Source organism: Lysobacter sp. P5_C4, from assembly GCF_054049695.1.
In genome coordinates this window covers 1-57,671 of sequence record NZ_JBFULX010000001.1, presented here as the reverse complement: position 1 = coordinate 57,671, position 57,671 = coordinate 1, and the positions used below count along the sequence as shown (strand labels likewise).

Below are 57,671 nucleotides of genomic sequence, written 5' to 3'. Positions count from 1 at the left end.
GAATGACCTGGTGCTTCTCGTCGTACAGCGTGCGCGTCGGGCGCTCGGACATGTCTTCGATCCACGCGCGCGCCTGCTGCGCCGTGATCGACGCGGGCAGCGCGGACAGGTCATGGATCGTCGGATCCTGCGCACGCATCGCGGCGTTGGCCGCGTCGATCGCGCCCTTGTCGAGCAATACACGGTCGGCATCGGCGCCGAGCTTGCCGATCCAGAAGTTCGGATCCAACTGTGCGTCTTCCACGCCGACGACGCCGCTGGCGGGGCGCACGAGCTGCGTGGGCTCGCGTGCGAAGGCCGGCGCGAGCGCGAGCAGCAACGCGGCAGCCATCAGGGAATGAGCGGGACGAATGCGCATCTTCGATCTCCTAGGGCTGCAATTGCGCCAGCACTTGCGCCATGACCAGGCCGAACCCCGTACCGAGGATGTAGCCGAGCAACGCAAGCAGGATGCCCACGGGAACCAGGGCAGGGGAATACGACGCTGCGAGGACGGGCGTGGCCGCCACGCCCCCCACGTGGGCGAGCGAGGAAATGCCGCACAGGTACAGGTCGAAACGGAAGAGCTTGGCCAGCAAAGCCAACAATACGGCGTGGATGAGCAGGATCGACAGGCCGCAGGCGAGATACCACGGGGCCGAGGCGATGCCCTCGAAATTGCTTTGCGAGGCGAGGATCGCAACGATGAAGATGAGCATCGCGCTGGCGATCTTCGACGAACCCGGGAAGCGTGCGAGCGGTGTATGCGCGACGATCAACCCGAGTACGGTGGCGATCATGATGGTGTACGAAGTCGCGCTGACGTAGGCCGATTCCGGCAACACCCCGGTGAGGGCGCGCGAGATCACGCCCGCGCCGAGGGCCAGGCCCAGCCACAGCAGCACGGCGTCCGGCGTGATCGGGCCCGAGGCATCCGGCACCGCTGCAACGATGTCGGTGCTCGGCTTGGCGCGCGTCCAGCGGTCGAAGGCCGGCGCCAGGCGGCCGACCGAAAACAGCACCGCGACCCACACCGAATAGCACAGCGCATCGGTGAGCAGCGCCAGTCCCTTGGATTGCTCCGACAGCCCTGCGCCTTGCGCGACGGCGACAAGATTCGCCGAGCCACCGACCCAGCTCCCGCTGAGTGCCGCGAGCGGTTGCCACGCGGTATTGGACGGCAGCGCGTAACGAAACAGGAAATACGTCGAGACGAAGGCGACGAACAGGCACAACGTCGTGCTGAAGAACACGGCGAGCACGCGCGGTCCCAGCCGGAAGATGTTGCGAAGGTCGCAGTGAATCATGAGCAGGAACAGCATCGCCGGCAGGATCTGCGCGATCAGCGTCTTCTGCGCGGCCTGGATGTCACCTGCGATCTTCCACGCACCGGCCACCGACAGCCCGGTGACGAGCAGGTACACCATGACGATGGGCGGCATCACCGAGAACACGCGCCATTGCGTGCGGCGTTCGAGCATCGGGAACAGCCCCGCGATCAGGAGCATGAGCGCGAGGTAGGGCCACACCGTCTGGATCATCGGGTCCCCCGTCGCCCGCGGGTGGGGCGCCGGCTGGAATATATATTCATCGATTGTCGGAAAGGAAGAATAATTTATTGACCGACTGTCATATTGGTGCTACACAACGCTCCGCAGCTCCCACATGCAGGGGTTCAGTGCGCTTGGACACGAACGGTCGCCACCGGATGTCCGCTTCCCGTTCCGCGCGATGGCGCAGGGGAACGCCGCTGCTGTCCCTCGCATTGTCCGCCGCGCTCGTGGCCGGCGCCGCCTTCGCCTTCGATCCCCCGCCTGCGCCACCCGACATCGTCGCGATGATCGACCGCGGCGACTTCAAGGCCGCCAACGCCGCCATCGACGCCGCGCTCGCGCAGAAGAACGTTTCCGCCGACACCGCCCGCGCACTCTCCTTCGAACGCGAGCGCATGCGCCGCATGCGCCTGGACTTCCCGCACGACGAAGCCAAGGTGCGCGCGGACATCAGGAAGCAGGTCCCCGATCTGCGCGACGACGAGTTCGCGCGATGGGAAGCCGACAACACCCTCGAACACATGACGATCGACGGGCAGAAGCGCTACTTCCAGCGCTCGGTCGGCAATCTCTGGCGCCTGAATCCCGAAGCGCTCGCGCGCCGGACCGAACCGCCGAAATACACGTCGAGCCCGCTGGAAAGCCTCAATCCGCATCACCAGCAAGCGCGTCTTGCGGCGATCGCCAGCGGCAAGGCAAGCGTGTTGCCGCAGCGCTTCCGCATCACGCAGACGCTCACCGTCAACGCCGATGCGGTCCCGGCGGGCGAAACGATCGATGCGTGGATTCCGTTCCCGCGCCACATCGTCGGCCAGCAGGACGACATCAAGTTGGTCGGCAGCATGCCTTCGAAGGGCGATCTTGCGCCCGAATCGGCGCTGATGCGCACGATGCACCTGCAGGGCAAGGCGGAAAAGGGCAAGCCGACCAAGTTCGACGTCACGTATGAAGTGACGATCTCCGCGCAATCGCACCAGATCGACGCGTCGAAGATCGTGCCGCTGAGCGAGAAGGAAAAGCGCGAGCTTGCGCCGTACCTCGGGCAGGAATTGCCGCACGTGCAATTCACCGACGCGATGCGCGCGCTTTCGAAGCAGACCGTCGGGGACGAAAAGAACCCCTACGAAATCACGCGCAAGCTCTTCGCCCTGGTCGACGACAAGTACCCCTGGGCCGGCGCGCGCGAGTATTCGACGATCCCGAACATCAGCGACTACGCCTTGCACGCGCACCACGGCGACTGCGGCCAGCAGACGCTGCTGATGATCACGCTGCTGCGCTTGAACGGCATTCCCGCGCGCTGGCAGTCCGGAATGATGTTCTCGCCGACCGATTACTGGAACCTGCACGACTGGGGCCAGGTGTATCTCGCACCGTATGGATGGGTGCCGATGGACGTGACCTTCGGGCGCCTGGGAGGCGACCCGGCCACGCAATGGTTCTATCTCGGCGGGCTCGACGGCTATCGCATCGCATTCAACGATGCATGGGGCGTCGACTTCGTGCCGCGCAAGACGCACTTCCGTTCCGACAATGTCGATTCCCAGCGCGGGGAAGCGGAATGGAAGGGCGGCAACCTGTATTTCGACCAGTTCGATTACGACTTCGAATGGAACCTGGTTCCAACCACACCGCCGGAGGGGGCATGAGTGGCATGAAGAACAAGAAGAACAACTCGCTGCATCGCACGTCGCTCTGGCTCGCCCTGGGGATGGCGCTGTCCGCGCCGATCGCCATGCCGGCCTTCGCGGCGAATACCGATGGCTCGCTGGTCGGCCATTCGGCCGCCGGCGCGACGATCACGGTGAAGAACCCGGCGACGGGCTTCGAACGCACGGTGACCGCGGATTCGGAAGGCAACTATCGCTTCCCCTACCTGCCGGTCGGCGCGTACACCGTCGAAGTCACGCAGAACGGCCAGGCCATCGGCAGCCCCGTCACCGTCACCATCAGCCTCGGCAATGCGACGACGCAGAACCTTGCGGGCGCCTCGACGGAACTGGAAACCGTGCAGGTGCAGGGCAGCTCGATCTCGCCGATCGACGTGACCTCGACCGAGACCGCGACGAACGTCACCGCCGAGCAATTGCAGCGCCTGCCGATCGAGCGCGATGCGCTGTCGGTCGCCCAGTTGGCGCCGGGCGTGGTCCGGGGTGAATTCGGCGGGATCTCGTTCGGCGGTTCGTCCGTCGCCGAGAACGCGGTCTACATCAACGGCCTGAACGTCACCGACTTCTACAACCGCGTCGGCAACTCCAGCGTGCCCTACCTGTTCTACCAGGAATTCCAGGTCAAGACGGGCGGTTACTCGGTCGAATTCGGCCGCACCACCGGCGGCGTGATCAATGCGGTCACCAAGTCGGGTACCAACGAGTTCAAGTACGGCGCCGAGCTGGTGTGGGAACCCGACTGGTTGCAGTACACCCAGAAGAACCATGAAGGTCGCGTCTCGCAGTACGACGAATACGACCGCGCAAGCCTGAATCTCTACGCGTCCGGCCCCTTGATCAAGGACCGCCTGTTCTTCTTCGGCATGTACGAAGGTCGCGACTACGAGCCGCGCAACTCCGACGACTCGTACGACACGTATTTCGACGGGAAATCCAACAGCGGCTTCTGGGGCGCGAAGCTCGATTGGCAGATCACCGACAACCATACGTTGTCGTTCCTGGCCTTCTCGGACAACGACTCGCTCACCACCGACGAGTTCGACATCGAGCCGGACAATGACCTGGCGGGAGCGCGGGTTTACCAGAACACCACGTTCAACGAGAGCGGCGGCGACAACTGGGCGCTGACTTATACCGGCTATCTCACCGACACGTTCTCCGTGCGTGCGATGTACGGCGAGAACCAACGCTCGACCGACATCCACAGCCTTGCCGACGACACGCGCCAGCTCGTGCAGGATCGCCGCAACAGCAGCGCCTTCATCGGCGGCACGAGCAACACCTCCGTCATCGCGCGCGAGGACGATCGCGAGCAATCGCGCATCGACTTCGAATGGCAGCTCGGCGACCATCTGCTGCGCTTCGGCTACGATCACGAGAGCAATACGAGCGATTACAACAGTCGCTATCCGGGCGACGGCCGCCGTTTCGAAATCTTCGAAACCGAAGACCCGACCGTCAACGATGCGCCGGTTCCCCCGGGCACGACCTCGTATGTCCGCACGCGCGAAGTCCGTAACCAGGGGACGTTCGAAACGACGAACACGGCCTGGTACATCGAGGACAACTGGAGCATCACCGACCGGTTCCTGCTCAACGTCGGCGTCCGCATGGAAGAGTTCGACAACAAGAACGGGCAGGGCGAAAGCTACATCAAGATGTCGGACATGTTCGCTCCGCGCCTGGGCTTCTCCTGGGACCTCAAGGGCGACTCGAGCATGAAGTTGTACGGCAACGTCGGCCGTTACTTCCTGCCGGTGGCGAACGTCATCAACATCAAGCAGGCCGGTCCCTTCCTCGATCGCCGCACGTTCTACCTCTGGGACGGGCAGTTCGACGCGAACAGCGTGCCGATCCTCGGCCAGCAGTTGGGCGAGGTCGATGTCTCGCAGGGCGACGGCACCGTGCCCGACGTGCGCGGCGAAGTGGATGCCAACATGGATCCGGTGTACCAGGACGAGTTCATCCTGGGCTTCCAGCAGCAGCTGGACCCCTCGTGGTCGTGGGGCGTGCGCGGCATCTACCGCAAGCTGCACAACGCCATCGACGACATGGGCGTGACCTTCAATGGTTACTGCGACACCGACTTCTTCATGATGGCCAACCCGGGCGAAGTGGCGACCGTGTTCGGCGACACCGATTGCGATGGCGTCAATGATGCCTGGATCAACATCGACACCGCGGTGACCGGCTGGGCGCTCGACAACCCCGGTCCGCTGCAGACGCGGGGCTGGAACAAGCCGCGTCGCGATTACAAGGCCCTGGAGTTCGTCCTCGACCGCTCGTGGGACAACAAGTGGTCGTTGAACGCCTCGTACACGCTGGCCTTCAGCGAAGGCAACGCCGAGGGCCCGGTCAACTCCGACACGGACTTCTCCGATACCGGCCGCACCGAGGCGTTCGACGATCCGTGGGTGAACCTCGACGCCGAAGGCTACCTGCCCAACGACCGCCGCCACCAGATCAAGTTGAACGGCGCCTATGCGATCAACGATGCGTGGGAAGTCGGCGCATCGCTCGACGCACGTTCGGGTCGCCCGATCAGCGCGTTCGGCGTGGCCAACCCCTACGACGATACCCAGTTCCACTCGCTGTTCATCTGCGTAGCCAACTGCGACGCCGACGACAGTCGCGATCGCACGTACGTGAACTACGGACGTGGCGGGATCGGCCGACTGCCGTGGACCGCCGACCTCGGTGCGAACATCACCTACAAGCACTCCTTCGGTACCGCCGACCTGCGGGTGAAGTTCGCCATGTACAACATCTTCAACATGCAGCGTGTCACCGAGGTCAACGAAGACCTGCAGTTGGCGAATAATCTGAGTGGCACCAACGACCTCTATGGCCAGGGCACGACGTACCAGTCGCGCGCCTACAGCCAGCTCACCGTTTCGCTTGACTTCTGAAGTCGGCACCCCCGGCGGCCCGCCCTCCGGGCCGCCGTTTTTTTTCGGGGAATGCATGAAGCGATCATTTGCATCGGTCCTGTGCCTGCTCGCCTTCGGCGCGCAGGCACAGTCGTCTTCGTACGACCGCATCGTCGACGATACGGTGGCACGTTACCGGCTGCCCGGCATCGCCGTGGGCGTGGTCGAGGACGGCAAGATCGCCTACGCCACCACGCGCGGCGAAACACTCGCGGGCAGTGGCCACGAGCTCACGTCGAAGTCGCTGTTCAAGATCGCATCGAACTCCAAGGCGATGACCGCGAGCGTGCTCGCGCGCCTGGTCGACCAGGGTAAGCTGCACTGGGACGATCCGGTCACGAAATACCTTCCGCAATTCGCGATGTTCGACCCGTGGGTCACGCGCAACATGCAGGTGCGCGACCTGCTCGTGCACAACAGCGGCCTGCCCGAAGGCGGCGGCGACCTGATGCTGTGGCCCGAGCCGAACCAGTTCACGCGCGGCGACATCATCGGCGGGCTGAAATACATCAGGCCCGCCTACGGCTTCCGGTCCGGTTACGCGTACGACAACCTGCTGTACGTCGTCGCCGGCGAAGTCGCCGCGGCTGCGGGCGGGGCGTCGTACGAAACGCTCGTGCAGCGGGAGGTCTTCGATCCGCTCGGCATGCAGCGTTGCAAGGTCGGCGCATTCGACCGCGATGCCCTCGGCGATGTCGCGCAACCGCACGTGCGCACGGAGGGCATGCATTACAAGCCCGGCGACAACGTCGATGGTGCGCAGGTGCCCGCAATCACGTCGGCCGCCGCCGGCGGCATCCGCTGCAGCCTCGACGACATGCTGCGCTGGATGCAGGCCTGGCTCGCGCCGGATGCGCAAGCCAGGGCCTGGCTGTCCGACGCGCAGCGCAAGGAGATGTGGAAGGCGCGCACGCCGATGCCGATCTCGGCGCGGCGCGTGAAGTGGGACAAGACGCATTCGCTCGCCTATGCCTACGGTTTCCGCTTGGCGGACGTCGATGGACAATGGACGGTCTCGCATACCGGTACGTTGTCCGGCATGTATTCGGCGATGGTGTTGTTGCCCGACATGCGCAGCGGTTTCGTCTTCATGATCAACGCCGATGCCGACGACACGCGGACGGTGCTTTCCGAAGTGTTGACCAAACATTTCACGAAGCCCGCAGCCAACGCGACGATCGCGCCGTACGCCGACGAAATCGAAGCCGAATGGAAGCAGGCCGAGGCCGCCGCGAAACCAAAGACCAAAGCCGACGGCAAGCGCGTGGTGCTCGCCGCGCCGTTCGATCCGCAGCGCACGGGCACGTGGCGCGATCCGTGGTTCGGCACCGTGCGCCTGTGCCCCGTCGATGGCCGCTTGCAGTGGGCCTCGGCGAAGTCGCCGCTGATGACGGGCCACATCGTCACCGTCGATGGGCACTGGCGCATCGATTGGGACGCCGACCGCATGGACCTGGAAGCCTGGGTCGACTTCGACAAGGGCCACATGCGCATGCGCAAGGTGGATCCGGAGGGGGATTTCAGCTCCGATTTCGAGGATCTGGATTTCACGCGCACGGGCGATTGCGCGCCGTAAGGCGTTACATTGGGGTCCCGCGGCCCCGGCAACGGAGTGCCCCATGCGATCGCAGACCCTCCAGCGCTTCCTTGCTTCGGTCTTCCTCGTCCTCGGCACGTGGTGCATGTTGCTGCCGCGGATGGTGGAACAACTGACGATCCGCCCCGAGCACCAGGTGCTCACCGCGACCTCGGCGGTGTTCATCGCGTGCTTCGGCGCACAGGCGGTGTTGTGCGGGGCGATCATCTGGTTCGCGAAGTTCACGCCCAAGACGTTCCTGGCCTTCGGGCTGCTCGGGTCGATCCCGTTCTTCGCATTCAATTGGTACTTCTACTTCGTGCAGCCGATTTTCACGAAGTGGATGCTGCTGGACTTCGCCGGCAACGTGGCGATCCTGGCCTGCGGGCTGATCGGTTATCGCATTTCGCATCGCGAGCATCCGCTCGGCTGAGCGGGTGTACGCATGACGTTGCGACCTCACATCTGACGTAGCGGGAGCGCCTTTTGCCTCTTCGCGAGCGTCGATTTCACGTGAAGCCAACGTTCGAACATGCGCTTGATTCGCGCGTTTCACGTTCGACATCTCGGTTTAAGGTTTTCTTAACATCACGAAAAACGTGCCTTAATCGCCTATTTTTCGTATTCAGCAATGCCAAGCTGAACCATACATGCGGCGCAATCCGCAGTTTTTGCATTTCACGCTAGCCAAAATTCACGCGGTCTCTACATTTGCCCTCGCCGAGCGGGAAACCGCTTTCTTCTCCAAGTCCCGAGGGTTTCCAAATGCTGCAGTCCAACATCGCGCGCCGCGCCTTCCTCAAGAACTCCGCCCTGTGCGCGGTCCCGCTGCTGATCGGTGGCGTCTCGCTCCCCGCCTTCGCGCTGACGACCCCGCCGACGCGTGCCCGCGGCACGGCCCTGTTGAACGTCAAGAACTACGGTGCCCTCGGCAACGGCGTGAAGGACGACACCGCCGCCATCCAGGCCGCCATCAACGCGCTGCCGACCACCGGCGGCACGGTGCAGGTCCCGGCCGGCACGTACATGATCGACACGTCGAAGAAGATCAACCTCCGGAGCAAGATGCACTTCCAGCTCCTGCCGGGTGCGATCCTCAAGGCCAAGACCTCGTCGCTGTCGCGCCACTACATCCTCTACATCAACGACAAGTCCGACGTCGAAATCTCCGGCGGCCAGCTCGTCGGCGACCGCGCTACGCACGTTTACGCCGGCGGCGGCACGCATGAGTGGGGCCACGGCATCCAGTGCCTCGGCGGCGTGCGCGTCACCATCCGCGACGTGCGCGTGGCCGACTGCACCGGCGACGGCGTCTGCATCGGCGGCTCGGCCAACGACGTGGTCATTGCGAACATCATCTCGACGAACAACCGCCGCCAGGGCCTGTCGATCACCAACTGCTCCAACATCAAGGTGTACGACTCGGAGTTCAGCTTCACCAACGGCACCGCGCCGGAGTGCGGCATCGACCTCGAGCCGGACAACAGCTGGACCACGAGCAACGTGCTCATCCAGAACTGCCGCATGAACGACAACAAGAAGTACGGCGTCAACATCTGGAACCGCGTTTCCAACGTCACGTTCGACGGCTGCACCTTCGAGCGCAACGGCAGCCTCGGCATGGGCACGGTCGGCATCACCGGCCTGACGGTCAAGAACAGCACGTTCCGCCTGAACTCGGCGACGGGCGTGGTGTACAACACCGACTCCAAGTCGGTCACGCACACCAACAACCTGTCGTACCAGAACTACACGCGCCTCGGCGCCAAGGTCCGCACGCCGTTCACGCAGACCGGCTGGACGAGCAAGATCGAGCGCGACGTGCTGATCCGCGGCGGCGCCCTGGTCACCGTCGGTACGAACAACTTCCAGTAAGGAAGTCGCGAACGCTGTCGCACTCGTCGGCGACAACGCAGGAAGGCCCCCGAGCCATCGATCGGGGGCCTTTTTTTTGCGCGCTCAATGCACCGGGATCATCAGGTGCTGGTAGGGCGTGCCGGACCACATCACGTAGGGAACGGCGGTGTCGGGATCGGCGCCGTGCGGGTACATCGCATAGAACTCGGGGGCTGCGCCGACCACCATCACGTGCGGGCCCGTCTGCACCCAGTGGTTTTCCTTCGACGGCGCGGTGGCGTAGGGGTCGGTGTTGCTCGCATCCGTGCCGCCTTCGAGCATGTACATCAGCCCGACCTTGCCGACGGTCGGCGTCTTCTTGCCCATCCACGCGTTCGCCCAATCCATCGCGGCCGCGTCCATGCACATCGGATCCGGGCCGGGCGTGGTGGGGTTGTCGGGCATGCAGGTGAAACCGTTGCTGCCTTCGCGCAGCGTGCGCGCGACGCCCTTGGCGTCCACGGCGATGACCTTCGCGCCCTCGGCGACCTTCGCCGGCGCCGCTTTCGTGGCGCTCTGGATGAGTTGGTCGTCGGAGAAGGGCGCGGTCGGTTTGTCCTGTTCGCTCGCGGCGGTCGCGCAGGCGGCCGCGCACATAGCGAGCACCAGGAGGGATCTGGACATGGGGACCTCCACGATTGGAAAGCCGGATGCATCTCCGGCGGTTCCAACAACGGCAAGCGGGCTGGGGGGCGGTCGGGTTAACCCGTCTTGTTCGCGCCCAGTTGCGACGCGCGACGCTTCGGGTATTGCGCGAGCGCGCGCATGTACGCCGCATGCGCGTTCGCGCGCTGGCCCAGTTCGACGTACAGATCGCCGAGCAGTTCCTGCGCGGGCAGGGTGGGCCCCGGGGTCACGGCGTGTTTCGGCGTGGATGCTTCGAGCACCGCGGCCGCCTGGAGTTTTTCGATTGCTTCTTTCGGGTGCCCGTTCGCTTTCGCGATGGCGCTTTCCAGTTCCAGGCGCAGCATGTGGATGTTGCGTTCGAACAGGGGTTCGCCGGCGGTTTGCATCCTGGCCTGCAACACGCCGAGCCGATCCATCGCGGCGAGCGCATCGGCCTTTGCGCCGGTCTTCGCCGACCCCAGGCCATGGGCGAACTGTGCGATCGCCTGGGGCCACGCGTACTTGTCCCATTCGACCCAGGCCGGTGTGCGCGGTTGCAGCTTCGCGGCCGCGGCCCAGTCGCGCGTCTCCAGCACAATGCGCGCCTGCACCGACGCCAGGTGGAAGGCGGTCTTGAACGAAGGCTGCAGGTGTTGCGTGGCGAGCAAGCGATCGCGCTGTTTCCTGGCGTTGGCCACATCGCCCTGCTGCAGGTAGCCGTAGACGAGATATTCGATCGCGTGCGGGAACTCGTCCCACACGAACTCGCCTTTCTCGCCGGCCGGGTAGCGCAGCGCCGCATCGGCCGCGCGCAGGTTGCCGCGGACCACGCCGGCCCAATCGCCCTGGCGTGTGTAGACGTGCGTGGGCATGTGCAGCGCATGCGGATTGTCCGGCGCGATTGCTTCGTAGCGATGCACGACGTCGGGGAATTCGCGTTCGCGGCCGGGCACGTCGTCGGCGTGTACGAGGTAGTGCATGGCGCCGGGGTGATCGGGGTCTTCGCGCAGCACGCTTTCCAGCAGGGCGGCGGCCGCGTCGGCATTCGCGCGCGTCGCGCGATCCTGCGGCGTGGTCGCGAGCAGGCCCAGCGCCGCGAAGGCAGTCGCGTCGTGGTCGTCCGGGAAGGCCGCGTGCAACTTCTGCGCGGCCTCCGACCAGCGGCGGATGCGCGCCCAGTAATCCCCGGCATCGGGGTGTTCGAAAAAGGCCGCACCCGTTTCGATGAACCCGCGCTCGCGCGCATCCTGCGCCCCCAGGGCGCGCGCCCTGCCGATTTCGTCCCAGCCGAGCTTGCGTTCCGCCAGATCCGGCCGCGTCGGCCACAGGGGCTGGAAGAGCGTCATCGCGACGCCCCAGTGGGCCATGGCGCACTTCGGGTCCTTCGTCGCGACCGCGCGGAAGCCCGCGCGCGCCTGCGGATAGGTCATGTGGTGGAGCAGCGTGAGCGCGCGGTCGAAGTCTGCGCGCACGCCCGGCGCGCAATGCACGCCGAAGTCGGCCGAGCCGCCATGGCCGGCATGCGGGTCGCCCGCGCCGGCCTGGCCGATGAAAACGCATGAAAACGCGAGCGCAGCGATGCGCAGGGTCTGTTTCATGATCCGTCTCCTGGGCGGCCTCCGATCGTAGCAAGGTCGGTCGCAGTGCCTTTGCATACGTAATCACCGCCGCCGTCACCGCAGGCAAGGCCGTTGCGGTTTACGCTTCGGCCTTGTCCCTTCCCCATTCAGGTCGCATGCCCGGCAACTGCGCTTGTCTCCTCGTGATCTTCGGCGCCTCCGGCGACCTGGCGCAGCGGATGTTGCTGCCGTCGCTCTACGGCCTCCAGCACGCCGGGTTGCTGATGCCCGAGCTGCGCATCCTCGGTACCGCGCGCAGCGCGATGGACGACGCAACATTCCGCACCGAGGTGGCCGATGCGGTGCGCCGCAACGTGCCCGACACCGACCTGGACGAATCATCCCTCGATGCGCTGCTGGCGCGCATCACGTATCACGCCGCCGACAGCGGCGATCCCGAATCGATGCAGCGCCTGGGGCAACGCATCACCGCGCTGCGCACGGGCGAAATCCTCTATCACCTCAGTACCGCGCCGCGCTTCTACGTGCCCATCTGCGTCGCGCTCGGTGCGCTGGGCCTCGCAGGCCCCGGCACGCGCGTGATGCTCGAGAAGCCGATCGGCACCGACCTCGCCAGTGCGTTGAACATCAACGACGGCGTGGCGCGCGTGTTCGACGAAGACCGCGTGTTCCGCGTCGACCATTACCTCGGCAAGGAAGGCGTGCAGAACCTGATCGCGTTGCGATTCGGCAATGCGATGTTCGAGCCGCTGTGGAACGCCCGCCACATCCAGCACGTGCAGATCACGGTGGCCGAAACCGTCGGCGTGGAAGGCCGCGGCGATTACTACGACACCAGCGGCGCCATGCGCGACATGATGCAGAACCACCTGCTGCAACTGGTGTGCCTGACCGCGATGGAGCCGCCGGCGCGCTTCGAGCCCACCGCGGTGCGCAACGAGAAGATCAAGGTGCTGCGTTCGCTGCGTCGCATCGGGCCCGGCGAGGTGCAGACCGAAACGGTGACGGGGCAGTACACCTCGGGCGCCGTCGGCGGCAGGGTCGTGCCGGGCTATGGCGAGGAACTCGGCCGCCCGAGCCGCACCGAAACCTTCGTCGCGATGCGCGCGCACATCGACAACTGGCGCTGGTCCGGCGTGCCGTTCTACCTGCGCACCGGCAAGCGCATGCCGCGCCGCGCCACCGAGATCCACCTGCAGTTCCGCGCCGTGCCGCATTCGATCTTCGATCCGCGCGCGAAAATCGCGCCGAACTCGCTCACGATCCGCCTGCAACCGGAAGAACGCATCGAATTGCGCCTGATGAGCAAGACGCCGGGGCTGGATCGGGCGGGCCTGCAGTTGTCACAGGTGGCGCTGGACCTGGACATGCACGAGGAATTCGCGGCGGCGTCGCGACGTCCCGCGTACGAGCGCCTGTACCTGGATGCGCTCGAAGGCGTCGGCACGCTCTTCGTGCGCCGCGATGAAACCGAAGCGGCGTGGGAATGGGTCGATGCGGTCATCGACGGCTGGCGCGCGAACGACATCGCGCCGAAACCCTATCCCGCCGGGACCTGGGGCCCGGCCAGCGCCGTGGCGATGACCGAACGCCACGGACACACGTGGCGCGAGTGATGGGCTGGGTCGAACACGACTATCGCGATCCGGAGGCGCTGGCCACGGCGCTCGCGCAAGCGCTGCACGCCGCGTGCCGCGACGCCATCGATGCACGTGGCCGCGCGGTGCTCGCCCTCGCCGGTGGACGCACGCCGCTCCCCGCCTATCGCGCGCTCGCGGCGATGCGCCTGGATTGGTCGCGGGTGGCGCTGATGCCCAGCGATGAACGCTGCGTGCCGCACGATCATCCCGCGTGCAATGTCGCGGAGTTGCGCGCCGCCTTCGCCGATGCGCGCGGCGTGGCGATCGAATCGCTGACCACCGACGACGGTGACCCCACGCGCTCCGAAGCGCACGCGCGCAGCCGCCTGGCGATGTATTCCGAAGCCTTCGACGCGATCGTGCTCGGCATGGGGCAGGACGCGCATACCGCATCGCTGTTCCCCGGCGCGCCGCAGTTGCACGCCGCGCTCGACCTGGACAACGCGCTCGATGCCACGCGCATCGATCCGCACCCCTTGCCGCCCGAAGCGCCATTCCCCCGCATCACCCTGACACTGTCGCGCCTGCTGCGCACCCGCGCATTGCACCTGGCGCTCACCGGCCAGGCCAAGCGCGACGTCCTGCAGGCCGCGCGCGCCTCCGGCAACATGACCCGTCATCCCGTCGCCGCGCTGGCCGAAGGCGAAGCGACCGTGCAAACGCACTGGAGTCCCTGATGCTGCATCCCGTCGTCGCCCGCGTGACCGAACGCATCGTCGAACGCAGCCGCGCAACGCGCGCCGATTACCTGGTGCGCATGGCGCGTGCCGCGGAAGATCATGAAGGCGGGCCCTCCCGCCAACGCCTGAGCTGCGGCAACCTCGCGCACGGCTTCGCCGCCGCCGGCGACGATAAGCCGCGCCTGCGCGGCGGCAGCGCCGGCAACATCGGCATCGTCACTGCCTACAACGATGTGATCTCTTCGCACCAGCCGATGGAGCACTACCCGACGCTCATCCGCATGGCCGCGCGCAACGCGGGTGGCAGCGCGCAGGTCGCCGGCGGCGTCCCCGCGATGTGCGATGGCGTGACGCAAGGGCGCACCGGCATGGAGTTGTCGCTGTTCTCGCGCGACAACATCGCGATGGCCACGGCGGTCTCCCTGTCGCACGACATGTTCGATGCAGTGCTGTGCCTGGGCGTATGCGACAAGATCGTGCCGGGCCTGTTGATCGGTGCGCTCAGTTTCGGGCACCTGCCGGCGATTTTCGTGCCGTCGGGGCCGATGCCGCAGGGGCTGACCAACAAGGAAAAAGCCGCGGTTCGCCAGCGTTATGCCGAAGGCAAGGCCACGCGCGAGGAGTTGCTCGACGCCGAAGCCGCGTCGTACCACGCGCCCGGCACCTGCACGTTCTACGGCACGGCCAATTCCAACCAGACGATGATGGAAGCGATGGGCCTGCACATGCCGGGCACCGCGTTCGTCAACCCCGGCACGCCGTTGCGCGATGCGCTCACCGTTGCGGCGGCTGAGCAGGCGCTACGCATCTCCAGGCTCGGCGAGGACTATCGTCCGCTGTGCAAGACCGTCGATGAGCGCGCGATCGTCAACGCGATGGTCGCGCTCGCGGCCACCGGCGGATCGACCAATCATGCGATCCATCTGGTCGCGATGGCGCGCGCCGCTGGGGTGCTGATCGATTGGGACGACCTCGATGAACTCTCGCGCGTCACGCCGCTGATCGTGCGCGCGTATCCCAACGGCGCGGCCGACATCAATCATTTCCACGCTGCCGGCGGTATCGGCTTCGTGTTGCGCGAGTTGATCGATGCGGGCCTGGTGCATGCGGACGTGCCGTGCGTGCACGGCGGCGACCTGCGACAGCAGGCCATGGAACCGTATCTCGACGGCACGAGGTTGCGCTGGCGCGAAGGGCCGAAGGAATCGCTGGACCTGGGCGTCGTCAGGCCGGTCGCCGATCCCTTCGACAGGGAAGGTGGATTGCGGCGCGTGCAGGGAAACCTCGGGCGCGGCATCGTCAAGATTTCGGCGGTCGCACCCGAATACCGGAAGATCGAAGCGCCGGCGCGCGTGTTCGAATCGCAGGACGACCTGCTCGACGCCTTCAAGGCCGGCACCCTGCAGGGCGACCTGATCGCGGTCATCCGCGGCCAGGGCCCGCGCGCGAACGGCATGCCGGAGTTGCACAAGCTCACGCCGACGCTCGCGGCGATGCAGGATCGCGGGCAGCGCGTCGCGCTGCTGACCGACGGGCGCATGTCGGGCGCGTCGGGCAAGGTGCTCTCGGCCATCCACGTCACGCCCGAAGCCGCCGACGGCGGGCCGATTTCGAAATTGCGCGACGGCGACCGCATGCGCATCGATGCCGACGCCGGCACGATCGATGTCGACGTGCCCGCCGCCGAGTGGGACGCGCGCACGGTGCAACACGGCGACTTGCGTGCCAACCGCACGGGCTTCGGCCGCGAGTTGTTCGCGATGATGCGCGCGCAAGTCGGCACGGCCGAGGCGGGCGGCAGCGCCTTGTTCCTGGATGAAGACGACAGGAGTGCGCGATGAGTCGCGTCGCCCTGGTCGCCGACATCGGCGGCACGAATGCACGCTTCGCACTGACCGACCTCGACGCGCCCACGCCCGTGCTGCGTGCTATGCAGGCGTTGAAGGCCTCGGAGTTCGCGAGCCTGGAGCATGCGATCGAACATTACCTCGCGTCGGTCGGCGAGGCGCCGAAACACGGCGCGCTCGCGGTGGCCAGCCCCGCCGATGCCGACGAAATCCGGCTGACGAACCGCGCGTGGTCGTTCTCCCGCACGGCATTGCAGCGCACGCTGGGTTTCGACGAATTGCGTGTCCTCAACGATTTCGGCGCGATCGCGTGGGCGGTGCCCGCGCTCACGCAGGCCGACCGCGAAACCTTGCATGGCCCGACATCGGGCCCGTTGCGCGGGCCGGTCACCGTGATGGGGCCCGGCACCGGATTGGGCGTCGCGATGCTCGTGGGTAGCCAGTCGCATGGATGGCACGCGGTCGAAACCGAAGGCGGGCATGTGACCTTCGCGCCCATCGGCGACGAAGAGCAGGCGATCGCACGCTGGTTGACGGCGCTGCATGGCCGGTGTTCGAACGAACGCGTGCTGTGCGGCGCGGGCCTGGCGCAAATCGACGCCGTGCTGCGCGGCATGGCGCATGACATCGAAGCCAGGCCTGCGTTGCGCGACCCGGCCGCCATCGTCGCCGCGGCGCTCGCGGGCCACGATGTCGCGGCGCGCCGCGCGCTCGCGCGATTCTGTTCGGTGCTCGGCAGCGTGTCGGGCGACGCGGCGCTGATCCAGGGCGCGCGCACGCTGGTCATCGCCGGTGGCATGGTGCCGCGCTTCGTGCCGTTCCTGCGCAGCAGCAATTTTCGCGAGCGATTCCTGGCCAAAGGCCGCTTCGCCGCCTACCTCGAAGGCATCACCATCCATGTGATCACGCACCCGCAGCCGGGCTTGCTCGGGGCGGCGACGGCCTTGCGGGCTTTCCCCGGAGCGAACGCATGAACTGGACCCACGAAAAACGCATTGCCGCGGTCGACGCCATCCTCGACGGGGCGCCCGTCATGCCCGTGCTCACCATCGAGCGCATCGAGGACGCCGTCGCGCTGGCCCGCGCGCTGGTCGACAACGGCCTGCCGGTGCTCGAAATCACGATGCGCACGCCCATCGCGCGCGAAGCCATCGCACGCATCGCGCGCGAAGTACCCGACGCCATCGTCGGCGCGGGGACGGTCGTGCGTGCCGACGACCTGCGCGCGATGGTCGATGTCGGTGCGCGCTTCGCGATCGCGCCGGGTTCGACCGACGCGCTGTACGCCGCCGCGGCCGAAGCGCCGATTCCCTTCATTCCGGCGATCGCCACGGCGAGCGAGTTGATGCGTGGCCTGGAGTTCGGGCACGCGCGGTTCAAGTTCTTCGCGGCCGAATCCTCGGGCGGGATCGCGGCGTTGAAGTCATTCGCCGGGCCCTTCGCGCACGTGAAGTTTTGCCCGACGGGCGGCATCGACGCGGCGAAGGCGACGGCGTACCTGGCGTTGCCGAATGTCTCGACGGTCGGCGGCTCCTGGATGGTGCCGAAGGCCGCGCTCGACACGCGCGACTGGGCGGCGATCGGGCGCCTGGCGGCCGAGTGCACGCGCTTGCGCGGCGCTTAAGCCTTCCGAAACTCCTACAACACGCCGCGGCATCCACCGATGTCGTGGCGCCGCCTATTGCGCGACGCTGGCTCCACCATCACATGGAGCGTGACATGCGTATCGAAGCCGTCCACATCGGCATGAAGGAACCCGAACTCCGCGCCGCCCTCGGCGCCCCGTACCGCGTGCACCTTGCCGGCGCATCGATGGTCTACCGCTGGCAGGACGCCCACGAAGAGGAACAAGCGTGCGAATGGCTGCGCGTGCGCCTGAAGCGCGTGCGCGGGCAGGGGCTTGCGAACGCCGTCGTCGACCAGGTGGTGGGGCATTGCGGCGGGGTGGCGATCGCGATGCCATAGCGCATCGCATCGCGCACATAAAAAAACCCCTGCCGGATGGACCGGCAGGGGTGGAGGGTCACACGGTGTCGCAGGAGGTGATCGATCAGAACTTGTAGCTGACGCCCAGCAGGTAGGTACGGCCCCACTCGATGTTTTCGAGCGGGCGGTCCTTCGAGGTGGTGTACGTGCGATACGGCGAATTGGTGAGGTTGCTGGCCTGGAGGAGCATGGTGAAGCCCTTCAGCGCCGACTCCTCGCCGAACGCGTAGCTCACCTGCGCGTCGGTCTGGTCTTCGCCCTCGACGAAACGCAGCGTGCGCTCGGCGGCGAAGTTGCTGATCTCGCCGATGAAGTCCGAACGCCAGCGCTGGTTGATGCGCGCTTCGAAGCCGCCGCGCGCGTAGTACGCCGTGAAGTTGTACACCTCGTCCGACAGGCCCGGCAGCGAGATGTCCTGCGAACCCACGCTCGACACGCTGCCCGGATCCGGCGGGATGGAGATGTTGCTGTCGAAGAACGACGCGCTGGCGACGACGCCGAAGCCTTCGGCCGCGTCCCAGAACAGGTCCAGCGGCAGCGAGGCCGTCAGTTCCAGGCCCTGCAGGTAACCACCCTTCGCGTTGTACGGCGCGGTGAAAGCGCCGATCGGCGTGGTGGGCTGCGGGGTGAGGTCGGGCGTGATGAACTGCGTGAAGTCGTACGTGCGGCGCTCGGTGTAGATGTAGGTCCGCAGGTCCTTGTAGAACGCCGCAGCCGACACGTAACCCTTGGTGCCGTCGAAGTACTTCTCGTACGAGATGTCGTAGGCGTTCGCGCGCCACGGATCGAGCAGCGGGTTGCCGCCCGAGCCCTGGACCGTGCCGACGTCCGGGCCGCCGGTGGCGACGCCGAACTCGAAGGAGGAACGCAGCTGGTCCAGGCGCGCGCGTGCGACCTGGCGGGCCGCGGCGAAGCGGAGCGTCTGGTCGTGCGAGAACGAGAACGCCAGGTTCAGGCTCGGCAGCCAGTCGGTGTAGGACTTGCCGTTGCCATACGGGATGCGGTTCTGGCCGGCCGGTTGCGAAGGATCCCAGTAATACGAATCCGACGACTGGTCGGTGTGCTGCATCTGCAGGCCGACGTTACCGCGCACCGGGATCGAACCCCAGGTCGTGTCGATGTTGCCGCGCAACCAACCGGAGGTGATGTCCTCGTTGATGGTCCACGCCTTGCCGACCAGGTACGAGGCCTCTTCGCCCGGGACGAAGGTCATGTAGCGCGCCACCGCGCCCGGCACGTTCCAGGAGGGAACGTAGCCCACGCCGGCGAAGGTCAGGTCGACCAGGCCGTACTGCAGGTCCGGTGCGATCGTGGTGATGCCCTGCGCGCCGAGGTTGATGTTGGCCTCGGGCTGGCGCTTGTCCTTCTCGCGCGTGGCGTAGTTGGCGCCGACGTCCCAATCGGAGAACAGGCTGTCGAGGAAGGGCGAGGCGAAGTTCACGTTGAACTTGGCGCTCTTCAATTCGTCGACCACCTTCGGCGTCTTGCCGTAGCCCGAGCCGTAGATCGTGTTGGCGAGGAACAGGCTGCCTGCGTCGGAGTAGTCGCGGCCCGGATGGATCGTGGCGAAGCCCGATTCGGGAAAGTTGAGCTGCAGCGTGTCGAACGACGGATTCGGCAGCAGCTGCGTGTTGTTTTCCAGGCTCAGTTCGTCACGGTGCGATTTCGACCAGCTGATGTCGGTGGTGAGGTTCACCTGGTCGCTCAGGCGGATCGCATTGCCCCAGCCCACGCCGTCGATGGTGTCTTCGCGCTTGTTGTACATGCCGCGCACGAGCGGATAGGCGTTGGTCAGCGTGCCGCCGACGAGGGTGCCGTTGCCGTTGATGCTCGGCGTCCAGACCTGTCCGATGGGGGCGCCGTTGTAGTTGAAGTTCGCCTCGAACTGGTTCGCGGTGTCTTCCTGCACGGCGGAGGTGTGGAAGATATCCAGCGTGGAGGTCCACTCGCTGACCGGCGCGAACTGCACCGTCGCCATCGCCGCGTTGCGACGGATGTAACCGGTGCGGCGCAGCGCCTTGCCGCCGTCGGTGACGAACGTGTTGTCCGGCACGCCATTGCGGTTGACGTTGTTCGCGGCGTTGGTCCGCGTCCACGGTTCGTACAGGCCGGTCTGCTGTTCCTGGATCGGAATGTCCGAATGCGAGAAGCCGAGCGCCAGGCCGATGTCGCCGCCGGCCATCTGCGTGATCACGCTGGCGTTGAGGCGGTTGCCGTCGCCGTCGGCGTTGGCGGCCGAGCCGAGCGAGTTGCGCTGGTAGCGCGCGCTGAGGGCGTACACCGGCTTGTCGAAGTCGAGCGGGCGCACGGTGCGCATGTCGATGGTGCCCGACAGGCCCTGGCCCACCAGCGCGGCGTCCGGCGTCTTGTAGACGGTGACGCCCGCCATGAGTTCGGAGGGGTACTGGTCGAATTCGACCGAGCGGTTGTCGCCGGTGCTGACCATCTCGCGGCCGTTGAGCAGCGTGGTTGCGAAGTCGGGCGACAGGCCGCGGACGCTGATGACCTGCGCGCGTCCGCCGACGCGCTGCGCGGCGAGGCCCGGCAGGCGCGAGATCGATTCGGCGATGGAGATGTCGGGCAGCTTGCCGATGTCTTCGGCCGAGATGGCTTCGACGATCGACGTCGAGTCCTTCTTCACCGCATTGGCTTGCTCGATGCCGACGCGGATGCCCTGCACGGTGACGGTCTGGAGCTGCTTGGCCTGTTGCTTGGCCTGCTCCTCCGGCGTTCCCTTGTCCTGCGGTTTGGCGGCGGCGTCGCTCGTAGTGGTCGTGGTCGACTGCGCCCAGGCGCCCGTCGCGAGCATCATCGTGGCCGACGCGAGCGCCACGCTGAGCAGGTTGCGTTTCAGATGCTGCATTTGGTCCCCTCCAAAGGATGTATTCCCCGTGACGGATGGTAGGCGCAGGGCCGGGGCCGCCGACGTTTCCTGCATACGTATTCATTACGGCCGCTTGTCGGGGCGTTCGCGCCGCCGTCGCGATGCGTGGAATAGTCCGGACACGCCTTCGAGCCGCAATCTCATGCATTCAGGTCCGCGCTCGCTCCGCTCCGCGCCGTCCCGAGCCCTGCGGGCCTGCACATGGCTCGCGAGCGCGCTCGCGTGCGCAGGCGCATGGGCGGTCACGCCGCAGGAAGGCCCGCAGCACATCCCGTCGCCCGACTGGCGCGACCAGGTCCTGTACTTCCTCATGATCGATCGCTTCGCCAACGGCGATCGCGGCAACGACGATCAGCACGCCGGCGAATTCGATCCGGCCGATGGCGCGAAGTGGAGTGGCGGCGACTTGCGTGGCGTTCGCGCGCATGTTCCCTACATCAAGGCGCTCGGCGCCACCGGCGTGTGGATCACGCCGCCGGTGGCCAACCAATGGTGGAGCCCGCGCGCGCACTACGGCGGTTACCACGGCTACTGGGCGACGGATTTTTCGACGGTCGACGCGCACTTCGGCACGCTCGCCGATTACCAGGCCCTCGCACGCACGTTGCACGGTGAAGGAATGGTGCTGGTGCAGGACATCGTGGTGAACCACACCGCGGACTTCTTTCGCTACGAGGACGTGCCCGATGCGGGCGATCCCGCGCGGGGCCTGGCGTTCGTGCGCGACACGCAGGGGCAGGGCGCGCCGACGCAACCGCCGTTCGACCGCAACGATCCGCGCGACCCGGCGCAACGCGCGCAGGCGATCTATCACTGGACGCCCGACATCCGCGATTTCGCCTCCGACACGCAGCGCCTGACGTGGCAACTCGCGGGCCTGGACGACATCGATACCGAGTCGCCCGAGGCGCGCCGCGCCTTGCGTGCAAGCTACGGGCAATGGATCCGCGAGGTGGGCGTCGACGGTTTTCGCGTCGACACCGCGTTCTACGTGCCGCCCGCGTATTTCCTGGATTTCCTGCGCGCCGGCGACGCGCAGGCGCCGGGCATCGCGCAGGTGGCGAACGAAACCGGCCGCAAGGACTTCTTCGTCTTCGGCGAGGGGTTCGCCATCGACAAGCCCTTCGACGATACGCAGTCGCGGCGCATCGACGCGTACATGCGCATGCCCGACGGGACGCGCGTACTGCCGGGCATGATCGACTTCCCGCTGTACGGCACGGCGCTGGATGTCTTCGCGCGCGGCGCACCGACGGCGCAACTCGGCGATCGCATCCGCCGGCGCATGCAGGTGTTCGCCGATCCCTGGCGCATGCCCACCTTCGTCGACAACCACGACGTCGATCGCTTCCTCTCGCAGGGCGACGAAACGGCATTGAAGCAGGCGCTGCTGATGTTGATGACCTTGCCCGGCATCCCCGTGATCTGGCAGGGCACCGAACAGGGCTTCACCGAAATGCGCGGGGCGATGTTCGCGGGCGGATACGGCTCGGGCGGCCACGACAACTTCGATGCCAACGCGCCGCTGTACCAATACCTGCAGCGCGTGATTGCCCTGCGACGCGGCGACACGCTCTTCTCGCGCGGCACGCCGACGGTGGTGCGCGAGAATCCCGTCGGCCCGGGGCCCATCGCGTGGCGCGTGCAGGGCGCCGATGGCGCGGTCGCCGTCGTGGCCCTCAACACGGCCGACCACAGCGTCCTGCTCGACAACATTGACACCGGCGCGCCGCCCGAGGCGACGCTCTCCACGGTGTTCGCCATCGATGCGGAAATCCCGTCGATCGCCGTCGATCGGATCGGCCGCGCGACCGCGTTGCTCCCGCCGCGTTCGGGCGTGGTGTGGCAGGCGCTCGGCCAGGGGGCGCCGGCGGAAATCCGCATGCGCCCGCCGACGATCGATCCCTTGCCGCAGGACCTGTTCACCGACGACTTCACCGTGCGCGGCACGTCCATCGGTTCGGAACCGGTGCGCCTGGTGGTCGACGACGACGCGATCCACGGGCGCGTCGTCACGCCGAAGGACGGCCGCTGGGAAGCGAAGATCGATACCACGCGCATGGTCGACCCCGCGGTCGAACACGCGGTCGTCGTCTACGAGCCCGCGACGAAGAACGCCAGTGAGCGCCGCACGTTCAAGGTCGCGCGTGCGTGGAAGCTGGGCGTCTTCCTCGACGATCCGCAGGGCGACGACACCGGCCCGAACGGGCGCTACGCATATCCCACCGATCCCGGCTATGCGGTGCATCCGGGCGACATCGAACATGTCGCGCTCTCCACCTCGGGCGGCGCGATGCAGATCGTGCTCCGCATGCGGGCGCTGTCCACGACGTGGAATCCGCCGAACGGTTTCGACCATGTCGCGTTCTCGATCTTCATCGACCTACCGAAACAGCGCGGCGGCGCAACGGCGATGCCGCTGCAGGACGCCGTCTTGCCCGACGGCATGGAGTGGGACGTGCACGTGCGCGCGAACGGGTGGACGAACGCGGCGTTCTCCTCCAGTGGCGCCTCCGCGACGATCGAAGGCATGCCGATCGTGCCCGCCGCGCGCCTGCGCGTGGATGCGAAGGCGCGCACGATCACCTTCACCTTGCCGCCGACCACGTTGTTGCGCGCGACCGACCTGGAAAACGCGCGCGTGTACGTGACGACGTGGGACTACGATGGCGGCTGGCGCGCGCTCGCGCCGCAAGCCGGCCCGCATGCCTTCGGCGGTGGCGATGCGGCGCGCGATGCGCGCGTGCTCGATACCGTCGGTCCGCTCAAGATTCCGTAAGCACATTCCCCGGGGGAACACCGAGATGAATACAGCAGCACCCGCGATCGAACAGCACGCCACCTTGCGCGTGTTGTTGATCTCCGCCTGCGCCGCGCTGGGCGGCTTCCTGTTCGGCTACGACACCGCGGTGATCAACGGGGCCGTCGATGCGATCCGCGGCGAGTTCGGGTTGAGCGCCTCGGCGACGGGGTTTGCGGTGTCGTGCGCGCTGCTCGGCTCCGCGCTCGGCGCGTGGTACGCCGGCCCGCTGGCCGATCGGTTCGGGCGCGTGCATACGATGCGGGTGGCGGCAGCGTTCCTCGCCGTGAGCGCGTTGGGCGCGGGGCTCGCGTTCGGCGTGTGGGACCTGATCCTGTGGCGCATCGTGGGCGGCATCGGCGTGGGCGTCGCGTCCGTGATCGCGCCGACCTACATCGCCGAAGTCTCGCCGGCGCACGTGCGTGGTCGGCTCGGTTCGATGCAGCAACTCGCCATCGTGCTCGGTATCTTCGCCTCGCTGCTCGCCGATGCCTGGCTCGCGAACAGTGCGGGGGGCGCGGCGCAGCCGTCGTGGTTGGGGCTGGATGCTTGGCGGTGGATGTTCCTCGTCGCGATCGTGCCTGCGCTGATCTACGGCGCGCTGGTTTTCGGCGTGCCCGAATCTCCGCGACACCTCGTCGCGAAGGGGCGCCTGGAACAGGCGAAGCAGGTCCTGCGGGACGTGCTCGGCATGAAGAACGAGACGGCGCTGGAGGCCAAGGTCGCCGATATTCGCGACAGCCTGCGTTCGGAATACGTGCCGCGCCTGTCGGATCTGCGCGGTCCGCGCGTGGGGCTGCTGCCGATCGTGTGGGTGGGCATCCTGCTCTCGGTGTTCCAGCAGTTCGTCGGCATCAACGTGATTTTCTATTACTCGGCGACGTTGTGGCATTCGGTCGGGTTCAGCGAGTCCGATGCGTTTTCGATCACGGTGGCGACGTCGGTCGTCAATGTGCTGGTCACCCTGGTCGCGATCGCATTGGTCGACAAGGTGGGGCGCAAGCCTTTGTTGCTGGTCGGTTCGGGGGGCATGGCGGTGACGCTGGGCGCGATGGCCGTGTGTTTCGCCAATGCGGTGACCACCGCCGGGGGTTTGTCGTTGCCGGCGCCGTGGAACATGGTGGCGTTGGTGTCGGCCAATCTCTACGTGGTGTGTTTCGGGCTGAGTTGGGGGCCGATGGTATGGGTGTTGCTGGGCGAGATGTTCCCGAATCGGATTCGCGCGATCGCACTCGCCGTCGCAGCTTCCGCGCAGTGGATCGCGAACTTCGTGATCACCGCGACGTTCCCGGGGCTCGCGGAGATCGGCCTGGCGTTTGCCTATGGGTTGTACGCGGCGTTTGCGTTGCTGTCGTACATCTTCGTGGTGCGCGCGGTGCGGGAGACGAAGGGGATGGAGTTGGAGCAGATGTAGGACGGCGCACGCTCGAAACCTGTCGGCGCGTCGAGCCGCTCATTTTTTGGGGAACGCCCATTGCAGGAACGGGGGGAGCATTTGGGCCCACGAGGATTGGCGGTGGATTCCGCCTGGGAGTTCAACGACTACGACGTGGTTGCCGCCGTGTTCGCGTAGCAGTGTCGCCAGGTCCTTCGCATCGTCGATCACGTCGATGATGCCGTCCTTGTCGCGGTCGCTGTCCTCTTCCTTCGTTCCTGCCGCGAAGTAGACCCGCAGGCCATGCTTGGCCGGTGAAGTGGCGACGAGGTTCTGCGCGATTCCGGCCTTGTTGTCGTTCGTCAGCCAGAACGAGGGTGAAAAGGCGCCGATTCGACCGAAGACTTCCGGGTAGTTCCAGCCGAGCGAGAAGGCGTTGATGCCGCCGAGCGACCAGCCGAGGAGGGTGCGGCCGTTCGCATTCGCCTGCGTGTTCCAGTGTGTGTCGACATAGGGCACGAGTGTGCGGACCACCCATTCCGAATAGGCCTGTGCATTCGCGCCGACGTTGCCGTACTTCGTCGGCGCGACGACGCTGCGCCCCGCGGCGCGATCGGCGAGGCCGTAGCCCGCCATGCGGTCGCGCGGCATGTGGATGGCCACGACGAGGAAGGGTGTGGTTGCGTTGCGCAGGTGTTCGAGGGTGTCGCGCACGTGGACATCGGCCAGGTCCTGGCCGTCGTCGAGGTAGAGCACCGGGTATCGCTTGCGTGCGTCGTAACCGTGCGGCAGTTGCACGTCGACGGTGATGTCTTCGTCTTCGGAGAGGTGCGCCGGCAGGCGGACGGTCAGCAGGTCGGGCAGCAGCTTGCTCTCGGGTTGTACGAACACGACGGCGGTGCGCCGCGGAATCGTGAACGTGCCCGTCGTGCGGTCGAAGCCGGCGTCGCGTGCGCGCAGGTCGGCGGCGGTCGGGGACAGATGGACCGGATGCAGCACCCAGGGTTCGCCACGGGAGGCGGGGAGGGTGACGGTGCGTGCTTGCGTGGAGGCGTTGAGGAAGTACTGCGCGGCAGGAAAACGTGTTCCTTCCAAGCCCTTGCCGTCGAGGCGGCCGACGATCAGCTCGGGCGTCCCCGTTTGGGGGAAGGTGAGGCGCGCGATCACTGCATCGCGCGTGCGCAGGCGGAACAGGGTCGAACTCGCGCGGATCCGCAGCAGGTCGCGGAACGCGTCGCGCATGAAGGCGATGTCCTGCGGTCGCGCGCCGTTGCCGTTGTCGCGGTACGACCAGTCGAGCCGATTGACCGCATCGCCGGAATCGAAGCTGTTGCCATCCAGCGACTTGGAGCGCAGCAGGTCGATGCCCGCGTGGAAGTAGGCGATGCCTTGGCTGAAGGCCGTCGTCGCCGTGCCGAGCAGTTGCACGCGCGCGCGTTCGGCGGGCGGCGTGTCCTTCGGCAGTTTGAACAGGTTGATGTCGAACAGGGTGTGGTTGTCGTGGTTCTCGACGTAGTTGACGACTTCGCCCGGTTGTGAGGCATAGCCTGCCGGCTGGCCGTGATAGTCGATTTTCGAGAGCGGTCGTCCGTCGAGCATGTAATCGCGCAGCGTCCCGGCAAGACCGACGCGCACCATGTCGGCATTCGTATCGTTTGCGCCGCCATTGATCCAGCCCTTCGCATCCGCCAAGGCGGGCATCCGGTCACCGGGTCCACCGCCGCGCACCGCGTCGCGCGCGCGGTCGCTGAACGTGGCGATGCCCGATCCGCCGAGCGAGCGTTGCGAGGCCTGCACGAAGCGTTTGCCATCCGCGACTTCGCCGAAGTTCCAGCCTTCGCCGATCAGGGGGACGTCGTGGCCCGTGGCGGCTTTCAATGCACGCTGGAGGTCTTCCATGGCCGCGCGTGGCTGGTGGCCCATCAGGTCGAAGCGGAACGAATCGATGCCGTATTGCGTGGCCCACAACACGACCGAGTCGCGCATGAGCCTGGCCATCATGCGGTGTTCGGTGGCGGTGTTGGCGCAGCAGGTCGAGGTCGCGAGCGTCCCGTCGTCGTTGTAACGGTGGTAGTAGCCGGGCACGATGCGATCGAGCACCGACCACGGCGCCTGGCCGGCGGCCATCGTGTGGTTGTAGACCACGTCCATGCCCACGCGCAGGTTCGCCGCGTGCAGGGCCTGCACCATGCGGCGGAACTCGACGATGCGCGCGAGGCCGTCCGCGTCGCTCGCGTAACTGCCTTCGGGTGCGTTGAAGTGGACCGGGTCGTAGCCCCAGTTGAAGCAGTCGTGCGCAGCGTCGCCGGCTGGATCGCAGCCGCGCTCGGGCACGGTTGCGAAGTCGAACACCGGGAGCAGGTGGATGTCGGTGACGCCGGCGTCGGCGAGTGCGCGCAGATGGCGCATGCCGGCGGACTGCGTGTCGGTGAAGGCGAGGTACTTGCCGCGATGGGCAGCGGGAACGGTGGTGTCATCGCGCGAGAAATCGCGGACGTGGAGTTCGTAGATCACCAGGTCGGTTTGCGAAGCGATGCGCTTCGGCGTCGCCTTCGGGTCCCAGCCTTCGGGTTTGGTCCCAGGCGAATCGAGGTCGACGTACAGGCTGCGCGTGCCGTTCGCCGCGAGCGCGACGGAATACGGGTCGGTCACGCGCTGTCGGAGAAGTCCGTTGCCGGGGACCACGACATCCACCAGGTACAGGTAGTAGGTGCCTTCGCGTACGGGCACCGCGCCGCGCCAGGCGCCCGTGCGTTCGTCGCGCTGCATCGCATGCACGGCCGTCGCGGCCGAACGCGGGCCGTCATAGACGCAAACGGCGACACCTCGCGCTGTGGGGGCCCACAACACGAAGCCCTTCGAAGAGGCGCCGAAGGCGAGCGATTCCGCCGCGTCGGCGTACTGCGCGTCGAGCGCCGCTGGCGACAAGGTCTCGTAGGCTGCCTGGCGCACGTGCGTGGCGAGCACGGTCGATGGTGCGGGATCGTCGCAATCCGCGCGCGTCGGCACGGCCGCGAACACCGGCCCGGCGAAGCACGCCACGCACAGCGCCGCGAGCGTTCTCAGAGCGCGGCGTACACCACGCCGCGCGGCGGCAGCACCAGGCGGCCGTCGCGGATCGCGCCGGCCTTCGTGCCCGGGGCTTGCATCGGCGTCGCCGCGCCATGCTCGGGAAGTGTCCATTCGACCTCGGCATCCGACAGGTTGAAGGCGACCAGCATGGACTGCGCGGCGTCACGGCGGACGAAACACAGGATCGGCTCGGGTGCATCCAGGAAGCCGATGCTTCCCTCCACCAACGCCGGTTGCTGCTTGCGCCACCTGAGGAACGCGCGCGCGCCGTTGAGCACGGAGCCTGCGTCCGCGTCCTGCGCCTTCACGCTGAGCGCGCGGTGCGCATCGGGCACGGGCAGCCACGGATGGGCGTCGGTGAAGCCGCCGTTGGGCGCGTCCGACCACGGCATCGGCGTGCGGCATCCGTCGCGGCCCTTGAAGTTCGGCCAGAAGGCGATGCCGTAAGGATCCTGCAGGTCTTCGAATGCGACCTCGGCCTCGGTCAGCCCGAGTTCTTCGCCCTGGTAGAGACAAACGGAACCGCGCAGCGAACTCACCAGGGCGATGAGTTGCCCGGCCAGCGCCGCATCGTCCCGGCCATTGCCCCAGCGCGACACCGCGCGCACGACGTCATGGTTGGAAATCGCCCAGCACGGCCAGCCATTGCGCATCTTCGCTTCGAGCGTCTCCACGGTGCCGCGGATGTAGGCGGCGCTGCGGTCGTCGGTGAGCAATTCGAAGCTGTAACCCATGTGCAGGCGCTGCTCGCCGACGTACTCGGCCATCGTCGCCAGCGAGTCTTCCGAGGAGATCTCGCCGAGCGAAGTCGCACCGGGATAGCGATCGAGCAGCGCGCGCAGGTCTTCGAGGAAACGCAGGTTTTCCGGCTGGGTGTTGTTGTGCCAGTGGTACTGGAACGCGTAGGGATTGTCGGCGCTGAAGCCGCGTCCCGTGCGCAGCTCGACGGGCTTGGGCGGGTTGTCGCGCAAGCGCGCGTCGTGGAAGCAGAAGTTGATCGCGTCCAGGCGCAGGCCGTCGACGCCGCGGTCGAGCCAGAACTTCACGTTGTCGAGCGTCGCCGCCTGCACGGCCGGGTTGTGGAAATTCAGGTCGGGCTGCGAGGCGAGGAAGTTGTGCAGGAAATACTGGCCGCGGCGCGGTTCCCAGCGCCACGCCACGCCGCCGAAGATCGACAGCCAGTTGTTGGGCGGCGTGCCGTCGGGCCGTGCATCCGCCCACACGTACCAATCGTGTTTCGGGTTGTCGCGCGAGGCACGGCTTTGCGTGAACCAGTCGTGTTCGATCGAGGTGTGGCTGAGCACCTGGTCGATCATCACGCGCAGTCCGAGCGTATGCGCCTTGGCCAGCACGCGGTCGAAATCGGCGAGCGTGCCGAACAGCGGGTCGACCGCGCGGTAGTCGGCGATGTCGTAACCGAAGTCCGCCATCGGCGACTTGAAGAACGGCGAGATCCAGATGGCGTCGACGCCAAGGCTGGCGACGTAGTCCAGGCGATCGAGGATACCGGGGAGGTCGCCCACGCCGTCGCCATCCGTGTCCAGGAAGCTGCGCGGGTAGATCTGGTAGATCACCGCGCCGCGCCACCAGCGATTGTTGTCCATGCGTTCCCTCGAAGTGCTTGCCGCGCGCACGCGATCCCCCACGCGGCGCGATGCGCCATCTTCCACGGCGCAGCCGTGGCCGCGCATTGAATACGTTTGCAGGCGGGCCGTCCATGCCAAGGCGGCTCGACTACCATGGACCGAGGAAACGGGGGGCGCATGAAGGGACGGCTGGCGCGGGTTTTCAAACATGTGTTCGGCAGCCTCCTGGCACTGTTGCCGGCGCTTGCCGTGGCCGGCGCACCCGCGATGAAGACGCAGACCGCCAGTGCGCAGTTCGACCGCCTGTTCGTGCTCGCGCAAAGCGAGCTGGAAAAGGACAAGGTCGACGCGATCACCGATTGGTCGTTCAACGACCAGAAGCCCTTTCCGTGCGTGTGCTTCGAAACCGGCGAGAAGTGGCATTACGTGTGGACGCGCGATCTGTCGTACGCGGCGGACCTGGCGTTGGCGCGGCTGGATCCGGAGCGCACGAAGACGTCGCTGCGCTTCAAGCTTTCCACGGTGCGCAACCCGGCGCTGCCACAAGGCCTGTACGTCGTGCAGGACACCGGTTCGGGCGGAAGCTGGCCGATCAGCACCGATCGCGTGGTGTGGTTCCTCGCCGCGCGGCACCTGCTCGATGATCCGGTTTTCGCGGAAGAGACCTGGCGCGCGCTGGTCGACACGCTCGCGCAGGATCGCCAATACGTTTTCGATTCGCAGCTCGGGTTGTATCGCGGCGAGACTTCGTTCCTCGATTGGCGCGAGCAGAGTTATCCGGCGTGGACGGCGACGGACACCACGTGGATCGGCGAGTCCTTTGCGTTGTCCACCAACGTGCTGCACTACGAAGCCTTGCGCCTCGCCGAACAGATGGCCCACAAGAAAAAGGATGCGCGCGCGTCGGTTTTCGGAAAGCAAGCCGCGGCATTGAAGTCGGCCATCGACCGGCGTTTCTGGAACCCGTCGCGCGGTCTTTACCGCAGCTACATCGGCCCGGCGTACGCGCCTGTTCCCGTCGATGCCTACGATCTGCTCGGCACGTCGCTTGCGATACTCGCCGACATTCCGACGGCTGAACGCGCCGCGCGCGTGCTCGCTGCGTATCCGGTCGCGCCGAAGGGCAGCCCGGTGATCTGGCCGCAGCGGCGCGGCGTGCCGATCTACCACAACCGCGCGATCTGGCCGTTCGTCAGCGCCTATGCATTGCGCGCCGCGCGCAAGACGAAGGATGCCGCGCGATTCGCCTTCGAAGTCGAATCGATCATGCGCGGCGCGTCGATGGCCGGTTCGAACATGGAGAACTACGAGCTCGCGACGCAATCCGTTCACGTCGACGCCGGCGCCCTCAGCGGCCCGGTCGTGAATTCGCCGCGCCAGTTGTGGTCGGTGGCCGGTTATCTCGACATGGTGCTCGGCAGCCTGTTCGGGTTGCGCGCCGATGGCCGGATCGATCCGATGATTCCGGTCTCGCTCGTGCCGATGCTGTTCGGCGAGGGCGACAGGATCGCGCTGCAAACGCCGCAGCGCCGTTACGTGCTCGTGCGTCCCAGGACACTGGACGACGGCGGTTTCCTCGTTCCGCGCAGCATCGCGCACGAAGGCCGCGACGAAATCGTGCAATTGCGGTCGAGGCCCGGCAATGGGCGGCACTTGAAGCAGGGCGGTGAAGCCTGGGCGCCGACGCCACTGTTCGAGAAGAACGACAAACCCGGCGCGAACGCAACGACACTGCACGATCTGAAAACGGGCTGGACCGCGCCCCGCAGCGGCCGCATCCGCGCTTTCTTCCGCTATCGCAACGCCAACGGACCGGTGAACACCGGCATCTCGGCCGCGGTGAAGACACTCGTGCTGGAGTGCGATGGCAAGCGACAGACGGGCACCGTGGTCATGCCGCATCGTGAAGGCGAGGGCGACTCGACGTCTGCCCTGTTCGACGTGCGCGCGGGCAACAAGTGCATGTTTGCGCTGGAAGAGGGCTTCAACATGAGCGACCTGGACCACTTCGCCCACTACACCGGCGGCAAGGGCGGTGCTTCAGGCCCGCTCAACACTGCCGATATCGGCGCCCTCACCGTCGTTCCGCTACCGTGAGTTTCCACGAGGACACCCCGCGATGACCGCGACGCCCACCGCCAAGCCGACGTTGACGTTCTGGCAGATCTGGAACATGTGCTTCGGTTTCCTCGGCATCCAGTTCGGCTTCGCGCTGCAGAACGCGAATGCGAGCCGCATCTTCCAGACCCTCGGCGCGGCGATGGACGACATCCCGATGCTGTGGATCGCGGCGCCGCTCACGGGGCTGATCGTGCAGCCGATCGTGGGGTATCTGTCCGACCGCACGTGGACGGGGCTCGGGCGGCGGCGGCCGTATTTCCTGGTCGGCGCGATCCTCGCTTCGCTGGCGTTGTTCGCGATGCCGAACTCGCCGGTGTTATGGATGGCGGCGGGATTGCTGTGGATCCTCGATGCGTCGATCAATATCTCGATGGAGCCGTTCCGCGCGTTCGTCGGTGACCAGTTGCCGGTGAAGCAACGCGCCTCGGGCTACGCGATGCAGAGTTTCTTCATCGGCGTGGGCTCGGTGATCGCGAGCCTGCTGCCCTGGCTGCTGGCGAAGTTCGGCGTCGCCAACACGGCAGGCCCGGGCGAGGTGCCCGCGACAGTGCATTACGCGTTCTATTTCGGCGGCGCGGTGTTGCTGGGCGCGATCATCTGGACGATCGCGACCACGCGCGAGTATCCGCCGGACAAGCTGCACGCCTGGGACGAAGCCCCGCCCATTGCGCCGCGCGCGCGCGATGCGGCGCGCATGCGGACGACGGCGCTCGCGTGGCTCGTCGTCGGGCTGGGGTTCGTCGCGGCCGTCTGGATGCAGGGCTGGGCGCGCGAGTTGTATGTGCTCGGCGGCTTGGTCGCCGCTTACGGCCTCGCGCTGCTGGTCCGCACGATGCTGGGCGGATCGGGCGGCTTCGCCAACATCATGGACGACCTGTACGACATGCCGCCGACGATGCGGCAACTTGCGGTCGTGCAATTCTTCTCGTGGTTCGCGTTGTTCGCGATGTGGATCTACACCACGGGCGCGGTGACGCAGGTGCATTTCGGCAGCAGCGACCCCACATCGGCCGCCTACAACGAAGGCGCGAACTGGGTCGGCGTGTTGTTCGCGGCGTACAACGGTTTCGCTGCGTTGGCGGCGATCGTGATTCCGTGGATGGTCCGGCGCTGGGGTTTGCGCACCAGTCATCTGATCAACGCAGTGCTGGGTGGCCTGGGCTTGCTGTCGATCGCCGTGATCCGCGATCCGCAGTGGCTGTTGCTGTCGATGGTGGGCGTAGGCTTCGCGTGGGCCTCGATCCTGTCGCTGCCTTACGCGTTGCTCTCCGATTCCTTGCCGGCCGGGAAAATGGGCGTGTACATGGGCATCTTCAATTTCTTCATCGTCATCCCGCAGCTGGTGGCGGCGAGCTTGCTGGGATTGATGCTGAAGCTGTTCTTCGGCAACCACCCGGTCTATGCGCTGGTGATCGGCGGCGTGAGCCTGATCGTGGCGGGCCTGTGCGTGTTGCGCGTGCGCGAGCCCGCGCCGCAGGTGGCCGCGGCGGTGTCGCCGTGAGGCGCGCGCTGGTCGTGTTGGGCATGACGGCGCTGGCGGGCTGCACGCAACCCGCACCACCCGCGGCGACGGAGAAGAAAGCGGAAGCGCCGAAGCCCGTCGAGTATTACGGGACCAACGAACCGTTCTCCGCCGACGCCGTCTATTTCGTCCTCACCGACCGCTTCGTCAATGGCGATAAATCCAACGACCACCGCAAGCAGGGCAAGGGCCCGGCCTTGCACACCTTCGATCGGCCGGTGCCCGGCGCACCGAAGGGCCGGTCCGACAACGTCGGTTACCTCGGCGGCGATTTCCGCGGCGTGCTCGACAACGCCCGGTACATCAAGGACATGGGCTTCGGCGCGGTGTGGATTTCGCCGATCGTCGACAACCCCGACGAAGCCTTCACCGGCGGCCAACCGGTGAAGTGGGGCGGCATGTGGACCGACAAGGGCAAGACCGGTTACCACGGTTACTGGGGCGACAACTTCTACAAGCTCGACGAACACCTGCCGAGCAAGGACCTGGATTTCCGCGGCCTGGCGAAGGGCCTGAAGGCGCAGGGCCTGAAGACGGTGCTCGACATCGTGCTCAACCACGGCTCGCCGGCTTACACGATGCCGAAGGACCAACCGAAGTTCGGCAAGATCTTCGACAAGGACGGCAAGCTGGTCGCCGACCACATGAACCTGCCGCCGGAGAAACTCGATCCGAAGAACCCGCTGAATGCCTTCTACAACACGAAGGGCGGGCTGGCGCAGTTGTCGGACATCAACGAGAACGACCCGCGTGTACTCGCATACTTCCTCGGCGCGTACGAACAGTGGATCGGGCAGGGCGCCGATGCGTTCCGCGTCGATACCATCGGCTGGATGCCGCATCCGTTCTGGCATGCATTCACCACGCGCATCCGGGAGAAGCATCCGGGCTTCTTCATGTTCGGCGAAGCCTTCGACTACGACGCCAACAAGATCGCCGAACACACCTGGCCGGAGAACGCCGGCGTGAGCGTGCTCGACTTCCCGCTGCAGAAAGCGATGGGCGAGGCCTTCGGCAAGGCGAACGCCGGCTTCGAACGCATCGGGCAGGCGCTGTACCTCACCAATGGCCCGTATGCGAATCCGTACGACCTGATGACCTTCTACGACAACCACGACATGGCGCGCCTGGATGCGACCGACACCGGTTTCATCGATGCGGACAACGCGCTGTTCACCCTGCGTGGCACGCCCGTCGTCTACTACGGATCGGAAACGGGCTTCGAGCGCGGGACCGCGGAGCACGCGGGGAATCGCAACTACTACGGCCAGGCGCGTGTCGACGCCGCTGCCGACAGCCCGATCTACCGCCAGTTGCGCCGCATCGCGAACCTGCGCGCGCAAACGCCGGCGTTGCAACGCGGCATGCAGGTGAACATCGAGATGCAGGGCGACCGGGCGGCGTTCTATCGCGTGCTGCAACAGGGGAAGACGGCGCAAATCGCGTTGGTGCTGCTCAACAAGGGCGGCGCGCCGGCGGACTTCAGCATCCAGGCATCGCTCCAGCCGGGGCAATGGACGTCGGCGTTCGGCGGCAGGGTGGTCGATGTCCCGCCTGGCGGCACGCTCGACACCACGGTGGCGCCGCATGATGTCGCGGTCTTCCTCCTCCAGGCGCCGGTGCGCGACCCCACCTTGAAGACCGAACTCGACCGCGGCATGTCGCGCGCGCGGCGGCACGTGGCGAACTGACTAGGCGTTCGAACCCGCCATGCGCCGGCGCAACACCAACTTCCGCGCGGTCTTGCGCAGCGGCCACAGCGTCGCTTTGTAGACCGCCGACAACATGCGCCGCGAACGCGGGATCCGCCAACCGAATCCTTCGTCGATCGCATTGATGCAGGGATTGCAGAGCCCGCAGGGTCGCCTGTCGCCCTTGGCGCGATGGCAGAACCATGTCAGGCCCATCAGCTTGTCCCAGCCGTGGCGCCGGGCGGTTTCGATCATCTGCGCGCGGGTCGTGTCGATCAGCGCGAACCTGAGCGCGCCGAAGACCAGGTACGCGTCGTGATTCGGCGCATCCGGAAAGATGCGACGCATCGGATAGCCCTCAGGCGACGGGAATGGCTCGGACAGGTTGTCGAACAGGACGACGCCCGCGCCATGCACATGCCGGGCACGCTCGGCGCCGATTTCGATCTCGTGCTTCCCGTGCTGCTTGCAGTACCGCGCGAGCCAAGGGTACTGGTTGCCGACGCCATGCACCGCGCAGAGCCGATCGCCCGCGGCCTGGATGTCCGCATCGGGCGCGATGTCCGCCACTTCCGACATCGCCGTCGGCAACAACAGCGTCCGCGTCTCCGGATACGCTTGCGCAAGCGCGTTCCGGATGCGGTCCATCGTGTCGATCTCGATCTGTGTGGACGCGCGCGTGCGGTCCAGCAGGTAGATCGGCGCCACGGGCAATCCAAGCTCGAGCAGCAGTTGCAGCACGCGGAAGGTGGAGTCCCATCCACCGGTCCAGAAGATCTCGACAGGTCGTTTGTCCACTGCCGCCTCCCGCGTTCGCGTCAGTAACGCTGCTTCACCTTCTTCGCCGGCATGCCGCGCGGCGGCAAGGGCTTCTCGCCACGTTCCTCGACGAGGCGGAAGTCGATCTTGCGATCCTCGACGCTGGCTTTCAACACCACGATGTCCGCGCGATCGCCCAGGCGGAATTCGCGGCCGGTGCGTTCTCCCTTGAGCGTTTTGCGGATCGGATCGAAGTGGTAGTAGTCGTTCGGCAACTGCGTGACGTGCACGAGCCCATTCACCTTGGAATCGTCGAGTTCTATGAACAGGCCGAAGCTCGTCACGCCGCTGATCGTGCCGCTGAACTGCCCGCCGACGTGTTGCTCCATCCATGCGGCGCGATAACGTTCGTCGACTTCGCGCTCGGCCTCGTCGGCACGGCGCTCGCGCTCCGAGCACTGCAGGCACAGCGCCGCCATCTCGTGCTCGCTGTACTTGAAGTCCACGACCGTGCCGCCGGCCAGTGCGTGTTTGATCGCGCGGTGGAGCAACAGGTCGGGATAGCGGCGAATCGGTGAGGTGAAGTGCGCATACGCATCGAGCGCCAGGCCGAAGTGGCCCAGGTTCTCGGCTGCGTACACCGCCAGCGACTGGCTGCGCAGCAACACCGATTCCAACAACGTGGCGTCGGGGCGCTCGCGGATCTTCTTGAGCAAGGCGGTGAAGTCGCGCGGCTCGACCTTCGACCAGGGCGGCATCTTCAGCGCGAATTCCTTGAGGAACTCCAGCAGGTCTGCGTATTTCTGCTCCGGCGGCTTGTCGTGCACGCGGAAGGGCGCCGGGATCTTCTTCTTCAGGATGTAGCGCGCGGCTTCGACGTTCGCCGCGATCATGCATTCCTCGATCAACATGTGCGCGTCGTTGCGCTGGAGCATGCCGGCCTGCGTGACTTCGCCCTGCGGGCCGAGCACGAAGCGCACTTCGGAGGATTCGAACTCGATGGCGCCGCGCTTGCCGCGCGCCTTCTTCAAGACCTGGAACAATTGGTGCAGGCGTTGGACCTGCGGCAGCTGCGCGCCGATGACCTGCAGCGCGTCCTCGCGCAACTCCGGCAGCGCGGTTTCGTCGATCGCGTTCCAGACCTGCGTGTAGGTCAGGCGCGCGTGCGAGTTCATCACCGCTTCGTAGAACTTCGACCTCGTGACCTGCCCCTCGCGATCGATCTGCATGTCGCAGACGAAGCACATGCGGTCGACGTCGGGCTTGAGCGAACAGATGCCGTTGGACAGCGTCTCGGGCAGCATGGGCACGACGAAGCCGGGGAAATACACGGACGTGGCGCGCAGCTTCGCTTCATCGTCGAGCGGCGTGCCGGGACGCACGTAGTGCGAGACGTCGGCGATGGCCACGACCAGGCGGAAGCCGTCGCGCGTCGGTTCGCAGTAGACCGCGTCGTCGAAATCCTTCGCATCCTCGCCGTCGATGGTGACGAGCGGGAGCTTGCGCAGGTCGACGCGGCCCTGCGTCATCGCGTCTTCGACGACGAGCGGAACCTCCGTCGCTTCGGCGAGCACCTGCGGCGGGAATTCGTGCGGGATCTCGTGCGCGTGGATCGCCGCTTCGACCGCGAGCGAGGCCGTCAGCTTGTCGCCCAGGACCGCGAGGATCTTGCCGATCGGCGGGCGTTGCGAATCGGGCGCCTGCACCAGTTCGGCCACGACCAGCTGCCCGGGCTTGGCGTCGTTGGATTCGCCGGGCGGCACGAGGACGTTGCGCTGGATGCGGCGGTCGTCGGGGATGACGTAACCAATGCCGGCTTCGACGGTGTATCGGCCGATCAAACGATTGAGGCGGCGCTCGAGCACTTCGACGATCGCACCTTCGCGACGGCCACGGCGGTCCATGCCGGTGACCGAAGCGAGCACGCGATCGCCGTGCATGACCTTGCGCATTTCGAAGGGCGGCAGGAACAGGTCGTCGGCGCGCGCGCCCGCATCGGGGCGCAGGAAGCCGAAGCCGTCGGGGTTGGCGATCACCACGCCCGGGATCAGGTCCATGCGTTGCGCCGGTGCATACGAGCCGGTGCGGTTCTGCAGCAACTGGCCGTCGCGGACCATCGCGCCCAGGCGCTTGCTCAGCGCGTCGAAGCGATCGGGTTCGGTGAGCGAGAGCTTCTGCGCGAGCGCATCGGCATCCATCGGCCCATCGTTGGCTTCCAGGATGCGCAGCAGCATTTCGCGGCTGGCGATGGGTTGGTCGTAGCGTGCCGATTCGCGGGCGTGGTGCGGATCGCGGTTCGGCGCGGGGCGCGGCGGGCCGGACCTCGGCGCGGATGCACCACGCGGCGACGGCGAAGGTGGGGCGGGCATCCAGCCGGGGCGTTGCGCGGCCTTGTGCTTGGGGCTCCCTTGCTTGGGGCCCTTGGGGGCGCCGGGGGAATTCGGGGATTTGCCGCGGCTGCTGCCGCGCTTGCTGGGGGGGTTGGCCATGCGCCCATGGTCGCACGCCCGTTCATGTGGAGACCGTCAACGGCCGGCCCTTCACACGGCCGGGCCGGCCCTGTCATCCTCGGCCGCAATGGGCAGGAAACCGAAAGCGACCTCGGTCGACATCGCATACCGCGCCGGCGTTTCGCAGGCGACGGTCTCGCGCGTGCTGCGCGGCAGCCCGCTGGTCAACATCGAAACGCGCAAGCGCGTGGAAGCCGTCGCGCGCGAACTCAACTACAAGGTCGACCGCCACGCCTCCAGCCTGCGCACGCAACGCGCCGGTTGCATCGCCTTGTTGCTGTTCGAAGATCCGACGCCCGACGAGTCGCACATCAACCCATTCTTCCTGTCGATGCTGGGTTCGATCACGCGCGCGTGCGCCAAGCACGGCCAGGACCTGCTGGTGTCCTTCCAGCAGTTGTCGAACGACTGGCACGCCGATTACGAAAACAGCATGAAGGCCGACGGCCTGATCCTGCTCGGTTACGGCGATTACCTGCTGTACCAGAGCACGCTGGAAAGCCTGGTGGAGCAGGGCACGCATTTCGTGCGTTGGGGTGCGGTGCTGCCGGGGCAGCCGGGCGTGTCGATCGGTTGCGACAATTTCCACGGCGGGCAACTGGTCGGCGAGCATCTGTATTCGATGGGGCGGCGCAAGGTGGCGTTCCTCGGCGATGCGAGCACGCGCTACCCGGAGTTCTTCGCGCGGTATCGCGGGTGCGACGTGGCCTTGCATGACCTGGGCGTGGGAATGGATCCGGCGCTCCAGGTGGATGCCGAGAGTTCGGAAGACGCGGGGTATGCGGCGGCGCGGACCTTGCTCGAACGGGGCGAGCCGTTCGACGCGGTCTTCGCGGCGAGCGACCTGATCGCGATCGGGGCGATGCGTGCGTTGGCCGAACAGCGCTTGCGCATTCCCGAGGACGTGTCGGTCGTGGGCTTCGACGACATCCCGATGGCGCGCTTCGCCAACCCGCCGCTGACGACCGTGTACCAGAACACCCAGCGCGCCGGGGAAATGCTGGTGGATGCCTTGCTGCGGCAAATCCGCGACGAGCCGGTCGAAAGCCAGATGATCCCGGCGAGCCTGATCGTTCGGAAGTCGAGCGGTTGTGTCGCGCCCGTGGACGACATCACGGAATAAGGTCTTCGCGACACGCACGTTTCGTGCGCGCCACATGGGCAAAAGCCGCCGGATGCGTCCTTCGCGACCATCCGACGCAAGACGTTGCCCGTTCGGGCAACGTGATCGGAAACGGCTCGAATGCCCCAAGTGTCAATGTCGATTCGTCCCGCGAACCCTTAGCGTCCTCGGCAATTCCCCGGGGAACTTGCGATGAACCATGTCTTCCGCGTCATCTGGTCGCGCGTGCTCGGCGCGTGGGTCGTCGTCTCGGAGTTGGCGCGCACGCGCACGGCGTCGCGTCGTCCGCTGCACCGCGCGGTGGTGCCTGCGCTGCTAGAGCTGGCGTGCGCGCAGGCGCATGCGACCGACTTCTATTGGGATGGCGGCACCGTCAACGGGGGCAACCCCGCCGTCAACGCCAACGGCGGCACGGGCACCTGGAACACCACGCTGACGAACTTTGACTCCGCACTCACCGGCGGCGTGGACGTCGCATGGATCAATGGCGACCACCGTGCCATCTTCCCGTCGAACGGCACCTACACGATCACGCTCGGCGCGGCGATCACCGCGGGCGACCTCTCCACGCTCGGTGGCGCGGTGACGCTCACGGGCAACACGCTCGCGCTGACGGGCACGCCGGTGCTCGATGGCGGCGGTGCGCTTGTCATTGCCTCGACGCTGGCCGGCACGGTCGGTTTCACGAAGTCGGGGTTGGGGTCCGTCGATCTCAGTGGTTCGAAGACGTTGACCGGGGCGATCGACGTCGCCGCCGGCACGCTGCAGGTCAGCGGTACTGCGTGGACGGGCGCAGGTCCGGGCACCGTCACCGTACGCAATGGCGCAATCCTGAACCTTTCCGGCCCGGGCGTGCTCGGCACCGATACGTCCGCGGCGCGACTCGTGCTCGAGGGAGGTGGCCGCATCAACGCCATCGGCGGCGCACTGCAGGCTTACGACACGACACTCACCGGCGGTGCGCCGTCGATCTCCAACAACGGATCGTGGAACGGCAATTACGTCCTGACCGCGCCGACCACGCTGACGCTGCACGGCGGCATCTACGGGGGCAACTTCGCTGACACCGGCGCAAACATCCTTTCGCTCACGACCGGCTCCGGCGGCGCGATCCTCACCGGCAACAACACTTACAGCGGCACGACACGTGTCGCGACCTTGCTGCGCCTCGGGAGCAACAACGCACTGTCGCCAAATTCGAACGTCGTGCTCGCCGGCACGGTGGCTGCGGAAGGGGTGATCGAACTGGCCAGCAACAACCTCGCGATCGCGCTCGGCACCGGCGCGGGGCAACTGCAATTCACCAACACGGGCGGGTTCCGTTCCATCGGCGGCAACCGCACCGTGACGCTCAACGGCGGCGCCGGCCTGACGTGGGGCAGCGGCAACTTCGTGCCCACAGGCAACGCGTTTTACCTCGCGACCGACGGCGCCTCGTCGCTCACCTTCGTCAATCCGATCGACCTGGGCGCCACAACGCGCACGATCTCGCTCGGCACTGGCACCGGGGCGTTGCACGCGACGATGTCGGGCGTACTGTCGGGCACGGGCGGCCTCACGCTCGTGCGCCAGTCGGGCAACGGCGTGCTCGAACTCTCGGCCGCCAACACCTATACCGGTACGACGCGTGTCGGACCGCCGGTCAACCTGATCCTCAACAACGCCAACGCGCTCCCCGGCGGGCAGGGCGCCACCGGCGGCATCAGCAACCTGACGCTCGATGGCGGTGTCGTGCTGCTGAGGCCGGCTGCGGGGGACTTCTTCCGCGGCACGGGCACCGGCGCGAACCAGGTGCAATGGATCAGCGGCGGCGGCTTCGCAGCCCTCGGTGGCGACCGCACGATCAACCTGGGCGGCGCAGGCAGCACCCTCACCTGGAATACCGCGAGCTTCGTACCGACGGGTAGCGCGCTGACGCTGGGCTCGGCGCTTGCCGACTCGATGATCACCTTCCTCAATCCGATGGCGCTGGGCGGCGCGACGCGCAGCATCTTCATCGACAACGGCACCGCGGCGCTCGACGTGACGCTGCCCGGCGCGATCTCCGGCACGGGCGACCTGCTGCTGGACGGCCAGGGTGACGTGCGCCTGTCCGGCACGAATTCGTTCACCGGCACGGCGTTCCTTGGCCCCAACGCAGGTGCGAATTCGGGCGACAGCCAGGATGTGTTCGTCTCGACGATCGGCAACAGCGGCGTCGCCGGCAATCTCGGCGCGGGTTCGACCATCGCGCTGCGCTCGCATAACGGCAGCCTGTCCTACACCGGCGCCGGTGAGTCGACGGACCGCGCCTGGACGATCGGCGGCCGCAACGGCTCGACCATGTCGATTCTCAACAACGGCACCGGCGCCCTCGCCCTCGAAGGCGCGTTGGCCAAGGACGCGGCGGGCGCCATCAATACGCTGCGCTTCGGCGGAACGTACGCCGGCGGCACGAACTTCGTCGACAGCCTGATCTCCGAATCCAGCGGCACGCTCAACCTGACGTTCAACGGCATCGGCAACCGCTGGCGCCTCACCGCCGACAACGCGTACAGCGGCACGACGTTGATCCAGAACAGCACGGTGCTGGAAGTCGACGATCTGGCGAACGGCGGCGTCAGCTCCAGCATCGGCGACAGCAGCAACGCGGCAACCAACCTGGTGTTCCAGAACGGCACCGCGATCGCCCCGGCGACCCTGCGTTACATCGGTGCCGGTGCGACGACGGATCGCAACTTCCGCACTCCCGCGGGCGCGGGCGGCACCTTCGCCATCGACGCCAGCGGCACCGGCGCACTGGTCTGGAACGGCAGCCTCGACGGCAGCGGCAGCGGCGTGAACCACCTGATCCTTCGGGGCACGAGCACACACGCCAACACCTTCGCCGGCACGTTCACCGATGCCAACGCGGCCAATTTGTGGGTCGCCCAGGTGGCCAAGCTCGACGCGGGCACGTGGATCCTGTCGGGCGACAGCAACGCACAGGCGCTCGGTTACGCGGGCAATACGATCATCAACGATGGCCTGCTGCGCCTCGACTCGGCCGGGGCCGTGACCGGCGGCTTGGGCACGACCGGCAGCCACGGCGCGACCGGCTCCACGCAGCGGAGCAGTCTGGTCGCTTTCGGGGACACGGGCGCCGGTGCATCGGTGAACGGCGGCGTGCTTGGACTGACGGCAGGCAGCGGCGACTTCCTGCGCAATCTCACGATGGCGAACACGGCGTTCGCCAGTAATTCCGGCACGGCGGGCAACGCGGACGACGACACCTACGTCCAGGGCGTGCGCTGGTTCGGCAGCGGTGGCTTCGCCGCATTCGGTGGCACGCGCACCGTGAACCTCGGGGGTGCCGGCGCCGGCGTGACCTGGAACACGGGCGGCTTCGTCACGACCGGGCAACGCCTGATCTTCGGCGACGCGAGCGCGGACGGAACGCTGGTGTTCGCCAACGGGATCGCGCTGGCGTCGGGCGTGCGCGACTTCGAAGTCCGCGATGGCAGTGCCGACATCGACGCCGTGCTGGCCGGCGCACTCACCGGCACCACGGTGAGCGGCGTGCACAAGGTCGGCGCGGGCACGCTCGCGCTCGGCGCGAACAACAGCTACAACGGTGTCACCACCGTCGGCGCCGGCCGCCTGATGGTCGGCACGGGTGGCGCGACCGGCACCCTGGGCGCCGGCAGCGTCTCGCTCGGCACCGATGCAACGCTGGCGTTCAATCGCAACAACGCGTTGTCGGTGGCGAACACCATCACCGGCGCGAACGGCACGCTGTCGCAACTCGGCACCGGCACGACGACGCTCGGCGCCGCCACCAACACCGTCGGCACCACGCAGGTGGCGGGCGGAACGCTTGCCGTCACGAACACGCTGGTGTCCGGCGCGCTGCAACTCGGCGCGGGCACGCTGACGGTCAACGGCACGATGCAGGCGGCGGGCGGAACGGCGCTGGCGGCCACCGCACTCGAGTTCACGGGCGGTCGCATCAACGTCAATGGCACCTTGCGCGCGACGGGAGACCTCGGCGATGGCAGCGACATCCTCGACGTCACGGGCACGATGGACACCGGCACCGGTACGCTGTCGCTCGGCGATGGCACCGACACGCTGATCGTGCACGACAACGCCCTCGTCGGAAACATCGACGGCGGCCTCGGCGTCGACACACTGACGACCAACATCGCGACCACGGCACGCGTCAACGCGATGACCGGTTTCGAAACCCTCGTGAAAACCGGCGTCGGCGTGCTGCAGGTTGCGGGCGCGTCCAACTTCGACACGGTGTCGGTCGACAACGGCCGCCTGCACGTGCTGGCCGGCGGCAGCATCGTCGGTGGTGGGTCGGGTGCGCTGCAGGCGACGGTGGCGGGCGGGGCACGCCTCACCGTCGATGGCGCCTTCGGTTGCAGCGCAGGCGACGACAACATCGTGGTCTCCGGTCAGATCGACGGCACGGGCGCGATCGACCAGTGCGGCGGCGACGACACGCTCACCCTGCGCGACGGCGCATCGGTCACGCTGTCCGGTCCGATCTCCGGCGGCGCGGACACGCTGGGCGATCGCGTCATCCTCGACAACGCACTCGCGGCCACGCTGGGGTCGGGCACGATCTCGGGCTACGAATTCCTGACCAAGCAGAACACCGGTATCGCGACGCTCACCGGCGCGCATACCTACACCAATGGCACGAGCATCCTTGGCGGCACGCTGGATGTCGACGGATCGCTGACCACCGCGGCCCTCGCCATGAACAACGCCTCGGCGCTGCACGTGGACGGCACGGTCGGTGCGAATGCCGGCGCCGCGCTCGCACTCACCGGCGACGCCGGGGCGCAGACGATCACGGTCGGCAACGGCGGTGCGCTGCATGCCAACGGCACGCTCGGCGATGGTGCGGACACACTGGATGTCGCGGGCACGCTCGACACCGGCGCGGGCACGCTCGCGCTGGGCAACGGCAACGATGCGCTGATCGTGCACGACGGCACCGTCATCACCGGTGGCGTCGATGCGGGCGCGGGCACGGATACATTGACCGCGGACATCGCATCGACGGCGACGCTCGGCATCGCGGCCGGTTTCGAATCGCTGGCGAAGACGAACGCCGGCACGCTGCTCCTGGCGGGCCCGGGCGTGTCATCGTTCGATACCGTGTCGATCGCCTCGGGCACGCTGCGCATCGCGTCGGGCGCGAGCGTCGTCGGCGGCGCCGCCGGCACGATCGCAACGACGCTGAGCGCCGGCGCGACCCTCCAGGTCGACGGCAGCTACGGCTGCGGCACCAGTGCGGACATGCTCGACATCGCAGGCGCGGTCACCGGCGGCGGCACGATCGATCAATGCGGCGGCGACGACACGCTCGTGCTGCGCGACGGTGCGACGCTCGGCCTGTCCTCGGCGGTGCAGGGCGGGGCGGAGGCGACGGGCGACCGCGTCGTCCTCGACAACGCGAGCGCGATGAGGCTCGACGGCGCGCGTATCGCAGGCTACGAATTCCTGCGCAAGCAGGGTGCGGGCGTCGCGACGCTCACCGGCACGCATGCCTACGCCGCCGGCACGACGCTCGCCCGCGGCACGCTCACTGTCGACGGCACGATGACGACCGCAGCGATCGACATGGCCGGCGCGACGACGCTCGACATCGACGGCACGGTCCAGGCCAGCACGTCCGGTTTCGCCCCGCTCGCGCTCACCGGCGACAGCGCCGCGCAGACGATCCACGTCGCCGCGGCCGGGACGCTGCGCGCGAACGGTTCGCTCGGCGACGGCGACGATCGGCTCGACATCGTCGGCACGCTGGACACCGGATCGGGCACGCTCGCGCTGGGCAACGGGAACGACACCTTCGTCGTGCACGACAACACCAGGCTGCTCGGTGGCGTCGATGCGGGCGCCGGCAGCGATACGCTGGAAACCGACATCGCCGGCGTCGCACAGCTCGGCGCGCTGAACGGCTTCGAAGCGCTCGACAAACAGGGCGTCGGCACGCTGATCATCGCGGGGCCGGGCGCGTCCGCGTTCGACAACGTCACCGTTTCGCGCGGCACGCTGCGCGTGGGCAGCAGCGCGAGCGTCGGCTCGGCGACGATGTCCGCGCAGGTCGATGCGGGCGCAACGCTGGCGGTGGATGGCGCATTCGGCTGCGGCACGGGCACCAACACGCTGGAAATCGCAGGCACTGTGACCGGCCTGGGCACGGTTGACCAATGCGGTGGCGACGATTTGCTGGTGTTGGTCGATGGCGCAGTGCTGTCGGGTGCGAATCCGATCAGCGGTGGCGGGCAAGCGGCGGCCGACACGGTGCGCCTCGACATCGCGGGCGCGTACAGCCTGGACGCGTCCGACCTCTTCGATTACGAGCGCCTGGAAAAAGCAGGCGTCGGCACCGCGACACTGACCGGCACGCAGGTGTACGGGTTGGTGGACGTCGGCGACGGTGTGCTGCGCGTCGAAGGCACCCTCGGCGCAGGCGCCATCCACCTGTCTTCGAACACGGAACTGGCGGTTGTGGCGGGCCGCGTCGAAGGCGCGAGCCTTTCGACCACCGCGATCTCCGGCAGCAGTGGCGCCGAAACGATCTCCATCGCCGCCGGCGCGACGCTGGCCGCCACCGGCGATCTCGGCGACGGCGATGATGTCCTCGATGTCGCCGGCACGCTCGACACCGGCGGCGGCGCGCTCCTGCTCGGCGCGGGCGACGACCGCGTGCGCATCTACGACACGACCGTGCTGGGCGCGGCGACGGTCGACGCGGGTGCCGGCAACGACATGCTCGACGTCAACGTGGCCGGCACGGTGACGCTCGGCGCGACGTCGGGCTTCGAATCGCTCGGCAAGTCGGGCCTCGGGACGCTCGACGTGCTCGGTGCCAACACCTTCGCGACGGTCGCCGTCGCCGCCGGCCTGCTGGACATCGAAGCCACCGGCAGCGTGCAGGCAAGCAACCTCATGGTCGCTGCGGGCGGCGCACTGCGCGTGGACGGCGCGTTCAACGGCACTGCGGGCAACGACACCGCGACGATCGCGGGCACGATTTCCGGCGCTGGCGTCGTCGATTTCGGCAACGGCAACGACGTCGTCACGCTGAGCGACAACACCAGCATGCTGGCGAACGGTTTCGCGGGTGGCGCGGGCAACGATGCGCTGCGGGTGGATGCCGGCGCGTCGACGACGACGACCATCGAACGGACAACCGGCTTCGAAACCTTGCAGAAGACCGGCGCGGGCACGCTCGTCATCGGCGACCAGGCCGAATTCGGCACGGTGTCCATCGGTGCCGGCACGGTGCGCGTCGACGGCAACGTCACCGGCATCGCGGGCAGCGCCTTCGACACGACGCTCGCCGCGGGCGCGACGCTCGACATCGGCGGTTCGTACGGCTGCGGGGCGACCAACGACAGCATCACCGTTGCGGGCATGGTCACCGGCAGCGGGGCCATCGACCAGTGCGGCGGGGACGACACGCTGCGCATCCAGGACGGCGCGGACTTCGCCGCCTTCACCGGCACCATCGATGGCGGTGCGGACACCCTCGGCGACACCGTGCAACTGGACAACGCGAGCGACCTGACCTTCGGTGCAGGCGCGGTGATCAACTACGAAAACCTCGTCAAGACCAACACCGGCACGACGACGCTCACCGGCACGCAGACCTACAGCGGCTCGACGTCGCTGCAGGGCGGCACGCTGGTCGTCGAAGGCACGCTGCAAACGCCGACGCTGGCGATGGGCGACGACACGGTGCTCACCGTCGAAGGCCTCGTCGAAGGGCTGGGTGGCATCGCCGCCGCACTCACGGGAAGCACGGGCGCGAACACGATCACCGTCGCCGCCGGCGGCACGCTGGTCGCGACCGGCACGCTAGGCGATGGCGCGGATCTGCTGGACGTCCTCGGCACGCTCGAGACGCAAGGGAGTGCGCTCACCCTCGGCGACGGCGACGACACCCTCGTGATCCACGACGGCAGCGTCGTCGGACACGTCGATGGCGGCGCGGGCCACGACACCTTCGGCACCGACATCGCGACCAGTGCGACGCTCGGCGCGGTGAACGGCTTCGAAGGCCTGGCGAAGTCGGGTGCCGGCGTGCTGCACATCGACGGCCCCGGCGTTTCGGATTTCGCGGCCGTGGATGTGCTCGCCGGCACACTGGACGTCGGTGCGGCGGGTGCGTTGCAGGCGACAGCGGGCGGCACGCTCGATGTCTCCGTCGCCAGCGGCGCGGTGCTGCACGTCGATGGCCAGATCACCGGCGGCGACGGCAATGACACGCTTGCGCTCGGCGGCACGCTCTCGGGTTCGGGCAGCGTGGCGCTGGGCGCGGGCGACGATCGCCTCGTCCTGTCCGACGGGGCATCGCTCGAGCGCGTCGTCGACGGCGGCACGCAGGCGAACGGCGACACGGTCGTGTTCGACAACGCGGTCGATGCCACGTGGAATCTGTCGAACGTCGTCGACTTCGAACGCCTCGACAAACAGGGCGCGGGGACAACCTCGCTGACGGGCGTTAGCGCATTCGATGCAACGCGGGTCCTCGGCGGTACGCTGCGCATCGAGGGTTCGCTCGAAACCGCGAGCGTTGCACTTGCCGACGACGCCACGCTGTCGGTCGGCGGGGGCCGTCGCGGGCCCCGGCGGCGCGGCGATCGCGCTCACCGGTTCGGCGGGCGCGAACACCGTCGTCGTCGATGCAGGCGCATCGTTGGCCGCGTCCGGCACCCTCGGCGCAGGCAACGACATGCTCGACATCGCGGGCACGCTCGACACCGGCGCGGGTCTCGCGCTCGGCGACGGCGACGACCGCTTCGTCGTCTATGACAACACCGCGATCGTCGGCGGCGGCATCGACGCGGGCGCGGGCAACGACATGCTCGACGTCAACGTCGGCCCGAGCTTCGTTGTTCCGCTGCCGGGCATGGCCGGTTTCGAATCGCTCGGGAAATTCGGGTGCCGGCACGCTGCAGATCAATGGCCCGTCGGACTTCCTGACCGTCCACGTGTTCGAGGGCGTCCTCGACATCGCGTCCGGCGGTTCCGTGCAAGCCACCACGACGGTGATCGACCAGGGCGCGAAGTTGCAGATCGACGGCGCGTTCACCGGCACGGCGGGCGACGACAGCCTCGTCATCGGCGGCACGGTCGCAGGCGCCGGCACGCTGACGCTCGGCGATGGCGCGGATCGCCTCACCGTGCAGGACGGCGCGGACCTTTCGGGCCTGCTCACCGCCATCGACGGCGGCGCGGGCACCGACCTGCTGGAAACCGACATCGCGACGAATGCCTCCCTCGGCGGCATGCAAGGCTTCGAAGCGCTGCTCAAGACGGGCGTCGGTACATTGCACGTCGACGGGCCCGCGACGTCGGCATTCGAGAGCGTGAACGTGCAGGCAGGCACGCTCGACATCGGCGCCGGCGGCGCGATCGACGGCGTCGCCAGCACCACGGTGGCGCAGGGCGCGACGCTCATCGTCGATGGCACGTTCACCGGCACCGGGAACAACGACACGATGGTCGTCGCGGGCATCGTGCGTGGCGGCGGCACGATCAGCCTTGCAGCAGGCGACGACACGCTGACGCTGCTCGGCGATGCGGATCTGTCGCAGCTTCCGTCACCGCTCGACGGTGGCGCCGGCCTCGACACCATCGACGCGCAAGTGCAGGCGGGCAAGACCGTCGCGCTCGCGCCGACGGTGCACTTCGAAGGCCTGTCGAAGACGGGCGACGGGACCTTGGCGCTTGCGGGCGCGCAGGCGTTCGACACCGTGCAACTCGTCGGCGGCACGCTCGACGTCGCCGAAGGCGGCACGCTGGCCAGCGCCGACACCTTCGTCGGCACCGGCACGACGCTCGAAGTGCGCGGCACGTTCACCGGCACCGCGGGCGACGACCGCTTCCTGGCCGCAGGCACGGTGCGCGGCGCGCTGGATTTCGACGCCGGCAACGACACGGTCGAGTTCGCGCAGGCGACCATCGACGGCACGACCCTCGCCGGCGGCGCAGGCAACGATCGCCTGGTCTTCCGCGGCATGACGCTCGATGCGCCGATCGCCGCCACCGGGTTCGAACGCACCGAGCTGCTGGACGGCAGCGCGATGACGCTTTCCACGGCGCTGGCCACCACCGTTGCGATCGATGCGACCTCGCGCCTCGACGCGCATGCGGGCGCGCGCATCGATGGCGCCCTGGAGAACGCGGGCCACGTCGGCGTCGGTGCAAATCGGCTCGCGATTTCGGGCAATTACACCGCGTCGAACGGCAGCCTGCTCGACGTCTTCGTCTCGCCGGGCAACGGCAACGCCGGCGGCCTGGACATCGCCGGCGACGTCATCGGAACGACGGCCGTGCGCTTTACCAGCGACGGCAGCGACCCGACACTGCGCAAACTGCTGATCATCGACAGCCCCAACGATCAGCCAGGCGACGGTGGCTTCGTTGCGGCGGACGCCGATGCGGATGGCCAGGTGCGTCTGGATGGCACCCCGTGGCTGTGGGCGTTCGGGCAGGATCAAGCCGACCACGGCTGGTACCTGACCACCACGCAGGAAGAAGTCGTGCCGGAAATCCCCGCGGTCGCCGTGCTGCACACCATCGGCGGCCTCCCCGTGCGCGACGCCACGCAACGCGTGTTCGGCCGCCTCGACGATGCGCGCGCCCACGACGATTGCCGATCGGACACCGATCGCGATCAACGCGCCAGGGTCGAAGCAGCCACCGACTGCAGCGGCTTCTGGATGGCGGTTTCCGGCGATGAAGTCAACGTGTCGAAGGGCCGCGGCTACGCCTTCGACGGCGACACCAACGGCGTTTACATTGGCGCGGACACGCAAATGCGCGACACCGGCGAGCGGAAGATGCGCGCCGGCTGGGTGCTCGGCTACACCGATGGCAATCACTGGACTGATGGGACGGTGGCCGGCATCGGGCCGGTGGGCAGCGGCGACGCCAACATCCGTACGCACACGCCCATGGCCGGGTTCTACCTCGGCAACGCGTGGAAGAACGACACGTGGCTCGACGTCATGCTCTCGGCGTATCTCCACGATGCCGACGTCTGGACCCATGGCAGCCACGACGAATTGCGCGGCAACACGCTGTCGGCCTCCGCCAACTTCGGCCGCAGCGTCGCCCTCGGCGAGACATGGACGATCGCGCCGGAAGTCGAAGTCGGCGCCGACGCCGTGCACTGGCAGGACCGCTACGACTTCAACGGCATGGACCTCAACATGGCCGACGGTCTCCTCGGGCACGCGCGCACCGCAGTGCGCCTGGAACGCGACATCGAGATGAAGTCGGGCACGTGGCGTCCGTGGATGTTGGTCGGTGTCGCGTACACGATCGGCGAGCCGACGGTCGCCGCATCCGTGCTGCGCATGGGGACGTCGCAAACGCTGCAGAGTTACGCCAACCACGATCTCGGCTTGCAGGCGACGGTGGACGTGGGCCTGTCGGCGAAGCTGCGCACCGGCGCGACCGCGTTCGTGTCGCTGTCGTATGCGCAGGGGTTGGAAGGCACGCACATCGATCGGCGTGGCGCGGACCTGGGGGTGCGATGGACGTGGTGAGGGGCCTCAGGCCACGTCATCCTGCATCGCGTGCGGCGAGAACCGCGCGCGATAGTCCGTGGGCCCGACACTGAGCTGGCGCTGGAACGCGCGACGCAAGGCTTGTTCGTCGACGTAACCGGCCTGCGCCGCGACGGCCTTCAGCGGCAGGTCCGTCTCTTCCAATGCGCGGCACGCCGCTTCCACGCGCATCGCATCCACGGTTTTCGCCGGCGTGCGCCCGACATTCGCCGCATAGGTGCGCGCGAATGTGCGCGGGCTCATGCCCACGCGCTCGGCCAGGAGCTCCACGTGCAAATCGCCGCGCAGGTTGGCCGCCATCCACGCGTGCAGGTCGGCGAAGCGTGCATCCTTGCTCGCCTGTGCCTTCAGCGGCACGCTGAACTGCGACTGCCCGCCGGCACGCTTCACGAACACGACGAGTTCGCGCGCTGTTTCGATGGCGACGCGGTGACCGTGGTCCTCTTCGATCAACGCGAGCGTGAGGTCGATGCCGGCGCTCACGCCCGCCGACGTCCAGATCGCGCCGTCCTTCACGAAGATGCGGTCGGCATCGACGTTGATCGCGGGAAAGCGTTCGCCGAGTTGTTCGGCCCAATGCCAATGCGTGGCGGCGCGGCGGCCGGCCAGCAAGCCGGCCTCGGCGAGGACGAACGCACCGGTGCAGACCGAGGCCACGCGGCGCACGGACGATGCGGTGTCTCCGACCCATTTCGCCAACGCCGCGGGGGCTTCGAAGCGCGAGCCCGCGCAGCCGCCGGGCACGATCAATGTGTCGACGCGAATCGCGTCGAGTGATGCCAGCGGCGCGGACATCACCTGCAAGCCGCAACCCGTCGTGATCGGGCCACCGTGCACCGACACGACGTGTACGTCGTAACGCTGATCCGCCTTGACGAGCCGATTGGCCGTCGCGAGCGCCTGGAGCGGGCCGCTCAGGTCGAGCAGGTTCATGTGGTCGTAGGTGGTCACGGCCACCACGCGCGGGACTGTCGACATCGTCATCTCCCCGGCAACGCTCATCGGGCCGCCGGTGCCCAAGGGTACTCAAAGTCGATCGCAACGCCCTGTGCAGTCGAGTGGCCGTAGCGCCCTTCGATGGCGGCCAGGACCGCGTCGAACAACGGCACGCCCGCGCCGGCTTGCACGGCGGCGATCTCGTGCTGCATATCGCCCGGGCGCGCGTTGTCGGGCAGCCAGACGAGCCCCGAACGGCCCCGCACCTTCTGCGCGACGGCGAGCCCGTAAGCTTGGCTCCGCCCCGTGCGCGACCAGGCATCGGCGGTCAGTGCCACCGCGATGTCGTCCATTCCTTCCTGCAGCGGCAGCCCGAGCTTTTCGTTGGAATGGAACCACTTGTTGGTCGCGTTGGTCTTCGCGAGGGCGACCAGGTTGCCCATGCGCGGTTTGAATGTGTCGCTGTCGTGTTCGGTGGTCCAGGACGTGACGCCGAACTGCGCGCCGACCGCCAGCGCCTTCTCGTGGCCGGCGATCGATTCGAGCAACGCTAGCGACGCGGGAATCGCGGCGCTGATGCCAGCGCTCGACGCGAAGCGCCCATCGGCTACGTAGCGCGTGTTCGACACCCACGTGATCTGCGGATACGTCTTCCGGCGATAGGACTCGGTGGCCCAATGCGCGGTCGCGCGGTGGCCATTCAGCAGGCCGGTGGCGGCGACGACGAGGGCGCCGTCGCAGATGCTGACGATCGTTGCGCCCTTTGCATTTTGCGTGTTGATCCAGGCGAGCAAGGTCGCGTCGTCGCGATGCACGATCGCGGGGACGATGACGTAGTCGGCGCCTTCGGGGAATTTGGCGTCGAAGGTCTTGGCGTCGAGATCGGGTTGGAGTCGCAGGGCAGGGCGCATCTTCATTGCGCCGGGTTGGGTCGCGACGGCGAAGGTGTCGACTGCGCCGGAGCGTTGCAGGACGGCGTAGGGGATGACGAAGTCGGTGAGTTCGGTGCCGGCGTTGTGGCCGATGACGGCGACGACGGGCTTGGCGTGGCCGTGTTGGGCGACGTAGGGCGCGAATTGCTCGTCGGCGTGGGCGGGGGCCGCGGCGATGGCGAGCGCGAGGGTCGAGGCCGTGAGGAGATTGAGGCGGGACATGGCAGGCGGGCACCTTCGGGTGGGGGCCTTCAATGTGCCGCTGGGGCCTGCGGGACGTGCGCCAACGAAGTGTCAATTACTGCCAATCTGGTGGGGCGAGAAACCTATTGGCGCGCCGCCCGAACGTGGGTAGTTCCAAATTTTTTTGGGAAAAAAATTTGAAACTCCCCACGCTGGGGAATCACCTTGCGGGTCGCTTCGATCAAGGGGGCTTTCGCCCGAGCCGTCATCGGGGGCTGCAAAGCAGGCTTTGCAGGGAGCCGATCGTTGTCGTGAGGCGCAGCGCCTCGCTTGAGCCCCTCTCCCCCCGGGAGGTTGGGGAGAGGGTCCGTCGAAGCAGCGTTGGGCACTGCCCTTAGTCTCCGCTGCACTCAGATTGGTTGGAAGCAGACATGTGCGAGCGACAGCTAGTTGCTAGACCCACTTATAAGCCTTGCCTTTGCGGCTTGGAACTCCGCTTCAGTTAGCGCACCAGCGTCCCTCAGGTCCACCAGTTTCTTCAGCTCGTCGGCCAACGAACTACCGCTGGGGTTGCTGGGAGCTGCTGTGGCATTTGTGAACTCAGGCGGCGGCGGTGGCAACAGCCTCACCGACTTCTCGCAGCTCGCAGACAGGACGTCGAAGTCTTGCGTTCCGCCGAGCTCGGAATACTTCACGAATCCCGTTGAATCGACCACCACCACAAATGCGGTGGAGCCGGTGTAGCCCCCCATGCGATTGCGCGCGTTGATCAGACCGCACGACCAGTAACCTTCAATCGCTTTCGACAAAAAGGGCTTCCAAGTGCCCAGCAAGAATCCGTGGGGCCAATCGATGCGGGCCGACTCAGGGTCGATCAGACGCTCCCGGAGCGCATTCTCGGCGTTGCGTCGGAAAAGCGCCCAGTCCGGTGTCGAAGACACGTACAAGTCCTCTCCACCTGGCCATCGCTTGGTCGCTTCAACAAGCTGGTTGTAACGCGCAGCGCCCTGGCCTTGGGTAATGGGCGCTTCCATGTTGCGCAACTGATTGACGATCGCTGGACGCGCGTCGGGCATGTAGCGCGCGTCGTCGATCGCCATCTCCGCAACCTGGGCGAACATTTCCGACGCTTCTGCCCTACCGACGTTGCGCGAGAGCGATGCACAATCGGCCCTCACCGCAGCGGCACTCGTGTCGATGTGGGGCATTCGTGCTACCGCGCTCACACACTCGTCGAACTTGCCCCGAGCGGCGAGATCGAGCGCGGCCAGCAGAGGCTCGAAGCTGGCCCTCGAGTTACGGCAAGCAACGGACACTTCAGTCGCTTGGCCGTCACGTTCCACCGAAAGCAAGACCGTACTTGTCGGCGCTGTCTTGCGGAGGATCGCGATGACTTCCTCCGGCGGCCTGCCGGCCACTGACGTCCCATCCAGTGACAAAAGCTTGTCGCCTGGCTTCAGGCCCGTCGGCTCATGCACGCGCAGGACCACGGGACCTGCGCCAAGACTCGCCGCCAGGGAACACCGGTCGAGTGGTTCGCCGAGTGCCCGGAGCGTTGCCGCGTTTTGTTTCGCGGTGCTGCGGACCACATCCTTATTTTGAGCGGCCGATAGCGAAGGAATGACCGCGAGCACGGCCATAAAGACGAAAGCGATTCGAGACACGCGGTACTCCCCATTTCCCCGAGGCAAGCCTAACCAGCGGCCCGACTAAGGTCCACCAGCGTTGTCCCTCCGAAAGGCTGAACGCCAAATCCTCCCGTGACCTCACTGCGAATCGAATATCCGCTTTGGGTAGGCGGGTAGCGCTGGTTATGCTCGATCCATCACGACGCCCCGGGCGGGAGGTCCTTAATGGCGAAGCTCATCTTCGGTTTGAATCAGTCGCTCGACGGGTACGTCGATCACGAGGCATTTGCGCCCAGTCCCGTGCTCTTTCGTCACTTCATCGGGTTGGTGCGCGGTCTGGCGGGCAGTGTGTACGGTCGGCGCACGTACGAGGTCATGCGTTATTGGGACGAGGACCAGGCGGATTGGGGTGTGGAGGAGCGCGAGTTCGCGTTGGCTTGGCGAAGTCATCCGAAGTGGGTCATGTCGCGTTCGCTGAAGTCGGTCGGGCCCAACGCGTTTCTTGTCGCCGATGACTTCGAGGCGGTGGTTCGCGGGCTGAAGGCGGATCTCGTCGGGGAGGTCGATGTCGGCGGGCCAGAGTTGGCGGGTTGGCTGACCGAGTTGGGGCTCATCGATGAGTATCGGCTCTACCTGCACCCCGTTGTGCTCGGGCACGGTAAGGCGTTCTTCGCGGGGGCTCGGCCGCCGCTGCGCTTCTTGGGGAGTGAGTTGATCGATGACCAGGTGGTTCGGTTGACGTACGCGCTTGTTTGATTCTGTGATTGCCAACGTCCGTCGGATTTGCGTTGGGTAAAGCGCGCTCGAAACCTATTGGCGCGCCGCCCGAACGCGGTGAGTGCCAAATCCATTTTGGGAAAATGAATTTGAAACTCCCCACGCTGGGGCATCACCTTGCGGGTCGCTTCGATCAAGGGGCTTTCGCCCGAGCCGTCATTGGGGGCTGCAAAGCAAGCTTTGCAGACAGCCGATCGTTTTCCCTTGAGCCCCTCTCCCCCGGAGAGGGGTTGGAGAGAGGGTCTGTCGGAGTTGCATTGGTCTTCGCCTCGTATCGCGAACCTGTGGCCGGAAATGTGCCCGGCCGAGTGTCCGCTTTCGGCCAAAAGCTGACATCCCGACCCCGCCTAAAACCTGAATTAAGCCGCGCCGCGAAGCGGAGTCGGCTTGGACTAATTGTTAGGCGCCGGACCGGAATTCTTGCATGACGTCCTTAACGAGCTTCTCCTTAGCCATGAGGGAAAGCAAATCATTGCCAAAGCGCACCGGCGGATCTACGCATGACACGACGACCCCTTCTTTGGCTTTTTGGATAACCGCGATCGTTTCACCCTTTCCGACATTGACATAGCCAATGAAGGACAAGACAGGGCTCATAAACGTTTCATGCTTCTTTTCCGTGACTCCGTACTTCGAGTAAAACATTCGAACGGCGGCGTTGTTTACAAACGTAGTCGCGACTGGCTCTCCGATCTGAGCACTGCGGGCTGCAAGTGCAATTTTCGGAACAGCCTGAATATCGATGAGGAACTTGATTACGAAAAAAGCCAGAAGTGAGAGGCCGAACGTAGGAATGGCAAGAAGCAAAGCGATTAAGAAACCGACAGCGTTTAGCAGCATTCGTTTCCCCTAGCGAAAGTGAGAACGCATTACGTTTCTCCGAATTAAAACTGCGAATCTACGCTTCTTTGCAGCCAGCTAAAGACACGAACCGATCAAAGAAGATAAGAAACTTGTTCTTGGTCTGAACTAGCGTGACCACGCTATCGTTATTCGGACACTGCATCATGAATCGAGCGTTGGTGCCATGCGCACCGTACAGCTGATACTTTCCATGCTGATAGAACGTGTGTGTCGTACCGCAGGCGCATGCATACGGCGCGCCGTCGTACAGCGAAAAGTCGCGGACTTGGTGCAAGGGCAGACCCGCTACGGCTAAGAAATCAAATTTGCTCAGAAGCTTCATTATTCCCCCTGTGTTGTCTGCGTCATCGGTGATCCGCGCTAAGGCATAAGCTATGCGACATGGCGCTTGCTGGTGACGATGCCATTGCCGATGGCGTTCCGCAAAGGTTTTTCGGTGCGGGATCCACGCCGAATCCAGCGGCGCCTAACACCTGAATTTAGCCGAGCCGCGAAGCGGCTAAGCCGTGCCGCGACGCTGGAGCAGCCTACCCACTCTGCCTTAGGTTCCGCGATAAAAATATGACATTCGCGACCAACTCCCTCAAGCTTCCGCGATGCAGCCACACGAGTCCGCACGCGGCGTATAGCGCCGAGGACGCTAGGGCGTTTGCCGGTCGAAACATCAATGCAGCAGGGTCAACGAGGTACCAGTAGATGGCGTACGTCCCATCGATGGTGAACCACGCCCAGAACAGAGCCAGGGGGAACTGCTTCCACCTGCGCTCGAGGACAGCCCGCAAACTGCAGGGCGCTGTGAAGTAAGCCGGCACCGCCATGATGAGGCTGACGGAGACGTCCCAGTCGGGCAAGCCCGAATATCGTGCTCCGAGCAACAGAATAACGATTCCGCCGAGGAAGCTGAGGAGCTTCCACGGACGCACGTACTCGGCTGGAGGGTTCAAGTAAGTTGTCAAGTCGGCCTGTCTAGTCGAAACCTTACAGCGTGGCTGTAGGCTGATGTAACTCCCATGGTCCAGCCAAATGGGTTTTCATGGTCGGGTGCCCCGGACTTCCTTGGCCTCGGTGAAGTATATCGATGACCAGGTGGTTCGGTTGACGTACGCGCCTGTTTGATTGTTGTGTCCAAGTAAGGCCCGCTCGGAAGCCTATTAGCGCGCCGCCCGGAACGTGGGTAGTTCCAACTCCACATTGGGAAAATGAATCTGAAACTCCCCCCGCTGGGGCATCACCTTGCGGGTCGCTTCGATCAGGGGGCTTTCGCCCGAGCAGTCATTGGGGGCTGCCAAGCAAGCTTGGCAGGGAGCCGATCATTGGCGGGGCCGCGGAAGCACAGCCTGCGACGACAATACAGTTTGCGACGCCAGCTGGCAGCTGACTTGCCTGGCTGCTTTGCGGCAT

34 protein-coding genes (1 of these 34 running past the window's edge) are annotated in these 57,671 nt (G+C 66.5%); 20 read left to right on the top strand and 14 right to left on the bottom strand.

Translation table 11 applies throughout. The annotated features are described in order from the left end of the window. Together ACXJJ8_RS00170 and ACXJJ8_RS00165 are read right to left on the bottom strand one after the other, a co-directional pair. A protein-coding gene (locus ACXJJ8_RS00170) for a C40 family peptidase (protein WP_499026106.1) crosses the window boundary here: on the bottom strand, positions 1–358 show its beginning. It extends 1,052 nt beyond the left edge of the window; the window shows 358 of its 1,410 coding nt (coding positions 1–358); its start codon is at positions 356–358; its stop codon lies off the left edge, out of view. 10 nt (positions 359–368) lie between these two features. After that, entirely contained in the window at positions 369–1,520 is a 1,152-nt protein-coding gene (locus ACXJJ8_RS00165; protein ID WP_499026104.1) for a DUF819 family protein, read from the bottom strand. Between the two features lie 167 nt (positions 1,521–1,687). Here ACXJJ8_RS00165 and ACXJJ8_RS00160 point away from each other — a divergent pair, with 167 nt between their 5' ends. The 5 genes from ACXJJ8_RS00160 to ACXJJ8_RS00140 all read left to right on the top strand — a co-directional run bounded on the left by ACXJJ8_RS00160 (position 1,688) and on the right by ACXJJ8_RS00140 (position 9,583). Beyond that, a complete protein-coding gene (locus ACXJJ8_RS00160; RefSeq protein ID WP_499026103.1) occupies positions 1,688–3,181 on the top strand; it encodes a transglutaminase-like domain-containing protein in 1,494 nt (497 codons plus the stop codon). After that, positions 3,178–6,111 (top strand): TonB-dependent receptor, encoded by a 2,934-nt coding sequence (locus ACXJJ8_RS00155; RefSeq protein WP_499026102.1) that lies wholly within the window; start codon positions 3,178–3,180, stop codon positions 6,109–6,111. Before ACXJJ8_RS00160 ends, ACXJJ8_RS00155 begins: the two co-directional genes overlap by 4 nt. Before the next feature lie 55 nt (positions 6,112–6,166). Continuing rightward, the gene (locus ACXJJ8_RS00150; protein ID WP_499026101.1) at positions 6,167–7,708 is read left to right on the top strand and encodes a serine hydrolase domain-containing protein; all 1,542 of its coding nucleotides are present in this window, start codon (positions 6,167–6,169) and stop codon (positions 7,706–7,708) included. A 43-nt stretch (positions 7,709–7,751) separates the two neighbouring features. Continuing rightward, the gene (locus ACXJJ8_RS00145; RefSeq protein WP_499026100.1) at positions 7,752–8,141 is read left to right on the top strand and encodes a hypothetical protein; all 390 of its coding nucleotides are present in this window, start codon (positions 7,752–7,754) and stop codon (positions 8,139–8,141) included. A 332-nt stretch (positions 8,142–8,473) separates the two neighbouring features. Further along, complete coding sequence (locus ACXJJ8_RS00140; protein WP_499026098.1) at positions 8,474–9,583, top strand: right-handed parallel beta-helix repeat-containing protein; 1,110 nt, start codon at positions 8,474–8,476, stop codon at positions 9,581–9,583. Positions 9,584–9,667: 84 nt separating this feature from the next. On the opposite strand, the gene ACXJJ8_RS00135 is transcribed toward ACXJJ8_RS00140, so the two are convergent. Next, entirely contained in the window at positions 9,668–10,228 is a 561-nt protein-coding gene (locus ACXJJ8_RS00135; protein ID WP_499026096.1) for a hypothetical protein, read from the bottom strand. A gap of 77 nt (positions 10,229–10,305) precedes the next feature. Further along, positions 10,306–11,808, bottom strand: coding sequence for a tetratricopeptide repeat protein (locus tag ACXJJ8_RS00130; RefSeq protein WP_499026095.1), 1,503 nt, complete (start codon positions 11,806–11,808; stop codon positions 10,306–10,308). A gap of 137 nt (positions 11,809–11,945) precedes the next feature. Between ACXJJ8_RS00130 and zwf the strand changes: the two genes are divergently transcribed. The 6 genes from zwf (at position 11,946) to ACXJJ8_RS00100 (ending at position 17,922) form a co-directional block, all read left to right on the top strand. Next, entirely contained in the window at positions 11,946–13,406 is a 1,461-nt protein-coding gene (zwf, locus tag ACXJJ8_RS00125) for a glucose-6-phosphate dehydrogenase (protein ID WP_499026093.1), read from the top strand. Then, positions 13,406–14,107 carry a 6-phosphogluconolactonase gene (gene pgl / locus ACXJJ8_RS00120; protein ID WP_499026091.1) on the top strand — a complete coding sequence of 234 codons (702 nt, stop codon included), beginning with the start codon at positions 13,406–13,408 and terminating at the stop codon, positions 14,105–14,107. The genes zwf and pgl overlap by 1 nt, the downstream gene beginning before the upstream one ends. Beyond that, entirely contained in the window at positions 14,104–15,951 is a 1,848-nt protein-coding gene (edd, locus tag ACXJJ8_RS00115; protein WP_499027176.1) for a phosphogluconate dehydratase, read from the top strand. Before pgl ends, edd begins: the two co-directional genes overlap by 4 nt. Then, positions 15,948–16,931 (top strand): glucokinase, encoded by a 984-nt coding sequence (gene glk / locus ACXJJ8_RS00110; RefSeq protein ID WP_499026090.1) that lies wholly within the window; start codon positions 15,948–15,950, stop codon positions 16,929–16,931. Before edd ends, glk begins: the two co-directional genes overlap by 4 nt. Next, positions 16,928–17,581, top strand: coding sequence for a bifunctional 4-hydroxy-2-oxoglutarate aldolase/2-dehydro-3-deoxy-phosphogluconate aldolase (gene eda, locus ACXJJ8_RS00105; RefSeq protein ID WP_499026089.1), 654 nt, complete (start codon positions 16,928–16,930; stop codon positions 17,579–17,581). Before glk ends, eda begins: the two co-directional genes overlap by 4 nt. Positions 17,582–17,676: 95 nt before the next feature. Beyond that, on the top strand, positions 17,677–17,922 hold the full coding sequence (locus ACXJJ8_RS00100; protein ID WP_499026087.1) for a hypothetical protein: 246 nt from the start codon (positions 17,677–17,679) through the stop codon (positions 17,920–17,922). Positions 17,923–18,007: 85 nt separating this feature from the next. Here ACXJJ8_RS00100 and ACXJJ8_RS00095 read toward each other — a convergent pair whose 3' ends face one another. Further along, positions 18,008–20,806 (bottom strand): TonB-dependent receptor, encoded by a 2,799-nt coding sequence (locus tag ACXJJ8_RS00095; RefSeq protein ID WP_499026085.1) that lies wholly within the window; start codon positions 20,804–20,806, stop codon positions 18,008–18,010. Between the two features lie 163 nt (positions 20,807–20,969). Here ACXJJ8_RS00095 and ACXJJ8_RS00090 point away from each other — a divergent pair, with 163 nt between their 5' ends. Continuing rightward, the gene (locus ACXJJ8_RS00090; RefSeq protein ID WP_499026084.1) at positions 20,970–23,606 is read left to right on the top strand and encodes an alpha-amylase family glycosyl hydrolase; all 2,637 of its coding nucleotides are present in this window, start codon (positions 20,970–20,972) and stop codon (positions 23,604–23,606) included. Positions 23,607–23,631: 25 nt separating this feature from the next. Then, the gene (locus ACXJJ8_RS00085) at positions 23,632–25,041 is read left to right on the top strand and encodes a sugar porter family MFS transporter (protein ID WP_499026082.1); all 1,410 of its coding nucleotides are present in this window, start codon (positions 23,632–23,634) and stop codon (positions 25,039–25,041) included. 39 nt (positions 25,042–25,080) lie between these two features. On the opposite strand, the gene ACXJJ8_RS00080 is transcribed toward ACXJJ8_RS00085, so the two are convergent. Both ACXJJ8_RS00080 and ACXJJ8_RS00075 read right to left on the bottom strand, forming a co-directional pair. Then, positions 25,081–28,044, bottom strand: coding sequence for an alpha-1,6-glucosidase domain-containing protein (locus ACXJJ8_RS00080; RefSeq protein ID WP_499026081.1), 2,964 nt, complete (start codon positions 28,042–28,044; stop codon positions 25,081–25,083). Positions 28,045–28,064: 20 nt separating this feature from the next. After that, positions 28,065–29,678: an alpha-glucosidase family protein gene (locus ACXJJ8_RS00075; protein WP_499026079.1), complete on the bottom strand. Its 1,614-nt coding sequence runs from the start codon at positions 29,676–29,678 to the stop codon at positions 28,065–28,067. 159 nt (positions 29,679–29,837) lie between these two features. On the opposite strand from ACXJJ8_RS00075, the gene ACXJJ8_RS00070 reads away from it, so the two are divergent. Genes ACXJJ8_RS00070 through ACXJJ8_RS00060 form a run of 3 tightly spaced genes read left to right on the top strand, consistent with a single transcriptional unit; the run spans position 29,838 to position 34,994 of the window. After that, positions 29,838–31,757, top strand: a complete 1,920-nt coding sequence (locus ACXJJ8_RS00070; RefSeq protein ID WP_499026077.1) for a glucosidase family protein — start codon at positions 29,838–29,840, stop codon at positions 31,755–31,757. A 22-nt stretch (positions 31,758–31,779) separates the two neighbouring features. After that, the gene (locus tag ACXJJ8_RS00065; RefSeq protein WP_499026076.1) at positions 31,780–33,282 is read left to right on the top strand and encodes an MFS transporter; all 1,503 of its coding nucleotides are present in this window, start codon (positions 31,780–31,782) and stop codon (positions 33,280–33,282) included. A 23-nt stretch (positions 33,283–33,305) separates the two neighbouring features. After that, complete coding sequence (locus tag ACXJJ8_RS00060) at positions 33,306–34,994, top strand: alpha-amylase family glycosyl hydrolase (RefSeq protein ID WP_499027175.1); 1,689 nt, start codon at positions 33,306–33,308, stop codon at positions 34,992–34,994. On the opposite strand, the gene ACXJJ8_RS00055 is transcribed toward ACXJJ8_RS00060, so the two are convergent. Continuing rightward, a complete protein-coding gene (locus ACXJJ8_RS00055; RefSeq protein WP_499026074.1) occupies positions 34,995–35,792 on the bottom strand; it encodes an adenine nucleotide alpha hydrolase family protein in 798 nt (265 codons plus the stop codon). It abuts the gene before it with no gap. Positions 35,793–35,812: 20 nt separating this feature from the next. After that, positions 35,813–38,242, bottom strand: coding sequence for a ribonuclease R (rnr, locus tag ACXJJ8_RS00050; RefSeq protein ID WP_499026072.1), 2,430 nt, complete (start codon positions 38,240–38,242; stop codon positions 35,813–35,815). 88 nt (positions 38,243–38,330) lie between these two features. Here rnr and ACXJJ8_RS00045 point away from each other — a divergent pair, with 88 nt between their 5' ends. The 3 genes from ACXJJ8_RS00045 to ACXJJ8_RS00035 all read left to right on the top strand — a co-directional run bounded on the left by ACXJJ8_RS00045 (position 38,331) and on the right by ACXJJ8_RS00035 (position 50,929). Next, positions 38,331–39,386, top strand: coding sequence for a LacI family DNA-binding transcriptional regulator (locus ACXJJ8_RS00045; protein WP_499026071.1), 1,056 nt, complete (start codon positions 38,331–38,333; stop codon positions 39,384–39,386). Positions 39,387–39,578: 192 nt separating this feature from the next. Beyond that, a complete protein-coding gene (locus ACXJJ8_RS00040) occupies positions 39,579–48,185 on the top strand; it encodes an autotransporter-associated beta strand repeat-containing protein (RefSeq protein ID WP_499026070.1) in 8,607 nt (2,868 codons plus the stop codon). A gap of 80 nt (positions 48,186–48,265) precedes the next feature. Further along, complete coding sequence (locus tag ACXJJ8_RS00035; RefSeq protein ID WP_499026068.1) at positions 48,266–50,929, top strand: autotransporter outer membrane beta-barrel domain-containing protein; 2,664 nt, start codon at positions 48,266–48,268, stop codon at positions 50,927–50,929. Between the two features lie 6 nt (positions 50,930–50,935). On the opposite strand, the gene ACXJJ8_RS00030 is transcribed toward ACXJJ8_RS00035, so the two are convergent. From ACXJJ8_RS00030 to ACXJJ8_RS00020, 3 genes are all read right to left on the bottom strand, one after another. Next, positions 50,936–51,928, bottom strand: a complete 993-nt coding sequence (locus tag ACXJJ8_RS00030; RefSeq protein ID WP_499026067.1) for a GlxA family transcriptional regulator — start codon at positions 51,926–51,928, stop codon at positions 50,936–50,938. A gap of 20 nt (positions 51,929–51,948) precedes the next feature. Next, entirely contained in the window at positions 51,949–53,040 is a 1,092-nt protein-coding gene (locus ACXJJ8_RS00025; protein WP_499026065.1) for a DJ-1/PfpI family protein, read from the bottom strand. A gap of 407 nt (positions 53,041–53,447) precedes the next feature. Then, positions 53,448–54,665 (bottom strand): SHOCT domain-containing protein, encoded by a 1,218-nt coding sequence (locus ACXJJ8_RS00020; RefSeq protein ID WP_499026064.1) that lies wholly within the window; start codon positions 54,663–54,665, stop codon positions 53,448–53,450. 189 nt (positions 54,666–54,854) lie between these two features. On the opposite strand from ACXJJ8_RS00020, the gene ACXJJ8_RS00015 reads away from it, so the two are divergent. Further along, entirely contained in the window at positions 54,855–55,385 is a 531-nt protein-coding gene (locus tag ACXJJ8_RS00015; RefSeq protein ID WP_499026062.1) for a dihydrofolate reductase family protein, read from the top strand. A gap of 420 nt (positions 55,386–55,805) precedes the next feature. Here the strand turns inward: ACXJJ8_RS00015 and ACXJJ8_RS00010 are convergent, their stop codons facing one another. Together ACXJJ8_RS00010 and ACXJJ8_RS00005 are read right to left on the bottom strand one after the other, a co-directional pair. Further along, positions 55,806–56,246, bottom strand: coding sequence for a hypothetical protein (locus tag ACXJJ8_RS00010; protein ID WP_499026061.1), 441 nt, complete (start codon positions 56,244–56,246; stop codon positions 55,806–55,808). A 58-nt stretch (positions 56,247–56,304) separates the two neighbouring features. After that, on the bottom strand, positions 56,305–56,592 hold the full coding sequence (locus tag ACXJJ8_RS00005; RefSeq protein ID WP_499026060.1) for a hypothetical protein: 288 nt from the start codon (positions 56,590–56,592) through the stop codon (positions 56,305–56,307). Positions 56,593–57,671: the final 1,079 nt, after the last annotated feature.

Coding starts and splice junctions, on each gene's coding strand:
- ACXJJ8_RS00065 (WP_499026076.1), top strand. CDS start 31,780: ATGACCGCGACGCCCACCGCCAAGCCGACGTTGACGTTCTGGCAGATC.
- rnr (WP_499026072.1), bottom strand. CDS start 38,242: ATGGCCAACCCCCCCAGCAAGCGCGGCAGCAGCCGCGGCAAATCCCCG.
- ACXJJ8_RS00130 (WP_499026095.1), bottom strand. CDS start 11,808: ATGAAACAGACCCTGCGCATCGCTGCGCTCGCGTTTTCATGCGTTTTC.
- ACXJJ8_RS00145 (WP_499026100.1), top strand. CDS start 7,752: ATGCGATCGCAGACCCTCCAGCGCTTCCTTGCTTCGGTCTTCCTCGTC.
- ACXJJ8_RS00010 (WP_499026061.1), bottom strand. CDS start 56,246: ATGCTGCTAAACGCTGTCGGTTTCTTAATCGCTTTGCTTCTTGCCATT.
- ACXJJ8_RS00075 (WP_499026079.1), bottom strand. CDS start 29,678: ATGGACAACAATCGCTGGTGGCGCGGCGCGGTGATCTACCAGATCTAC.
- ACXJJ8_RS00150 (WP_499026101.1), top strand. CDS start 6,167: ATGAAGCGATCATTTGCATCGGTCCTGTGCCTGCTCGCCTTCGGCGCG.
- ACXJJ8_RS00100 (WP_499026087.1), top strand. CDS start 17,677: ATGCGTATCGAAGCCGTCCACATCGGCATGAAGGAACCCGAACTCCGC.
- ACXJJ8_RS00025 (WP_499026065.1), bottom strand. CDS start 53,040: ATGTCCCGCCTCAATCTCCTCACGGCCTCGACCCTCGCGCTCGCCATC.
- ACXJJ8_RS00085 (WP_499026082.1), top strand. CDS start 23,632: ATGAATACAGCAGCACCCGCGATCGAACAGCACGCCACCTTGCGCGTG.
- ACXJJ8_RS00045 (WP_499026071.1), top strand. CDS start 38,331: ATGGGCAGGAAACCGAAAGCGACCTCGGTCGACATCGCATACCGCGCC.
- ACXJJ8_RS00005 (WP_499026060.1), bottom strand. CDS start 56,592: ATGAAGCTTCTGAGCAAATTTGATTTCTTAGCCGTAGCGGGTCTGCCC.
- eda (WP_499026089.1), top strand. CDS start 16,928: ATGAACTGGACCCACGAAAAACGCATTGCCGCGGTCGACGCCATCCTC.
- glk (WP_499026090.1), top strand. CDS start 15,948: ATGAGTCGCGTCGCCCTGGTCGCCGACATCGGCGGCACGAATGCACGC.
- zwf (WP_499026093.1), top strand. CDS start 11,946: ATGCCCGGCAACTGCGCTTGTCTCCTCGTGATCTTCGGCGCCTCCGGC.
- ACXJJ8_RS00030 (WP_499026067.1), bottom strand. CDS start 51,928: ATGTCGACAGTCCCGCGCGTGGTGGCCGTGACCACCTACGACCACATG.
- ACXJJ8_RS00015 (WP_499026062.1), top strand. CDS start 54,855: ATGGCGAAGCTCATCTTCGGTTTGAATCAGTCGCTCGACGGGTACGTC.
- ACXJJ8_RS00155 (WP_499026102.1), top strand. CDS start 3,178: ATGAGTGGCATGAAGAACAAGAAGAACAACTCGCTGCATCGCACGTCG.
- ACXJJ8_RS00070 (WP_499026077.1), top strand. CDS start 29,838: ATGAAGGGACGGCTGGCGCGGGTTTTCAAACATGTGTTCGGCAGCCTC.
- ACXJJ8_RS00165 (WP_499026104.1), bottom strand. CDS start 1,520: ATGATCCAGACGGTGTGGCCCTACCTCGCGCTCATGCTCCTGATCGCG.
- ACXJJ8_RS00090 (WP_499026084.1), top strand. CDS start 20,970: ATGCATTCAGGTCCGCGCTCGCTCCGCTCCGCGCCGTCCCGAGCCCTG.
- ACXJJ8_RS00140 (WP_499026098.1), top strand. CDS start 8,474: ATGCTGCAGTCCAACATCGCGCGCCGCGCCTTCCTCAAGAACTCCGCC.
- ACXJJ8_RS00135 (WP_499026096.1), bottom strand. CDS start 10,228: ATGTCCAGATCCCTCCTGGTGCTCGCTATGTGCGCGGCCGCCTGCGCG.
- pgl (WP_499026091.1), top strand. CDS start 13,406: ATGGGCTGGGTCGAACACGACTATCGCGATCCGGAGGCGCTGGCCACG.
- ACXJJ8_RS00095 (WP_499026085.1), bottom strand. CDS start 20,806: ATGCAGCATCTGAAACGCAACCTGCTCAGCGTGGCGCTCGCGTCGGCC.
- ACXJJ8_RS00040 (WP_499026070.1), top strand. CDS start 39,579: ATGAACCATGTCTTCCGCGTCATCTGGTCGCGCGTGCTCGGCGCGTGG.
- ACXJJ8_RS00060 (WP_499027175.1), top strand. CDS start 33,306: ATGACGGCGCTGGCGGGCTGCACGCAACCCGCACCACCCGCGGCGACG.
- ACXJJ8_RS00160 (WP_499026103.1), top strand. CDS start 1,688: ATGTCCGCTTCCCGTTCCGCGCGATGGCGCAGGGGAACGCCGCTGCTG.